The 57671-nt window shown below is 74.7% G+C and carries 47 protein-coding genes, 1 tRNA gene and 1 pseudogene (2 of these 49 running past the window's edge); 29 read left to right on the forward strand and 20 right to left on the reverse strand.

What is annotated here, in order from left to right; translation table 11 throughout:
* Nucleotides 1-242: the start of a 5-formyltetrahydrofolate cyclo-ligase gene (locus tag LQ327_RS28815; RefSeq protein ID WP_230739402.1), read on the reverse strand. 367 nt of this gene lie to the left of the window's left edge; 242 of the gene's 609 nt are visible here — the first part of the coding sequence; its start codon is at nt 240-242; its stop codon lies off the left edge, out of view.
* Between the two features lie 82 nt (nt 243-324).
* Complete coding sequence (locus tag LQ327_RS28820; protein ID WP_230739404.1) at nt 325-1704, reverse strand: UTP--glucose-1-phosphate uridylyltransferase; 1380 nt, start codon at nt 1702-1704, stop codon at nt 325-327.
* A gap of 186 nt (nt 1705-1890) precedes the next feature.
* Between LQ327_RS28820 and glp the strand changes: the two genes are divergently transcribed.
* From glp to LQ327_RS28880, 12 genes are all read left to right on the forward strand, one after another.
* Nucleotides 1891-3132: a molybdotransferase-like divisome protein Glp gene (gene glp / locus LQ327_RS28825; RefSeq protein ID WP_230739407.1), complete on the forward strand. Its 1242-nt coding sequence runs from the start codon at nt 1891-1893 to the stop codon at nt 3130-3132.
* A gap of 30 nt (nt 3133-3162) precedes the next feature.
* Nucleotides 3163-3834: a GNAT family N-acetyltransferase gene (locus LQ327_RS28830; protein ID WP_230739409.1), complete on the forward strand. Its 672-nt coding sequence runs from the start codon at nt 3163-3165 to the stop codon at nt 3832-3834.
* Nucleotides 3835-4148: 314 nt separating this feature from the next.
* Nucleotides 4149-5198 (forward strand): divisome protein SepX/GlpR, encoded by a 1050-nt coding sequence (sepX, locus tag LQ327_RS28835; RefSeq protein ID WP_308286396.1) that lies wholly within the window; start codon nt 4149-4151, stop codon nt 5196-5198.
* 128 nt (nt 5199-5326) lie between these two features.
* Nucleotides 5327-5399 (forward strand) — tRNA-Ala (locus LQ327_RS28840).
* Between the two features lie 136 nt (nt 5400-5535).
* The gene (locus LQ327_RS28845) at nt 5536-9813 is read left to right on the forward strand and encodes an MFS transporter (protein WP_230739412.1); all 4278 of its coding nucleotides are present in this window, start codon (nt 5536-5538) and stop codon (nt 9811-9813) included.
* Entirely contained in the window at nt 9813-10217 is a 405-nt protein-coding gene (locus LQ327_RS28850) for a roadblock/LC7 domain-containing protein (protein WP_230739414.1), read from the forward strand. The genes LQ327_RS28845 and LQ327_RS28850 overlap by 1 nt, the downstream gene beginning before the upstream one ends.
* The gene (locus tag LQ327_RS28855) at nt 10214-11998 is read left to right on the forward strand and encodes an FAD-binding protein (protein WP_230739416.1); all 1785 of its coding nucleotides are present in this window, start codon (nt 10214-10216) and stop codon (nt 11996-11998) included. The genes LQ327_RS28850 and LQ327_RS28855 overlap by 4 nt, the downstream gene beginning before the upstream one ends.
* Nucleotides 11976-12656 carry a GTP-binding protein gene (locus LQ327_RS28860; protein WP_230739418.1) on the forward strand — a complete coding sequence of 227 codons (681 nt, stop codon included), beginning with the start codon at nt 11976-11978 and terminating at the stop codon, nt 12654-12656. Before LQ327_RS28855 ends, LQ327_RS28860 begins: the two co-directional genes overlap by 23 nt.
* Nucleotides 12653-14284, forward strand: a complete 1632-nt coding sequence (locus LQ327_RS28865) for a thiamine pyrophosphate-binding protein (protein ID WP_230739420.1) — start codon at nt 12653-12655, stop codon at nt 14282-14284. The genes LQ327_RS28860 and LQ327_RS28865 overlap by 4 nt, the downstream gene beginning before the upstream one ends.
* Nucleotides 14281-15237: an ABC transporter substrate-binding protein gene (locus tag LQ327_RS28870; RefSeq protein ID WP_230739422.1), complete on the forward strand. Its 957-nt coding sequence runs from the start codon at nt 14281-14283 to the stop codon at nt 15235-15237. Before LQ327_RS28865 ends, LQ327_RS28870 begins: the two co-directional genes overlap by 4 nt.
* Complete coding sequence (locus LQ327_RS28875; RefSeq protein WP_230739424.1) at nt 15234-15641, forward strand: hypothetical protein; 408 nt, start codon at nt 15234-15236, stop codon at nt 15639-15641. The genes LQ327_RS28870 and LQ327_RS28875 overlap by 4 nt, the downstream gene beginning before the upstream one ends.
* Before the next feature lie 52 nt (nt 15642-15693).
* The gene (locus LQ327_RS28880) at nt 15694-16380 is read left to right on the forward strand and encodes a VOC family protein (RefSeq protein ID WP_230739775.1); all 687 of its coding nucleotides are present in this window, start codon (nt 15694-15696) and stop codon (nt 16378-16380) included.
* A gap of 76 nt (nt 16381-16456) precedes the next feature.
* Here LQ327_RS28880 and LQ327_RS28885 read toward each other — a convergent pair whose 3' ends face one another.
* Both LQ327_RS28885 and LQ327_RS28890 read right to left on the reverse strand, forming a co-directional pair.
* Nucleotides 16457-17173, reverse strand: a complete 717-nt coding sequence (locus LQ327_RS28885) for a ZIP family metal transporter (RefSeq protein ID WP_230739426.1) — start codon at nt 17171-17173, stop codon at nt 16457-16459.
* A gap of 84 nt (nt 17174-17257) precedes the next feature.
* Nucleotides 17258-18739: a dolichyl-phosphate-mannose--protein mannosyltransferase gene (locus LQ327_RS28890; protein ID WP_230739777.1), complete on the reverse strand. Its 1482-nt coding sequence runs from the start codon at nt 18737-18739 to the stop codon at nt 17258-17260.
* Between the two features lie 351 nt (nt 18740-19090).
* Here LQ327_RS28890 and rsmI point away from each other — a divergent pair, with 351 nt between their 5' ends.
* Nucleotides 19091-19924 carry a 16S rRNA (cytidine(1402)-2'-O)-methyltransferase gene (gene rsmI, locus LQ327_RS28895; RefSeq protein WP_230739779.1) on the forward strand — a complete coding sequence of 278 codons (834 nt, stop codon included), beginning with the start codon at nt 19091-19093 and terminating at the stop codon, nt 19922-19924.
* Nucleotides 19925-19956: 32 nt separating this feature from the next.
* Here the strand turns inward: rsmI and LQ327_RS28900 are convergent, their stop codons facing one another.
* From LQ327_RS28900 to LQ327_RS28915, 4 genes are all read right to left on the reverse strand, one after another.
* Nucleotides 19957-20865, reverse strand: a complete 909-nt coding sequence (locus tag LQ327_RS28900; RefSeq protein ID WP_230739429.1) for an NADP-dependent oxidoreductase — start codon at nt 20863-20865, stop codon at nt 19957-19959.
* Nucleotides 20866-20938: 73 nt separating this feature from the next.
* The gene (locus LQ327_RS28905; RefSeq protein ID WP_230739431.1) at nt 20939-21391 is read right to left on the reverse strand and encodes an NAD(P)H-dependent oxidoreductase; all 453 of its coding nucleotides are present in this window, start codon (nt 21389-21391) and stop codon (nt 20939-20941) included.
* Nucleotides 21388-22218, reverse strand: a complete 831-nt coding sequence (locus LQ327_RS28910) for a purine-nucleoside phosphorylase (RefSeq protein ID WP_230739433.1) — start codon at nt 22216-22218, stop codon at nt 21388-21390. The genes LQ327_RS28905 and LQ327_RS28910 overlap by 4 nt, the downstream gene beginning before the upstream one ends.
* Before the next feature lie 23 nt (nt 22219-22241).
* Complete coding sequence (locus LQ327_RS28915; RefSeq protein ID WP_308286397.1) at nt 22242-25280, reverse strand: serine/threonine protein kinase; 3039 nt, start codon at nt 25278-25280, stop codon at nt 22242-22244.
* Between the two features lie 335 nt (nt 25281-25615).
* Here LQ327_RS28915 and LQ327_RS28920 point away from each other — a divergent pair, with 335 nt between their 5' ends.
* Both LQ327_RS28920 and LQ327_RS28925 read left to right on the forward strand, forming a co-directional pair.
* Entirely contained in the window at nt 25616-26851 is a 1236-nt protein-coding gene (locus LQ327_RS28920) for an amidohydrolase (protein WP_230739435.1), read from the forward strand.
* Between the two features lie 141 nt (nt 26852-26992).
* Complete coding sequence (locus tag LQ327_RS28925; protein WP_230739437.1) at nt 26993-29491, forward strand: Tex family protein; 2499 nt, start codon at nt 26993-26995, stop codon at nt 29489-29491.
* 189 nt (nt 29492-29680) lie between these two features.
* On the opposite strand, the gene LQ327_RS28930 is transcribed toward LQ327_RS28925, so the two are convergent.
* Nucleotides 29681-30145 carry a gamma-glutamylcyclotransferase family protein gene (locus LQ327_RS28930; protein WP_230739439.1) on the reverse strand — a complete coding sequence of 155 codons (465 nt, stop codon included), beginning with the start codon at nt 30143-30145 and terminating at the stop codon, nt 29681-29683.
* Nucleotides 30146-30322: 177 nt separating this feature from the next.
* Here LQ327_RS28930 and LQ327_RS28935 point away from each other — a divergent pair, with 177 nt between their 5' ends.
* A complete protein-coding gene (locus LQ327_RS28935; protein ID WP_230739441.1) occupies nt 30323-31726 on the forward strand; it encodes an NAD(P)H-quinone dehydrogenase in 1404 nt (467 codons plus the stop codon).
* 58 nt (nt 31727-31784) lie between these two features.
* Here the strand turns inward: LQ327_RS28935 and glpK are convergent, their stop codons facing one another.
* Nucleotides 31785-33287 (reverse strand): glycerol kinase GlpK, encoded by a 1503-nt coding sequence (gene glpK / locus LQ327_RS28940; RefSeq protein ID WP_230739443.1) that lies wholly within the window; start codon nt 33285-33287, stop codon nt 31785-31787.
* 214 nt (nt 33288-33501) lie between these two features.
* Here glpK and LQ327_RS28945 point away from each other — a divergent pair, with 214 nt between their 5' ends.
* Both LQ327_RS28945 and LQ327_RS28950 read left to right on the forward strand, forming a co-directional pair.
* On the forward strand, nt 33502-34431 hold the full coding sequence (locus LQ327_RS28945; RefSeq protein ID WP_230739446.1) for an MIP/aquaporin family protein: 930 nt from the start codon (nt 33502-33504) through the stop codon (nt 34429-34431).
* Nucleotides 34432-34581: 150 nt separating this feature from the next.
* Nucleotides 34582-36312 (forward strand): glycerol-3-phosphate dehydrogenase/oxidase, encoded by a 1731-nt coding sequence (locus LQ327_RS28950; RefSeq protein WP_372460784.1) that lies wholly within the window; start codon nt 34582-34584, stop codon nt 36310-36312.
* A gap of 550 nt (nt 36313-36862) precedes the next feature.
* On the opposite strand, the pseudogene LQ327_RS28955 reads toward LQ327_RS28950, so the two are convergent.
* The 3 genes and pseudogenes from LQ327_RS28955 to LQ327_RS28965 form a co-directional block, all read right to left on the reverse strand.
* Nucleotides 36863-38317, reverse strand: a pseudogene (locus LQ327_RS28955) (MDR family MFS transporter); the annotation flags it as partial.
* Between the two features lie 165 nt (nt 38318-38482).
* Entirely contained in the window at nt 38483-38959 is a 477-nt protein-coding gene (locus tag LQ327_RS28960; RefSeq protein ID WP_230739448.1) for a DUF1707 SHOCT-like domain-containing protein, read from the reverse strand.
* 80 nt (nt 38960-39039) lie between these two features.
* Complete coding sequence (locus LQ327_RS28965) at nt 39040-40842, reverse strand: acetyl/propionyl/methylcrotonyl-CoA carboxylase subunit alpha (RefSeq protein WP_230739449.1); 1803 nt, start codon at nt 40840-40842, stop codon at nt 39040-39042.
* 242 nt (nt 40843-41084) lie between these two features.
* On the opposite strand from LQ327_RS28965, the gene LQ327_RS28970 reads away from it, so the two are divergent.
* The gene (locus tag LQ327_RS28970; RefSeq protein ID WP_230739450.1) at nt 41085-42065 is read left to right on the forward strand and encodes a hypothetical protein; all 981 of its coding nucleotides are present in this window, start codon (nt 41085-41087) and stop codon (nt 42063-42065) included.
* Here LQ327_RS28970 and LQ327_RS28975 read toward each other — a convergent pair.
* The 3 genes from LQ327_RS28975 to LQ327_RS28985 are packed head-to-tail and all read right to left on the reverse strand — an operon-like array spanning nt 42016 to nt 44680.
* Nucleotides 42016-42672, reverse strand: coding sequence for a Maf family protein (locus LQ327_RS28975; protein ID WP_230739451.1), 657 nt, complete (start codon nt 42670-42672; stop codon nt 42016-42018). The genes LQ327_RS28970 and LQ327_RS28975 overlap by 50 nt on opposite strands.
* A 34-nt stretch (nt 42673-42706) precedes the next feature.
* Complete coding sequence (locus tag LQ327_RS28980) at nt 42707-42961, reverse strand: acyl-CoA carboxylase subunit epsilon (RefSeq protein ID WP_230739452.1); 255 nt, start codon at nt 42959-42961, stop codon at nt 42707-42709.
* A gap of 60 nt (nt 42962-43021) precedes the next feature.
* Nucleotides 43022-44680, reverse strand: a complete 1659-nt coding sequence (locus LQ327_RS28985; protein WP_230739453.1) for an acyl-CoA carboxylase subunit beta — start codon at nt 44678-44680, stop codon at nt 43022-43024.
* Between the two features lie 109 nt (nt 44681-44789).
* On the opposite strand from LQ327_RS28985, the gene LQ327_RS28990 reads away from it, so the two are divergent.
* From LQ327_RS28990 to LQ327_RS29000, 3 genes are all read left to right on the forward strand, one after another.
* Nucleotides 44790-45647 carry a biotin--[acetyl-CoA-carboxylase] ligase gene (locus LQ327_RS28990; protein ID WP_230739454.1) on the forward strand — a complete coding sequence of 286 codons (858 nt, stop codon included), beginning with the start codon at nt 44790-44792 and terminating at the stop codon, nt 45645-45647.
* A gap of 101 nt (nt 45648-45748) precedes the next feature.
* The gene (locus LQ327_RS28995; protein WP_230739456.1) at nt 45749-46453 is read left to right on the forward strand and encodes a PH domain-containing protein; all 705 of its coding nucleotides are present in this window, start codon (nt 45749-45751) and stop codon (nt 46451-46453) included.
* Between the two features lie 324 nt (nt 46454-46777).
* Entirely contained in the window at nt 46778-47056 is a 279-nt protein-coding gene (locus LQ327_RS29000) for a hypothetical protein (protein WP_230739458.1), read from the forward strand.
* Here the strand turns inward: LQ327_RS29000 and LQ327_RS29005 are convergent.
* Entirely contained in the window at nt 47033-47851 is an 819-nt protein-coding gene (locus tag LQ327_RS29005; RefSeq protein WP_230739460.1) for an inositol monophosphatase family protein, read from the reverse strand. The two genes, LQ327_RS29000 and LQ327_RS29005, sit on opposite strands and share 24 nt — an antisense overlap.
* Nucleotides 47852-47916: 65 nt before the next feature.
* Between LQ327_RS29005 and LQ327_RS29010 the strand changes: the two genes are divergently transcribed.
* Nucleotides 47917-48591, forward strand: coding sequence for a response regulator transcription factor (locus LQ327_RS29010; RefSeq protein WP_230739462.1), 675 nt, complete (start codon nt 47917-47919; stop codon nt 48589-48591).
* 9 nt (nt 48592-48600) lie between these two features.
* Nucleotides 48601-49881, forward strand: coding sequence for a sensor histidine kinase (locus LQ327_RS29015; RefSeq protein ID WP_230739463.1), 1281 nt, complete (start codon nt 48601-48603; stop codon nt 49879-49881).
* Between the two features lie 8 nt (nt 49882-49889).
* Here LQ327_RS29015 and LQ327_RS29020 read toward each other — a convergent pair whose 3' ends face one another.
* Complete coding sequence (locus tag LQ327_RS29020) at nt 49890-50372, reverse strand: GtrA family protein (protein WP_230739464.1); 483 nt, start codon at nt 50370-50372, stop codon at nt 49890-49892.
* A 172-nt stretch (nt 50373-50544) separates the two neighbouring features.
* Here LQ327_RS29020 and LQ327_RS29025 point away from each other — a divergent pair, with 172 nt between their 5' ends.
* Nucleotides 50545-51006 carry a hypothetical protein gene (locus LQ327_RS29025; protein ID WP_230739465.1) on the forward strand — a complete coding sequence of 154 codons (462 nt, stop codon included), beginning with the start codon at nt 50545-50547 and terminating at the stop codon, nt 51004-51006.
* On the forward strand, nt 51003-51293 hold the full coding sequence (locus tag LQ327_RS29030) for a winged helix-turn-helix domain-containing protein (RefSeq protein ID WP_230739466.1): 291 nt from the start codon (nt 51003-51005) through the stop codon (nt 51291-51293). The genes LQ327_RS29025 and LQ327_RS29030 overlap by 4 nt, the downstream gene beginning before the upstream one ends.
* A gap of 51 nt (nt 51294-51344) precedes the next feature.
* On the opposite strand, the gene LQ327_RS29035 is transcribed toward LQ327_RS29030, so the two are convergent.
* A complete protein-coding gene (locus tag LQ327_RS29035; protein ID WP_230739467.1) occupies nt 51345-53240 on the reverse strand; it encodes a S53 family peptidase in 1896 nt (631 codons plus the stop codon).
* Between the two features lie 195 nt (nt 53241-53435).
* Between LQ327_RS29035 and LQ327_RS29040 the strand changes: the two genes are divergently transcribed.
* Entirely contained in the window at nt 53436-54134 is a 699-nt protein-coding gene (locus LQ327_RS29040; RefSeq protein WP_230739468.1) for a VC0807 family protein, read from the forward strand.
* Between the two features lie 57 nt (nt 54135-54191).
* Here LQ327_RS29040 and LQ327_RS29045 read toward each other — a convergent pair whose 3' ends face one another.
* Nucleotides 54192-55091 (reverse strand): class I SAM-dependent methyltransferase, encoded by a 900-nt coding sequence (locus tag LQ327_RS29045; protein ID WP_230739469.1) that lies wholly within the window; start codon nt 55089-55091, stop codon nt 54192-54194.
* 144 nt (nt 55092-55235) lie between these two features.
* Here LQ327_RS29045 and LQ327_RS29050 point away from each other — a divergent pair, with 144 nt between their 5' ends.
* Both LQ327_RS29050 and LQ327_RS29055 read left to right on the forward strand, forming a co-directional pair.
* A complete protein-coding gene (locus LQ327_RS29050; protein ID WP_230739470.1) occupies nt 55236-56501 on the forward strand; it encodes an alpha-hydroxy-acid oxidizing protein in 1266 nt (421 codons plus the stop codon).
* Nucleotides 56502-56575: 74 nt separating this feature from the next.
* Nucleotides 56576-57671, forward strand: partial view of an FAD-binding oxidoreductase gene (locus tag LQ327_RS29055; protein WP_230739472.1) — the 5' portion only. Its footprint extends 230 nt past the window's final position; the window shows 1096 of its 1326 coding nt (coding positions 1-1096); its start codon is at nt 56576-56578; its stop codon lies beyond the right edge, outside the window.

The following is a 57671-nucleotide window of genomic DNA, read 5'->3' on the forward strand; positions in this document are numbered from 1 at the left end:
AGCAGCACGTGCCGGCCGAGCGCGACCGCCGCGTCGAGCACCGGCACCGCGCCGTCCGGGGCCGCGCCCGGCTCGCGGCGGACCGGGACGTGCAGGCACACCGGGCGCTGCGGATCGGCGCCGAGCTCGTCGAGCACGCCGGGGAGAGCCGCCGCCAGCGCGGCGGCGTCGCGCCACCGGTCGTCGTCGGGACGTTCCCGACGGCGGGCGAGCAGCTCCCGTCGCACCTCGTCCTTGGTCACGACGCCCCCGACCGGCCGACGAGGGGAGGATCCGGTCGCTCCAGGCGCACGAGGGCTCCCCTCGTGCGGCGGGGAAGGCGAGTCACCCCTCGAGCGTGCCGCCGTCGAGCGTGCGCGGCCCGTCGACGGTCACCGACCCGCGCACCGTCACCGGGCCGCCGAAGGTCACGTCGCCGCGCACCTCGAGGCGCTCGGCGTCGATCAACGACGGCGCGCCGGCCGGGAACCGCGCCTCGAAGTCGCGGAGCATCCCGAAGTGCGCCTTGTCCAGCGAGACCACCGGCGGGACGCCGTCGAAGTGCGGCACCATCGCGCCGTCGTCGCGCAGCTCCCAGAGATCCGAGCGCGCGACGAGGAGGTCGTCGGTCGTCTTGACCGGCGCGAACCGGGTCCGCGGCACCTCCAGCGCGCCCGCCCCGTCGATCGTCGACACCGCGGCGCCCATCGCGGTCTCCAGCTGGAGCACCTTCGTGGACGACTTGTCGGTCGGGTCGACGGTCTTGCGGTTGACGATCAGCGGCAGCTCCGGCGCCGCCGGGTCGGCCTCCTGCAGCGCGGTGATCGCCTGCAGGTCGAACCAGATGTTGTTGGTGTTGAAGTAGTGCCAGCGGGACAGGTCGCCGAAGGAGGGGTCGCCATCCGGGACCTGCGCGGACTCGCGGAGCACGAGCTTGCCGTCGCGCATCGCGAGGTGGCCGCCCTTGCGGTCGGACTCGGTCCCGCGCACCACCTCGAGCAGGAAGGGCACCTCGTGCTCGACGAGCCACGCGGCGATGCGGGGGTCGGGGCGGGCGCCGAGGTTGTCGGCGTTGGAGACGAAGCACCAGCGCACGCCGGCCTCGAGCAGCGTCGCCGCGATCCCGCTGGCCGCCAGCGCGGTGTAGATGTCGCCGTGGCCGGGCGGGCACCACTCGAGCTGTGGGTCGGCGGGCCACTCGACCGGCTCGAGGGTCGACGCGTCCAGCTTCGGCTCGATGCCCTGCAGGAAGTCGAGCGGCAGCGGCTGGTCGTCGAGGCCGGAGTGCCCGCGCAGCCGCTCCAGCGACGGCGGGCGGGTGGTCGGCGAGTCCATGAGCAGCAGCGGCAGGCGCGCCCCGGTGCTGCGGCGCAGGGCCAGCGTCTGGATCGCGATGACGTCGAGGAAGCTGCGGCCGGGCTTGATCTCGAGCGTCGACTTCGGCCCGTCGAGGCCCATGCTCGTCCCGAGCCCGCCGTTGAGCTTCACGACGGCGAGGCGGTCCAGGACCGCGCGCGTGGTCGCCTCGTCCGGCTCCGGAAGGTCGTCCAGGCGGGGGAGCGGGTCGACCGGCGAGAGCTCGTCGCCGGGCAGGGTGCCCGCCCCGGGGTCGGCGAGCTGCGCCAGCCGCCGCCGGAACGCGGCGAGCTCCATCGGGTGCGCGCCCGACTTCTCCAGCGCGACGAGGGCCGGGTGGTCGGCGCTCACGGTTGCCGGATCGACCATGCGGTGGCTGCCTTCGGTTCTCGGGAGGCCGGGTACGGATGTGATCTCCGCCCCGGACCGGACGCGGCCGAGACTAGCGAAAGCGGCCCGGAGTCCGGTGTGCACGGGCTGTGCACCATCGGGCCTGGTCGTGTGTCGGGAACCCGGGCGCGTCGCTGACCGGATGGCGCGGCGTGTCGTAGGACGATGGAGCCCGTGAGGACCGTGGATGCCCAGCTGCGCCGGGTGCTCGACGCCGCGGTGCGACCGGCCCCGATGCGCGTACCGATCTCCGAGGCGCAGGGACTGCTCTGTGCGGAGGAGGTCGTCGCCGACCGCGCGCTGCCGGGGTTCGACCAGGCCGCCGTCGACGGGTTCGCGGTGCGTGCCGTCGACGTGCGCGAGGCCGACTCGGAGCCGGTCGAGCTCCCGGTCGTGGGGGAGGTGGCCGCCGGATCGCGCCAGGCTCATCGATTGAGCCCGAAGCAGGCCGTCCGCGTCGCCACCGGGGCCCCGCTGCCGACGCTGGCCGACGCCGTCGCCCCGGACGACCACACCGACGACGCCGCCCCCTCGAGCCGGGCCCGGGTCACCGTCAAGACCCCCGTCCCGTCGGCCGCCTACGTGCGGCGCACCGGTGAGGACGTGGCGCCCGGGGACGTCGCGGTGCGCCGCGGCGTCGTCGTCGGGCCCGCCCAGGTGGGGTTGCTGGCCGCCGTGGGCCGCACGAAGGTGCTCGTCCACCCGAAGCCGCGGGTGTCGGTGATCGCGGTCGGGGACGAGCTCGTGGACGTCGACCGCACCCCCGGCGCGGGCCAGGTCGTCGACGTCAACTCCTACGCGCTGGCCGCCGCCGCCCGCGACGCCGGCGCCGAGGTGACGCGCATCGGCATCGTCGCCAGCGACCCGGCGGCGGTGCGCGAAGCGGTCGAGGCGCGGCTCGGGCTGGCCGAGGTGGTCCTCGTCGCGGGGGCCGTCGGCGGGGCGCAGGGCGAGTCGGTCGCGGCCGCGCTCGGGGAGCTCGGGCCGATGGACACCTCGCGGGTGGCGATGCACCCGGGCTCGGTGCAGGCGTTCGCGCGCCTGGGTGACGACGAGGTCCCGACGTTCCTGCTCCCGGCGAACCCGACCTCGGCGCTCATCGTGTTCGAGGTGCTCGTCCGCCCGCTGGTGCGCCTGGCCCTCGGTCGTCCGGAGCTGCACCGTCGGGAGGTGACCGCGCGGCTGCTCTCGCCGGTGTCCTCGCGGCCGGGTCGGCGCAGCTACGTCCGCGGGCAGTTGCTGCGGGACCGCTCGACGGGCGACTACCTGGCCCAGCCGCTCGGGACGGCCGGCTCGCACCTGCTGTCGTCGCTGGCCGAGGCGAACGCGCTGATCATCATCGACGAGGACACCGTCGAGGCCGGGCTGGACCAGCCGGTGCAGGTGGCGTTCCTGGCGCCGAGGTAGGCGCAGTGCACCTCTGCTAGAACGATCGACATGGGCGTGCCGATCTGGGGAGGGACGCGCCCGACCGGCCGTCACCCCGGCTGGCCGGACCGGCTGCGTGAGCTGCGCACCCCGGCGGGCGTGGTCTCGCTGCGCCCGGTCCGCTTCCGCGACGGCCGCGAGTGGTCCCGCCTGCGGTTGCGCGACGAGGCCTACCTGACGCCCTGGGAGCCGATGCCGCCCGGCCGCTGGGTCGACCACAACGCGCTCATCGAATGGCCGGGGCGCTGGGGGACGCTGCGCGCGATGGGGCGGGCCGGCACCGCGCTGCCGTACGCGCTGACCGTCGACGGGCGCTTCGCGGGCCAGGTCGTCGTCGGGAACATCGTCCGCGAACCGCTGCTCTCGGCCTACGTCGGCTACTGGGTGTCGGCCGAGCACGCCGGACAGGGGGTGACGACGGCGGCCGTGGCCCTCGCCGTCGACCACTGCTTCTCCCGGGTCGGGCTGCACCGCATCGAGGCCACCGTCCGCCCGGAGAACGGGGCGAGCCTGCGGGTGCTCGCGAAGCTCGGCTTCCGGGAGGAAGGGCTCCTCAAGCGCTACCTCGAGGTGGACGGGGACTGGCGCGACCACATCGTGCTCGCGGTCACCGCCGAGGACGTGCTCCCCGACGGTCTCGTTGCCCGTCTGCTGCGCGCCGGGCGCGCCTCCCGCGCCTGAGCGGGGTCGGTCGGGCACCCTCGACGCCTCACCCGGGACTCGACCGGCGCTGGAGCACCCACATGGCCCAGCAGCCTCGGTCGTCCTGCCAGCCCATCGAGTGGCCGTCATCGGCCCGCGCCGACGTGGGTTTCCCTCACTGGAGGGTGACGGTCACGGTTCGCACACGACACGCCGCGTCGGCTACGGGGCGCATGGGACTCGTGTGACTAGCGTGGCGAGCGTCGGTCACGTTCCACACCAGGGGCTGCGCCGACGGGCCGGCCTCGCGGGGTCGGTCCGGTCAGGTCGTGGCCGGGTCGGGGAGGTGGACGGTGCCGAGCTCGCTGGTGTTCGCCGCGCTGGTGGTGGCGTGGTTGGCCGTCCTCGTGCCGGTGGTGGCCCGGCGGCGCCAGACGGTGCCGCGCCCCGCCGAGTCGCACCTCAGTGCGCGGGTGCTCGCGCGGCCGGACCGCACCGCGACCGCCGCCGTGGGCACGACGGCCGCCGAGCCCGTTACGGACAGCGCCACGGACTCGGACGCGGACCCGGACTCGGATGTCGAGGACGCGGGGCCGGAGATGGACAGCGACGACACGCACCGGCCGGGCGCGGACGCGCCGCAGGGCCGCGTGCTCGACCGCGGCCGGGGCCGCAGGCCGTTCCGGGACGACGCCTGGGAGGACGAGGGCATGGACGACCGCGACGACGAGGGTCACCTCGCGACCGCCGACGACGGGTACGACGAGTACGACGACGGCGCGGGCCGGTACGGCGTGCCCGACCACCACCCGCGGACCTACCGCCCCGGGCGCGGCGGGTTCGACGCCGACGCCGCGGCCGCCGCGGCGCACGCCCGCTACTCGTTCCGGCAGCGGGTCGCCGTCGGGCTGATCGCGGTGGCGGTGATCTCGCTGCTGGCGGCGCTCGTCGTCACGCCCACGCTCTGGTGGCTGCACGGGGTCACCGACCTCGGGCTGATCGGCTACCTGGTCTTCCTGCGCCGGCAGACGCGCATCGAGGACGAGGTCCGCCGGCGTCGCCTCGCCCGGCTCACCGGGGAGCGCCGCGCGCTCGAGGCCCGTCAGGAGCGCCAGGCGGCGCACGAGGACTACCTCGCCGACGGCGAGCGGTGGGACGTCGAGGACGACGAGGACGAGTACGCCACCCACGACGAGGACCTCGACGAGTTCGAGGACGACGACGAGGACGAGGACGGCTCCGACGTCGACGTCCCCGCGCCGCGCTGGATCGCGCCACGTAGCCCGGCGCCCGCGGTGCCCGACGGCCTCGAGCTGGTCGCCGACACCGACGAGGACCCGGCCTTCCACGATCTCTCCGACTCGCGGGTTCCCGCGTACCGGCGCATGGCTGCCGGCGCCTGAGGTCCGTCCCCGGGTGATCGTTCGTGGATGCTGCTCTCCCCCGACGGCATCCACTCCATGATCACCCGGGGGCGGGCGGGGCCGCCTCACGACGGGCGTGGGGTCGGTTGCTAGAGTTCTCGCTCGTTGGGGCTGTGGCGCAGTTGGTAGCGCGACTCGTTCGCATCGAGTAGGTCAGGGGTTCGATTCCCCTCAGCTCCACTCCCACCTCACGACCCCCGCCGGGTGTTCCGGCGGGGGTCGTCGTGTGTCTGGCGCCGGGAGTCGACGTGATCCGCGCGCCGAACGGTCGACTCCGTGGTGCCCCGTCGCCCGGTACTCGTTAGCATCCGACACGATGTCCGAAACCGTGCCCGACCAGGCGAGACCGATGGGGCGACTCGCTGCGCTGTGCACGGCCGCGTCCTCGGTCGAGTGGTACGACTTCTTCCTCTACGCGACCGCCTCCGCGGTGGTCCTCGGCCCCGCGTTCTTCACCCCGCTCGGGTCCACCGGCCAGGTGCTGGCGAGCTTCGCGACGTTCGCGCTCGCCTTCGTCGCGCGCCCCCTCGGCGGCATCCTCTTCGGGCGCATCGGGGACCGGGCCGGGCGACGGGCCGCGCTGACCGGCTCGACGATCGCGATGGGCGTCGCGTCGGTGCTGCTCGGCCTGCTCCCGAGCTACGGGAGCTGGGGGATCGCCGCGCCGATCATCCTGGTCGTGCTGCGGCTGCTGCAGGGGCTGGCGCTGGGCGGGCAGTGGGCCGGCTCGGTCCTCATGCTCACCGAGGCCGCGCCCCCGGGCCGGCGCGGGCTGTGGGGGAGCATCGCGCAGCTCGGGTCGCCGATCGGCGGGATCGTCTCCAGCGGGCTGTTCTTCCTGGTCTCGGCGCTCATGCCCACCCAGCAGTTCGCGACCTGGGGCTGGCGGATCCCGTTCCTGGCCAGCGTGGTCGTCGTCGTGCTCGGCCTGGTGATGCAGCGGCGTCTGGAGGAGTCGCCGGCGTTCACGGCGCTGTCGAGCGACACCACGACGTGGTCGAAGGGCCCGGCCCGCGCCCCGGTGCTCGAGGTGCTGCGGCGCAACCCCGGCACGATCCTGCTCGCCGCGGCCCTCTTCGTCGCCGCCAGCGCGAGCCTCTGGGTCTACGTCACCTACCTGTTGAGCTACCTGCCCGCCCAGCTCGGTCTGACGAAGACCGGCGCGCTGCTCGTCCTCACCGTCACCCAGGTCTTCCAGGTCCCCGGGATCGTCGGCGGCTCCGTGCTCTCCGACCGGTTCGGACGACGGCCGGTGTACCTGGTCGCCGCGATCGTCTCGCTGGTCTGGGCGTTCCCGGCGTTCGCGCTCATCGACTCCGGCGCGACGTGGGGCCTGTGGCTGGCCCTCGCCGTCGCGCACCTCGCCCTCGGCGCCATGTACGGCCCGCTCGCCGCGCTCTACACCGAGCTGTTCGCCGCGCGGGTCCGCTACAGCGGGGCCTCGCTGGGTTACCAGCTCGGCACCGTCCTCGGCGGCGGCCTCGCGCCGATCATCGCGACGGCGCTGTTCGCCGCCACCGGCACCTCGGCGGCGGTCGCGGGCTACCTCGTCGTCGTCTCGGTGATCACGGTGGTCGCTGCGGCGCTGGTGCGCACCGACCGCTCGCGGCGCCCCCTCGACGAGGACCCGCCCACCGAGTCGTTCGCGATCCCGTCCACCGCCGTCGCCACCCCGCCGGGAGGCACCAGCCGGGTCGGTCCCGGCGCCGCCCGCGCCCCGGACCGGACCGCGGCCGACCGGCCCCGCCGCCGCAGCGTCCGCACCCGCCTCGTCGCGCTCATCGCCGTCCCGACGATCGTCGCCGTCGCGCTCGGCGTCGTCGGGGTGACCGGTGCCGTCCGCTCCGCCGCCGCGTACGGCCGCGTCGCCACGCTGGCCGACCTCGCGGGCGGGATCACCGCCACCGCGGTCGCTCTGGACGAGGAGCAGTCCACCTCGGCGGCCTACGTCGCCTCCGGCCGCTCCCCGGCGCTGCGCACCGCCGTGTCCGACGCCCAGCGCCGCGCGGACCTGGCCACCGCCGACCTGCGCCGCCGCGCCGACGCGGTCACCTCCGACTCGGCGACCGCGGCCTCGACGCGCGCCCGCCTCGACCAGGCCCTCTTCCGCGTCGACAGCCTCCCCGCAGTGCGCGCGGCGGTGCTGTCCAGCCAGGTGCCGGCCGGGGTGGTCGTCACCCGCTACACCGCCGTCGGTGACGACCTGCTCGCCGTCGACGACGAGGTCGCGCAGTCCGGGTCCGACCCGGAGCTCGCCGCGACCGTCCGTGCCCTCGGCGCGCTCTCCCGCGAGCGGGCCGAGCTCGCGACCGAGCGCGCCCAGCTCGGGGCCGCCTATCTCGCCGGCGGGTTCGAGCCCGGCGGCGCCCAGGACCTCGTCGAGGCCGACGCCGCGCGCAGCGGCTACGAGGCGCAGTTCCGGGCGGCGGCCACGGAGGCCCAGGCGCAGTCCTACGACGACGTCGTCGCCGGACCCGACGTCGACCAGACCGAGGGCATCCTCGACGGCGTCCTGCGGCCGGGGGCGACGTCCGCGTCGAGCCCCACGGTGTCGGGCACCGTGCCTGGCGGACCGCCCGCCGCCCAGGCCTGGGACACCGCGTCGTCCGGGGCGCTCGGCTCGCTGCACACCGTCGAGAGCTCGCTGGTGACCGCGGCCCACGACCGCGCGGCGGCGCTGCGCTCGAGTCAGATCACCACCGCCGTCGTCGCCGGCCTGGTCGCCCTGCTCGTCGTGCTGATCGTCCTGGTCGCGACGATCCTCGTGGTCCGGTCGCTCACCCGGCCGCTGCGGGCGCTGCGGCGCGGCGCGCTCGACGTCGCCGACGACCGGCTGCCCACCCTGGTCGGCCGGATGGGACGCGAGGACCCGTCGCGGGTGGGCACCGAGGTCGAGCCCATCGACGTCCGGTCCGACGACGAGATCGGCGAGGTCGCGCGGGCGTTCGACGAGGTCCACCGCGAGGCCGTGCGCCTGGCCGCCGCCGAGGCCCGTCGTCGTGCCGCGACCGGGGCCATCGTCGTGAACCTGTCGCGGCGCACGCAGTCGCTGGTGGAGCGCCAGATCGCGCTGATCGACGACCTCGAGGCCGGCGAGGACGACCCGGACCGCCTCGGTGACCTCTTCCGCCTCGACCACCTCGCGACCCGCATGCGGCGCAACGGCGAGAACCTGCTGGTGCTCGGCGGCGAGGAGCCGCTGCGGCGCTGGAACCGCGTGATGCCGCTGTTCGACGTGCTGCGGGCCGCCGCGTCGGAGGTCGAGCAGTACGAGCGGGTCGAGGTCCGCGCCATCCCCGAGGTGTTCGTCGCCGAGGACACCGTGAGCGACCTGGTGCACCTGCACGCCGAGCTGATCGAGAACGCCACCGCGTTCTCCGCGCGGACCGCGCCGGTGCGGGTCGGGGCCACCGTGCTGCGCGACGGGACGGCGCTCGTCGAGATCTCCGACCGCGGCATCGGGCTCGCCGCGGACGAGCGGGACGCGCTGAACGAGCGGCTCGCCGTCGCCGGGGAGCCCGCCGACCTCGGGGCGGACGCGTCGCGGCGGATGGGCATCGTCGTGGTCGCGCGGCTGGCCGCACGGCGCGGCGTGCGGGTGCGGCTGCGTCCCGGCGACGACGGCGGCACCACGGCGACCGTGTCGGTCCCGGCGCAGCTGTTCGCGGCCGAGGGGCCGCGCGAGGTCGCCTCCGACCGCGGCGCGGGAGGTCGCCCGGCCGCGCCCCCCGCCGCGGTGGCTCCCGACGACGACGGCGCCCCGGGCTGGTTCGGCGGCGCCCCGCTCGCCGCCGCGGGCTCGGCCGGGGCGGCGGCCGCGGGCGGGTCGGGCGCGTCGTCGACCCCGGCGCCGGAAGCTCCGCCGGCCGCTCCGGCCTTCGTCCCCACCGCGGCCGGCACCACCGCCACCGGGTTGCCGCAGCGGGCGCCCGGCGCGAACCAGGTCCCGGTCGGCCCGCCGCCGGACGACGCGCCCGCCCCGCCGCCGAGCCGCTCCGCCCGGCCGGCGCCGCGGCCCGCGCACGCCCGGGCGGACACCACCCGTGACGACGCCCCGGCCTGGGACCGCTCGCCCGCCGCCGTGCGCCACCGCTACGCCGGGGTCGCGCAGGGGCGGGCCCGTGCCCGGGTCGAGCAGACCGGCTCCACCCCGGCCGCCGGGACCCCCCGGGCCGACAACGGAGGCGCCCATCGGGCGGCCACCCGACCGGCACCCGAGCCCGGGCCGACGCCGGCACCCGAGCCGGCTCCGACGCCGCCACCCGAGCCGGCTCCGACGCCCGCACCCACTCTGCGCCCGATGACCGCCCACCCGGCGAGCGGGACCGCCGCCGACCCGGTCGCGAACCCCGTCGCCGACGGGACCACCGCCGACGGGCTGCCCCGCCGCGCGCCGGGCGCCAACTACGTCCCGGGCGCCGCCGACCCCGCGCCGGATCCGGTCACCACCCCGACGACCTCGGGCCCGGCGGGATCCGGCCCGGCCTGGGACCGTTCGGCGGAGGCCGTCCGTGCCCGGTTCGCCGGGTTCCAGGCCGGCCGCGACCGCGCCCGCACCACCAGCACCGTCCACTCCGAGGAGGCCCGACCGTGATGACGAGCGGGGACCAGCACACATCGGCGAGCGATCTCGACTGGCTCGTCACCGACTTCGTCGAGCGCGTCCCCGGCGTCGCGCACGCCGTCGTCGTCTCCTCCGACGGGCTGCCGATCGCGCGCAGCGCCGAGGTCCCCGCCGACCGCGCCGACCAACTCGCCGCCATCACCTCCGGCCTGGCCAGCCTGACCGGCGGGGCCGCCAAGGTGTTCCAGGGCGGGCCGGTCGACCAGACGATCATCGAGATGCGGCACGGCACGTTCCTCGTCACCGCGATCTCCGACGGGTCCTCGCTCGCCGTGCTCGCCGCCCCCGGCTGCGACATGGGGCTGGTCTCGTACGAGATGGCGTTGCTCGTGGATCGCGTCGGACACGGCCTGAGCCCCGCGGCCCGCCCGTGAGCACGCCCCCCGGACCGGAGTCGCGGGACGGCCCGCCGCGGGCGCTGGTCCGGCCCTACACGCTGACCGGCGGTCGCACCGCCGCCGCGGACTCCTGGCCGCCGGAGACGGTGGTGTCCGCGACCGCGCGGGTGCCCTCGCCGCGCACGCCCGCACCGTCCCGTCCCGCCGACGGCCGCGATCTTCCCGACGGCGACCTGCGCCGACTCGCCGACCACGTCCGCGGCCCGGTGTGGCTGCCCGGCGATCCCGGGTTCGCCGAGGAGATCGCGTCGTCGTACTCCAGCGTCGCGCACCGGCCGCGGGTGCTCGTCGGGGCGCGCGACCCGGGCGACGTCGCCGCGGCGGTGTCGTTCGCCGTCGAGCGGGGTCTGCCCGTCGCGGTGCAGGCGACCGGGCACGGCGCGGTCCGCCCCGTCGACGACGGCGTCATGCTCTCCACCCGCCGGATGCGCACGCTGCGCGTCGATCCCGACGCCCGCACGGCCACCGTCGGCGCCGGGGTGGTCTGGAGCGAGGTGATCGCCGCGGCGGCCCGCCACGGCCTCGCGCCGCTGTGCGGCAGCGCGCCCGCCGTCGGCGTCGTCGGGTACACCCTCGGCGGCGGGATCAGCCCGCTCGCGCGGACGTTCGGGTTCACCGCCGACCACGTCGTCGCGGCCGAGGTCGTCACCGCCGACGGTCACGTCCGGCCGGCCGACGAGGCCCACGAGCCCGAGCTCTTCTGGGGGCTGCGCGGCGGCAAGGGCAACCTCGGGGTGGTCACGGCCCTCGTCGTGCGGCTGTTCCCGATCACGAGCCTCGTCGGCGGCGGGCTGTTCTTCGACGGCGACGCCGCGGACGCCGTCCTGCGCGCCTACCCCGGCTGGACCGCCGGGCTCTCCGAGGCGACGACGACGTCGGTGTCGCTCTCGCACCTCGGGCGCCGCAACCGGGCCGGCGGCCGGTCGCCGACGGTGCACCTGCGGTTCGCGCACGTCGGCCCGCCGGAGGCCGCCGCGGAGATCCTCGCGCCGATGCGCGCGCTCGTCCCGGCACTGGACACCGTCGGCGAGCTGCCCTTCGAGGCGATCGGCACCATCCACGACGACCCCACCGAACCCGCCGACGTCTGGAAGCGGGGCCTGCTCCTCGGCGACCTCCCGCCCGGCGTCGTCGAGACCGTGCTGCGCACCGCCGGGCCGGACGCGACGGACCCGGTCGCCGGCATCGAGATCCGGCACCTCGGCGGGGCGATGGCCCGCCGGCCGCAGCCCGACAACGCCGTCGGGGGCCGCGACGCCCGGTACGGGGTGTTCATCGTCGACGCGCACGGCGCTGACGGCGGCGCGCCGGAGCGGGGCCGGCGGCTGGTCGAGGCGCTCGAGCCGCACTCCACCGGCGCCACCGTGAACTTCCTCGGCACCGTCACCGACTCCGACGTCGTCGCGACCGCCTGGACCCGCGAGGACTACCGCCGGCTGCGCGCGCTCAAGGCCCGCGTGGACCCCGACGAGGTGTTCCGGTTCGGCTACGCCGTCCCGGCGCTGGCCGACGACCGCCCCGACGACGACGCGGGCCTCGACACCGGACCGCCCGAGGCCCGGGCCATCCTCGAGGCCGCCCGGCCGTGGCGCTCGCTCGCCGAGATCGCGGCCGGGACGCGGCTGCCGCTCGGCGTCGTGCGCGTCCTCGTCACCGACCTCGCCGACGCGGGCCACGTCCGCGTCCACCGCCCCGGCGCCGGGGCGGACACCGACCAGCTGGAAAGGGCACTGCGTGGACTCCAGCGCCGGATCTGAGACGGCACCCGGCCCGACCGTCACCGCCCTCAAGGTGGTCGTCGCGGGCGCGTTCGGGGTGGGCAAGACGACCTTCGTGGGCTCCGCCTCCGACATCACCCCGCTGCGGACCGAGGAGGTCATGACGGCGGCGAGCGTCGGCGTCGACGACCTCTCCGCGACCCCGGACAAGCGCAGCACCACCGTCGCGATGGACTTCGGCCGCCTCGACCTGGACCCGGGCGACACCGACACCGCCGGGGCGCTGCCGCTCTACCTGTTCGGCACGCCCGGCCAGTACCGGTTCTGGTTCATGTGGGACGAGCTCGTGCGCGGAGCGGTCGGCGCGGTGGTCCTCGTCGACACCCGGCGGCTGCTCGACTCGTTCCCCGTCCTCGACTACCTCGACCGCACCGACCTGCCGATCGTCGTCGCGATCAACGGGTTCGACGGCGAGTTCCCCCACGGCGTCGACGCGGTGCGGGAGGCCCTGGCGCTCCCGACGACGACGCCGGTGGTCACCTGCGACGCCCGCGACCGGGCGTCCGCGACGGGCACGCTCGCGAGCCTCGTCGGGCACGCGCTGACGGTGCGCGGCGGGGCGACGGGGCGGGAGCCACAGCGGGTGGCGTCGTACCGGCGGGATCCCCAGACGACGACGGGAGGTGCGGCCCGATGAACCCCGCGGCGATCATGCTCGACCTGCTGCGCGACGAGGGCGTCGACCGCGTCTTCGGCAACCCCGGCACCACCGAGCTGCCACTGCTGCGGGAGCTCGCCGGGACGTCGGATCCGTCCTACGTGCTCGCGCTGCAGGAGTTCTCCGCGGTATCGGCCGCCGACGGGTACGCGCGCGGCACCGGGCGCCCGGCGTTCGTGTCGGTGCACGCGGTGCCCGGGGTCTCCAACGCGCTGATCGGGCTGAACAACGCGCGGCGGTCCCGGACGCCGCTGGTGGTCACCGCCGGGCAGCAGGACCAGCGCTTCCTGCGCGACGAGCCGATGCTCGGCGGCGACCTGGTGGGCCTGGCCAGCTCGGCGTGCCTGTCCGCCGAGGAGATCCACACCCCCGGCGATCTGCTGCCGCTGCTGCGCCGCGCGTTCGCGCGGGTGCGCCGCCAGCCGTCGGGGCCCGCGTTCCTGTCGATCCCGATGAACCTGCTGGGCGGCGACGGCTGGTCGGACGAGCTCGCGCTGCCGGCCCGGATCCCCGTGCCCGACGTCGGAGCCGCGACGACGATCGACGAGGCCGCGGCGGTGCTGGCTTCCGCCGAGCGGCCCGCGATCCTGGCCGGCGACCGCGTCGGGGCGACCGGGGCGATCGCGGAGCTGACCGCGGTGGCCGAGGCCCTGGGCGCGACCGTCTACCCGCAGCCGCAGTACGAGTACGTCGACGCCGACTCCGAGCACCCGCTGACCGCGCCGTCGCCGTTCTTCACCGGCACCGAGATCGCCAAGGCGCTGGCCGGCCATGACGTGCTGCTGGTCGCGGGCGCGGCGATCCGGCCGCAGACGTGGACCGCTGACCGCCCGATGCCCGACGGGATGCGGGTGGTCCAGCTCGACGACGACCCGGGCGAGCTCGGACGGTCGTACCCCGTCGAGGTCGCGATGGCCGGGGCGATCGGGCCGTCGTTGGCGGCGCTGGCGTCGGCGCTGACTCCCGGGTCGCAGTCTCGTCGGGAGACCGTCGAGCGCCGGGCCGGGCGGACCGCGGAGGCGCTGGTGGCGGAGCGGACGGCCTGGCGGGAGCGGGCGCGGGCCGGGCTGTCGGGGGCGGGGCCGATCGAGTCGGCGAGCGCCGCGCAGGCCGTGGCGGACGCGCTGGCGCCGGGGAGCGTCGTCGTCGAGGAGGCACCCACGAGCGGTCCCGACCTGCGGCGCGCGCTGGTCCAGCGCGCGGCCGGGGACTACCACAACTCGTCGGGCAACGGCGGGCTCGGCTGGGGCGCCGGGGCGGCGGTCGGGCTGGCGCTGGCGCATCCGTCGCGGCCGGTCGTCGGGTTCCTCGGCGACGGGTCGGCGATGTTCGGCGTGCAGGGGCTCTGGACCGCCGCGCGCGTCGGCGCGCCGGTGACCTACGTCGTCGTCGACAACGGCGGGTACCGGGCGGTCAGCGACGCGCTGCCGCCGGGCTTCGCCGGGACGAGGCTGGGCGGCGTGGACTGGGCCGGGCTGGCGGAGTCGATGGGGCTGCGCGGCACGCGGGTCGAGCGCGGCGAGGAGATCGGGCCCGCGGTGGCGGCCGCGCAGCGCAGTGGCGAGCCGTCGCTCGTCGTCGTACCCATTGCCGGGGGCCAGGCATGAGGCGCGCGCTGCTCGGTCTGGTGGCCGTCCTGGTGCTGGCGAGCGGATGTGCGTCGAGCGCGCCGTCCGCGGCACCGGAGCGCACGAAGATCACCGTGACGAGCCTGCCGATCGTCGACGTCGCGCCCCTCTACCTCGCCCAGCAGAACGGCTTCTTCCGCGACGCCGGGCTCGACGTGACGATCAAGCCGCTGAGCTCCTCGCCGCAGGGCCTCGCGGGGCTCGCCGACGGCAGCATCGACATCGTCGCGGGCGCCAACTACGTCAGCTACCTGGAGGAACAGGCGCGCGGGAACGCCGACCTGCGGGTGGTCGCCGAGGCGGCGCTAGCGTCGCCGGGGCTGGACCAGGTGGTCGCGTCGCCGCGGTCGGGGATCCGGGACGCCTCGCAGCTGGCCGGGCGCACGATCGCGGTCAACACCCCGCCGCCGAACATCCAGACCCTCGCGCTGGACCGGGTGCTCGCCGCGCGCGGCGTCGACCCCCGGACCGTGCGCTACGTGCCGATGCCGTTCGCGCAGGCCGTCACGGCGCTGGGCAACGGGTCGCTGGACGCGGCGTGGCTGGTGGAACCGTTCGTCACCCAGGCCGAGCAGGCGGTGGGCGCGCTGCCGGTGATCGACCCCGCGAGCGGACCGACCGCCGCGCTCCCGCTCGACGGCTACTTCACCACCTCACGGTTCGCCGAGCAGTTCCCGCACACGGTCGACGCGTTCCGGTCGGCGCTGGCGCGGGGTGCGGCGCTCGCGGCCAACTCCCGCGCGACGACGGCGGCGCTGCCCGGGTTCGCCCCGGTCGACGCGCCGACCGCCACGCTCATCACCCTGCCGAACTATCCGACGACGGTGGAGGCGGCGCGGATCCAGCGCGTCGCCGACCTCATGACCCAGGCCGGCATGATCGACCGTCGCCTCGACGTGGCGTCGCTGATCGCGGGGGGCTCCCCTTCATGACCGAACCCGAACCGCACCACCGGGAGCCTCTGCCCGGGGAGGTGCGCTCGTCGCGGGACCCGTGGGCGGACGGCCCGCTGCCCGGTCTGGTGTTCGACGACGTCACCGGGCGGGTGATCCGGGCCGACGCGGTCTCCGAGGAGACGGGGACGCCGGTGCCGGCGAGCGAGGCGCCGTCGTCGGAACCCGGGCCGTCGTCGGCGGACGCCGGTCCGTCGTCGTCGGGGGTGCCCGGACCGGCGCACGTCCCGGACCGGGGCCCGTCGCGGGACGACCGTCGTCGTGACGGGCGCGCGATGGTGCCGCTGCTGGCGCGGGCGCTCGCCTCGCAGCTCGAGCAGGTCGCGACCGACGACGAGACGACGCCCGACGGCTGGTGGTTCACGCCGGACACCGACCGCTGACGTCGGCGAGCGTGCGGCCATGGCTCCGGTCACACTCCGAGGGGTGGACGGGATGCCGTGCTGGGCCGACCTCGCGCTCGCCGGGGACACGGACGCGGTCACGGCGTTCTACGGCGCGGTGCTCGGCTGGACGTTCACCGACGACGGCGCGGCCGAGCACCACGAGGCGGTGGCGCTGGCCGGTGAGCGGCGCGTCGCGGGTCTCGGCGCGCCGGACGGCAGTCCGCCCGGCTGGACGCTCTACCTCGGCGTCGAGGACGCGGCGGACGTCGCGGAGCGCCTCGAGGAGGCCGGCGGCATGCTGCTCCACGGTCCCGACGACGACGGGTGCGGCGGCCTCGTCGTCGTCGCCCTCGATGCTGGCGGGGCGACGGTCGGGCTCTGGGAGTCCGACGCGCCCGGGGCGGCGCCCGCCTGGGTGGAGGCCGCGTCCGCGGATCCCGGGCTGACGAAGACGTTCTACGGCACCGTCCTCGGGCTCACCCACGAGCCGACCGACGAGCCCGGCACGACGACGCTGCACCGTGACGGCCCGGCGCTCGGTGCGGTCGTGTTCGCCGGGGACGCGCTGCCGCACTGGCTCGTGCACTTCGGGGTGTCGGACGTCGACGACGCCGTGGCTGCTGCCGGGTCGTCGGGCGGGCTGGTCCTCGAGGGCCCGGGGGAGGGGTTGGGCGGGCGGCGGACGGTGCTCGCGGACCCGTCGGGGGCGCGGTTCGCGGTGATCACGCGGACCTGAGCGCGTTCCGGCGGTGGGCGCCCTTGGCTCGTCTATTCGAGCGAAGGTGCCCTTCGGTCGGAAGGGGGCCGGGCCGTCAGCTGATCAGCTCGTCCAGCAGCAGGTAGATGAGGAACCCGACGAAGAAGCCGACCGACCCGAGCGCCGTCTCACCCTGCTCGTGCGCCTCGACCAGCAGTTCCTCGGTCGCGAGGTACATGAACGCGACCGCCCCGAACGCGAGCACCCCGGCCAGGAGCTGCGGCGACACTCCAGCCAGCAGCACCGCGCCCACCGCCGTCCCGGCCACGGTGAGCAGGGACAGCGCGGCCGGGGCGGTCGCGGTGAGCGTCCGGGAGGCGGCCCCGGACATCGTCCCCGAGAGCGAGAGCCCGACGAAGAGGTACTCGACGGCGAGGGCGATCGAGAGCAGCACACCCGTCGTCGAACCCGCGGCGAAGCCGGCGCCCAGGACGAGCCCGTCGACGGCGAAGTCGACGCCGGTCGCCACCGCGAGCCCGATCGGCAGCGCGGGCCCGTCGGGGTGACGGCGACGCTCCAGCGCCGTCGACAGCGCCCGGAACGCGAACATCACGACGATCCCGGCGGCGAACCCGGCGATCGCGACCCACGGCTGCTGGCGGAGCACGCCGGGCAGCAGCTCGATCGCCGCCGCCGCGAACACCACCCCGGCCGCGAAGTGCTGGATCCCGCTGGTCACGCGTCGGCCGGGCGGTCGGATCGCCGCGACGACGCCCGAGACGCCGGCCGCCGCGACCGGGATCAGCGAGAACAGGACCGCGCGCAGGAGCACCCGGGCACCCTAGGTGCGCTTCGCGCCCGTGAGCACTAATTGACGTCAGGGCATCAATTAGTGCTCACGAGCGCGTCAGCGCACCTATCGCCACGACGGCAGCCACAGCTCCGCGTTCCAGCGCGCGGCCGTGATCGAGGCGCCGACGAGGATCGGCCACAGCCACGCGAAGTTCGCCACGACGAGCCCCACGTACAGCGCGACCACCATGCGGCCGGTCGCGCGCCGCTCCGGCCCGGACGTGCGCCGCCCCAGGACCTCGCCCAGCACCAGGGTCACCGCCAGCACGAGGAACGGGATCACCGGCGTCATGTAGAAGAAGTACATCTGCCGGTCGATGTCGGTGAACCACGGCAGGATGCCCGCGCCGTAGCCGACCAGGACGGCCGCGTAGCGCCAGTCGCGCTTGGTGATCCAGCGCCACACGCCCCAGCCGAGCACCGGGAACGCGGTCCACCACAGCGCGGGCGTGCCGATGGCCATCACCGCGCCGACGCAGTCGTTCGTCCCGCAGCCGGGCGCCGACGCCCCGGACTCGTAGTAGTAGAGCATCGGGCGCAGCCCCATCGGCCACGTCCAGGGCTTCGACTCCCACGGGTGCGGGTTGCCGCGCGGCGTGAACAGCGTCGCGTGGAACTCCAGCACCTTCGACTGGAAGTACGCCATGCCGCGGATCCAGTCCGGGAGCCAGTCGGGCAGCAGCGCGACGAGGGCCACCGTGTCGCCCTTGGCGGCCGGGACGTGGCGGTCGGTGCCGGTCTCCGAGGCGATCCAGGGCAGCCAGCTCGCGACGTAGACGAGCAGCGGGATGACGAAGAACGCCCAGACCAGCGGCACGACGTCGCGCACCAGCGACCCGACCCACGGGCGCGCGACCCCCGCCGCTCGCCGGGCGGCGATGTCGAACCCGATCGTCAGCGCGCCGAAGAAGAGGACGTAGTAGAGCCCGGACCACTTGCTCGCCAGCGAGAGCCCGATGCACAGCCCGGCGGCGAACCGCCACCAGCGCACCCCGAGCCGCGGCCCGAACGGGGTGTCGAGGATCCGGCCCTCGGCGACGACGAGCGCCATCCGGCTCCGGACGTCGTCGCGGTCGACGAGGATCGCGGCGAAGGCCCCGAGCACGAACACCGTCGGGTAGATGTCGACCATCCCGACGCGGCTCGACACCTGCGAGAGCCCGTCGCAGATCAGGAGCACGCCCGCGACGCCGCCGAGCAGCGTCGAGCGGGTGAGCCGGCGCGCGATGCGGATGACCAGCAGCACGCACACCGTCCCGGCGAGCGCGGACATCACGCGCCAGCCGACCGGGTCGTAACCGAACACCCACTGCCCGACCGCCATCAGCTGCTTGGACAGCGGCGGGTGCACGACGAGCTCGTAGCCCGGGTTGTCCTCGTACCCGCCGTTGCGCAGCGCCTGCCACGTCTGCGGCACGTAGTGCTTCTCGTCGAAGACCGGGGTGCCGTTGTCGGAGGGCCAGCCGAGGTCCCAGAGCCGGACCACGCCGGCGATCAGGGTGAGGACGAGCGTGACGCTCCAGCCGCGCAGCCGGTCGGTGGGCATCGGGCGCCCGAGCAGGCTCTCGACGCCACGCGGTCCGGGGGCGAGGACGCCGCGCGGGTCCGCTGCCGAAGGCGTCGCGGGCCGTTCGAGGGTGCTGCCGGCCGTCACGGGGGCCGATCGTACGGGCCGCGCGTGCGCCGGCGGTGACGGCGCGAACCGGGACCGTGAGCGCTCAAGGTGAACGGGACGCCCAGGCCCAATCTTGTCGCGGGTCTACTGCGCCGATGGGTCCACCGTGTCGTTGTGATTCAGTGCGACAACCCGACGGTGATCCAAGGGAAGACCGCGACGAGCGCTCCGCGCCCGGCCGGACCGCGAGCGCGCACCCCTGATCTAGTGTCGGTCGCCGTGATGGGCGTCCTGCTGCTGGCCGCGACCCCCCTCGGCGACCCCGGTGACGCGTCCGCCCGGCTGCGGGACGCGCTGGCGACGGCGGACGTCGTCGCCGCCGAGGACACCCGCCGGCTGGCACGCCTCACGTCCGCCCTCGGGGTGACGGTGACGGGCACCGTCGTGAGCTTCTACGAGGACGTCGAGCGGGCGCGGATCCCGCGGCTGCTCGAGGAGCTGCGCGGTGGCGCGACGGTGCTCGTGGTCTCCGATGCCGGGATGCCCGCGGTGTCCGACCCCGGCTACCGGCTGGTGGCCGCGTGCGTCGAGGACGGTCTCACCGTGCGCTGCCTGCCCGGTCCCTCGGCGGTGCTCGCCGCGCTGGCCGTCTCCGGGCTGCCCACCGACCGGTTCTGCTTCGAGGGGTTCGCCCCGCGCGCGGACGGCAAGCGCCGCTCGTGGTTCGCCGAGCTCGCGACGGAGCAGCGCACGACGGTGTTCTTCGAGTCGCCCCGCCGGCTCGCGTCGCTGCTGGCGGTGGCCGTCGACGTGCTCGGGGCCGACCGGCCCGCCGTCGTGTGCCGCGAGCTCACCAAGACCCACGAGGAGGTCGTCCGTGGCGGGCTCGGCGAGCTGGCGGCGTGGGCGCGGGAGCGCGACGTGCTCGGGGAGGTGACCGTCGTGCTCGGCGGCGCGGTCCTCGTCGCGCCGGAGCCGGAGGAGCTCGCCGACGAGGTGCTCGCGCTCGTCGCCGGCGGGCAGCGCCTCAAGGACGCCGCCCGCGCGGTGGCGAGCGAGCGCGGGGTGTCGACCAACGCGCTCTACGACGCGGCGGTGCGGCTCCGCCGCATGTGAACAGATGTGGTCGTCCAGGCGACCACATCTGTTCACATGCGCAGCACGAGCTTCCCGCTCACGGCGCCGGTGCGGTTGTCCTCCTGCGCCTTGCCCGCCTCGTCGAGGGAGTACACGACGGTCTCCGGCGCGCTGTAGCGCCCGGCCGCGACCTGCCCGACGAACTCCGCGAGCGCACCGTCGATCCCGCCGCCCGAGGAGAACTGCACGCCGTACTCCTCGGCCTGCGGGTCGGCGATCGTGATCACGCGGTCGGCGGACCCGGTGAGCGCGACGAGGTCGCCCAGCGATCCCTTGCCCGCGGTGTCGAACGCGGCGTCGACGTGGTCGGTGATCGCCCGGATCCGGTCGGCCAGCCCGTCGCCGTACACCACCGGGGTGGCGCCGAGGGCCTTGACGTCGCCCTGGTGGCGCTCGCTCGCGGTGCCGATCACGGTGATGCCGCGGTCCACCGCGACCTGCGTCGCCACGACCCCGACACCCCCGGACGCCCCGTTGATCACCAGGACCTTGCCGGCGGTGTCGTCGTCCGCGCCGAGCCCGAGCTGGGCCAGCACGCGGTAGGCGGTGTTCACGACGACGGCGACCGACCCCGCGATCTCCCAGCTCACCCCGGCGGGCTTGGCCACCAGCCCCTTCGCGTCCGCGAGGGCCTTCTCGGCGTAGGCGCCGCCGCTGGCGTTGCCGAGCACCTCGTCGCCGACGCCGAGCCCGGTCACCCCCTCACCGACGGCCTCGACGGTGCCCGCCAGGTCGACCCCGGGGACCACCGGCTTCTCCGGCGCGTCCGACGGCGCCATGCCGCCGCCCCGGAGCTTCCAGTCGATCGGGTTGATCGAGGCGACGCGGACGGCCAGGCGGACCTGACCGGGGCCCGGCTGCGGGTCCTCGCGCTCCACGATCTCCAGCACTTCCGGCCCGCCGTAGCGGGCGTACTGCACGGCTCGCGATGTCATGGCTGGGGCAACGCGTTGCCATGTGCACGAATTTCGTCGCCAGGACGACGAAATCCACTCACATGGCTCGGAGAGCCACCGTCGCCCCGAGCTCCCAGGCCGCCTCACGCTCCGCGGTCCCGACGGAGCCGGTGGTCTCGACGACGGCCGCGGCCTGTTCCCAGCCGAGCGCCCCGGTGATGCGCAGGACGTCGCGGACGGCCCCCGCGACGTCGTCGCCGCCGTGCACGTACAGCCCGAACGGCAGCCCGCCGGTGTCCTGCAGGCTCGGGTAGTAGATCTGGTCGAAGAAGTGCTTGAGCGCCCCGGACATCGTCCCGATGTTCGCCGGGGTGCCGAGCACGACGGCGTCGGCGGCCAGGACGTCCGCCGCCCCGGCGCTCAGCGCGGGCCGCGTCGTCACCTCGACCGGCTCGGGCAGCTCGTCGGTCCCCGCGCCCTCCAGGACCGCCTCGAGCAGTTCCTGGCACGACGGCGAGGGGGTGTGGTGGACCACCAGCAGGCCGGTCACGTCGTCACCGCCGCCGTCACGAGCTCCCGCAGCAGCTCACCGGTGCGCTCGGCCGCGGCGTGCACGGCATCGAGGACCGCGAGGTGGTCGATGCCCTCCTCGGTGGTCCCGGCCGCGGGGTTGCTGACCAGCGCGATCCCGGCCACCCGGGCCCCGGCCGCCCGCGCCGCGATCGTCTCCAGCACCGTCGACATCCCGACGAGGTCCGCGCCCAGCGTGCGCAGCATCCGGATCTCTGCGGGCGTCTCGAAGTGGGGGCCGGGCAGGCCCGCGTAGACGCCCTCGACGAGGCTCGGGTCGAGCCGGCGGGCGGCGGCGCGCAGGGCCGGGTCGTAGGCGTCGGTGAGGTCGACGAACGCCGGCCCGACCAGGGGGGAGCGGCCGGTGAGGTTGAGGTGGTCGCTGATGAGCACCGGCTGCCCGACGGCGTAGGACGGGTCGATCCCGCCGGCGGCGTTGGTGAGCACGACGGTGCCGGCGCCCGCCGCGCAGGCCGTCCGGACCGCGTGCACCGCCTGCGCCTCGCCGTGCCCCTCGTAGACGTGGGTGCGCCCGAGCAGGACCAGCACGCGGTGGCCGGCCACGGTCACCGAGCGGGCGGTGCCACGGTGGTCCGGGGCGCCGAGCGGGGTGAAGCCCGGCAGCTCCGCGACCGGGACCTCCGCGTCCGCGGGCCCGATCCCGTCGGCCGCCGGTCCCCAGCCGGAGCCCAGGACGACGGCGACGTCGTGCCCCTCGACCCCGGTGCGCCGGGCCAGCTCGGCCGCGGCGGCGCGGGCGGCCCCGTCGGGGTCGGTGCGGGGACTCGTGACGGGTTCGGCGCTCATCGGTCGATCACCCTAGGAGGTCGCTACACCGGGGGCGTGAAGCTGTCCGCGACCGTCGCGAACTGCTCCGGCGTGCCGCCCGGCGCGGTGCTGGGAGCGGTCATGCGCACCACCCACAGGTCGGTGCCCGACGGGATGAGCCGGGTCCAGGTCGTGCGGTCGTCGGTGGCGCCGGAGCGCGCGCGGTAGACCGTCTGCTGGACGGGTTCCTGGGCGCCCGCCCGCGGCGGCGCGACCACGGTGACCGGCTCGACCCGCACCGCGTCAGCCCCGAGCCGGGACGGGTCGGCGAGCAGCGCCACGTACGCGGCGGCGCGCTGGGCGGGGTAGAAGTGCACGAGCCGGTCGATCCGCAGCTCGCGGGTGGCGTCGTCGGAGACGTAGCGCACGACGATGTCCCCGGTCGGCTCCTGCAGCCGGAACTGCTGCCAGGTGCTCGGCACGAGCGCGGTGAATCCCATCCCGGTGCCGCTGTAGCGGGCGTTGTCGTCGGTGTGGGACACCAGCCGCACGCCGTCGACGACCGGTCCCGCGGGCGCGAGTGACACCGAGAACGGCGGCTGCCCGCCGATCATCCGCACCGCCGCGTAGCCGCCGAGCAGCCCCGCGAGGGCCAGGACGACGACGAGCACCACCACCCCGACCCGCCGCATGCGGCTCGGGCCCGCCGGCGCCGAGCGGGACGGGGCGAACGGGAGCGGGCCGGGATCGGACGCCAGCGCCTGGGGGCTCCCCGGACGGCGCTGCGGGGTCATCGGCGCGCGGGGCCGCTGGTAGGGCTGCGACCACGGTCCCGGTGCCGACGGTCCGGGGCGCGGGACCGGGCGCGGCGGGTCGGTCAGCCGCGGTGTGACCATCGTCGTCTCGGCGGCGCTCGGTTCGGGGACCGCGGGACTGCCCGACGACGGCGTCGGCGTGCGCGGGCTGCCCGACGGCGGGGTGCCGGTCCGCGGCGTGCCGCCGGACGGGGTGCTCGGCCGGGTGGTGCCCGACGGCGGGGTGCCGGGCCGGGTGGTGCCCGACGGCGGCGTGCCCGGCCGGGAGGTGCCCGACGGCGGGGTGCCCGGCTTGGTGGGGCCCGTACGTGGCGTGCCCGAGGACGGCGTCGTGGACGCGGCCGGGGCGTCGTCGCCGGTGGCGGCCTCGTCGTCGGTTTGGTCGTCCTCGGTGGTCGTCTTCCCGGTGTCCGTGCTCGACGAGGGGGCCGATGTCTCCTTCGCCGTGACACCGGCACTCGCGGCGGCGGCGCTCGTGCCCGAGGCCGCGTCCTTCGTCGAGCCGGCGTCCTTCGCCGCTGCGTTCTCGTCGGACCCGCTGTCGTCGGCCGTCGACCCGCCCTCGGCCGGCTCCGACTCCTCGGACCCGATGCTGGGGGCCTTCGCCCGGCCCGCCGCCACGGCGGCCGCACCACCCGCGGCGAGAGCCGCGGCGCCGCCGGCCACCGCGGCGGCCGCGCCCGACCCGCCGTCGTCGGCGTCATCGCCCGCGGCGTCGTCGGACCCGTCGCCCTCCGATGCCGCCGCGTCGGCCGTGCCGGTGCCCTCGGCGTCGTCCGCGCCCTGGTCGGCGGTGTCGCCGTCCTCGGCGCTCTTCCCGTCGGCGTCCGGCGCGGAGGCCTCGGCGCCGGTGTCGTGCTCGTCGTCGGACGCGGCGTCCGCGGCCCCTCCGGTCGACGCCTCGTCCGGCTCCTGGTCGGCGGCGGGCGCCTCGGCGCCCTCCCGTGCCTCGTCGGACCCGGCGTCGTCGGGCGTCCCGGTCGGTCGGTCGCCGTCCGTGCCCGGGCCGTCCGCGGTCCTCGTGGCGGTGGAGGACGCGGCGTCGGCGGTGCCCGAGGCCGCCGCGGCCGCGACCGCGCCCGCCGCCCCACCCTCGTCGTCGCTCCCGGAGGGTGCGGTGCTCCCGCCGGCGGGCGCCTCAGCCGGCGCGGCGAGGGCCTCCGCCGCCTCCGAGGAGGAGTCGTCGCCGGGCGGGGTGTCGCGACCCGGGTCGGCGATCGGCGCGGTCCGGGGCGCGGGCGGCGTCGGGGACGGTCGCCGTGGTGCCGGGCTGGGCGGCGGGGGTCGCTCACCCGCCGGATCGGCGCCCTCGACCAGGGTCCCGCTGCGCCCGCGGACCGGGATGAGCCCGGAGCGGGGGTCGTCGGTGGACGGGGGCGGCGGCTGCGGGCCGGGCTGGCCCTCCGGGATGCGGAACTCCGTCGTCGCCGGCGAGGACGGCGCGGACAGCATCGGGCCCTCGGGGTCGGCCATCAGCGGCCGCAGGCGCCGCCGCACGGCGGGCAGCGGCATCCGCAGGCCGGGGTCCTTGACCATGAGGCCGCGGACGACGTCGACGACCGGTCCCTGCCCCGACGGCCGCGGGATCTCGCCGTGCACGACGGCGGAGACGGTCGAGACCGGGTCCCCGGCGTCGTAGGGCGGGCGGCCCTCGAGGCAGGCGAACAGCGTCGCGCCGAGCCCCCACAGGTCCGCGGGCGGCCCGACCGCCCGTCCCATCGCCACCTCGGGCGCGATGTAGGGCGGCGAGCCGAGCACCGTGCCGGTCTGGGTCATCGACGACTCGGCGGCGTTGCGCGCGATCCCGAAGTCGGTGAGCTTGATCTGACCGTCGGTCCCGATGAGCACGTTGCCGGGCTTGACGTCGCGGTGGGTGATCCCCGCGCGGTGAGCGGTCATCAGCGCCGAGGCGACCGCCGACCCGATCTCCGCGGTCTCGGCGTGCGACAGCGTTCCGCGCTCGCCGATGTAGGACGCGAGGCTGCGCGAGGGGAGCAGCTCCATGACGACGTACGGCTCGGAGTCGACCTCCACGACGTCGTAGAGCGTCACGACGTTCGGGTGGCTGAGCATCGCCGTCGCGCGCGCCTCGCGGAGGGTGCGCTCGCGGACGATCGCCCGTTCGGAGACGGGCACCAGCGACAGCCGCACCTCCTTGACCGCGACCGGACGGTGCAGCACCTCGTCGTAGGCCGACCACACGGTGCCCATCGCGCCCCGCCCGAGCTCGGAGTCCAGGCGGTAGCGCCCGACCAGGCGTCGCGTCTCGGCGGGGCGGGGACTCACACCCCCATGATGGCGCCCCGGCCTGCGGTGACCGTCGCCCCACCCGTCCGGCCGCGTCCGTCGGCGACCGGTCGTGTGCAACCTGAACGGGGCCGCTCGTCACCGCGCGTGTGACCGCTCGTCGGACGACGACCGGGGCTCGGCACCGCTGACCCGGTGACCTGCACCGTTCCTCCGCTCGTCTCGTCGGGACCGGGTGTGTCACGCCACTGACAGCAGCGTCCGGACCCCTCACCGCCATCGGCGTTCGCGGACCCCGGGAGGCCGTCCGGGGGATGCATGCTGGGCCTACCAGTCGCGCGACGGTCCCGTCCGCGGCTCGAGGAGGTGGAACAGTGACGCTGCTGCAGACCCGTCCGGACGGTCCGTCGTCCCGCGGGAGCGTGGCGGACCTCGGGTTCGGTACCGGGCCGCAGTGGCTCGACGCGTGGCTCGCGGAGCACACCGAGGACGTCCTCAGCTGGCGCCGCACCATCCACGCGCACCCGGAGCTGGCGCGCTCCGAGCACGCGACCACCGCCCTCTGCGCCCGCGTGCTGGAGTCGGCGGGCCTCGAGCCGCGGCTGCTGCCCGGCACCGGCCTGATCTGCGACATCGGCACCGGACCGCGCACCGTCGCGCTGCGCGCCGACATGGACGCGCTGCCGCTGCACGAGCACGCCGACGTGCCGTGGGCGTCGCAGACGCCCGGCGTGGCGCACATGTGCGGGCACGACGCGCACACCTCGGTGCTCCTGGGTGCCGGCCTCGCGCTGGCGTCGGTGGCCGACCGGCTGCCCGGCCGCGTCCGGCTGGTGTTCCAGCCCGCCGAGGAGGTCCAGCCCGGCGGGGCGCTCGACGTCATCGCCGCGAACGGGCTCGACTCGGTCGACCGCATCTTCGCGCTGCACTGCGACCCGCGCCTCGAGGTCGGGCACGTCGGCACGCGGGTCGGCCCGATCACGTCGGCCTGCGACATGCTCGAGCTGCGCCTGACCTCGCCGGGCGGGCACACCTCGCGCCCGCACCTGACCGCCGACCTCGTCCACGCGCTCGGCACCGTCATCACCGGCCTGCCCGACCTGCTCTCCCGCCGCGTCGACCCGCGCTCGGGCACGGTCATGGTCTGGGGCCAGGTCGACGCCGGGCACGCCGCGAACGCCGTGCCCGAGCTCGGGACGCTGTCCGGGACGCTGCGCACCGCCCAGCACGCCACGTGGAACGAGCTCGAGCCGCTGGTGCGCCAGCTCGTCACGGCGCTGCTCGCACCCACCGGCGTGGGGTACGTGCTCGAGCACCGTCGCGGGGTCCCGCCGGTGGTCAACGACCCGGTGTCGGCCGACCTGCTGTCCCGGGCCGCCGAGCGGGCCGCGGGCCCGGGCGCGGCGACCGACACCGAGCAGTCCTCCGGCGGTGAGGACTTCGGCTGGTACCTCGAGCACGTGCCCGGCGCGATGGGCCGGCTCGGCGTGTGGTCCGGCGAGGGCCCGCAGTCCGACATCCACCAGCCGACGTTCGCGCTCGACGAGCGGGCGCTCCCGGTGGGCGTGCGGACGATGGTCCAGGCGGCGCTGCTCTCGCTGGAGGGCTAGGTCGGGTTCGTCAGCGATGGTCCGTCGCTGACATCTCGCGTCAGGATGAACCCTTCCTGACATGGGGCTGGCACATGCCGTCCCGACGACGGGTCCCGGGTCCGGACGAGGCTGTCGGTGGGGTGTTGCACGATGGATCCCGTGACCGCTCCGAGCACGCCCGCACCCGCCGCGCTGCCGCCCGTCCCGAGCCGGATCGCCACCGAGCTGGAGGTCGGCGAGGGCCAGGTCCGGGCCGCGATCGAGCTGCTCGACGGCGGCGCGACGGTGCCGTTCGTCGCGCGGTACCGCAAGGAGGTCACCGGCGGGCTGGACGACGCGCAGCTGCGCACCCTGGACGAGCGCCTCGGGTACCTGCGGGAGCTCGAGGAGCGCCGGACGTCGGTGGTGGAGTCGGTCCGTGAGCAGGGCAAGCTCACCGACGAGCTGCACGCGCAAATCCTCGCCGCGGAGACCAAGAGCCGCCTCGAGGACGTCTACCTGCCGTACAAGCCGAAGCGCCGCACCAAGGCGATGATCGCCCGTGAGGCCGGCCTCGAGCCGCTCGCCGACGGTCTGCTGGGCGACCCGACGGTCGAGCCCCGGGCCGCCGCGGCGGCGTTCGTCGACGCCGAGAAGGGCGTGGCCGACGCCGACGCCGCCCTCGAGGGCGCCCGGGCCATCCTCGTCGAGCGCCTCGCGGAGGACGCCGACCTGGTCGGGGAGCTCCGCGAGCGGATGTGGACCCGCGGCCGCGTCGTCGCGGCGGCGCGCGAGGGCAAGGCCGAGGACCCGACGGCGGCCAAGTTCTCCGACTACTTCGAGTTCGACGAGCCGTTCACCAAGCTCCCCTCGCACCGCATCCTCGCGCTGCTGCGCGGCGAGTCGGAAGAGGTCCTGGCGCTGACGTTCGACCCGTGCTCCGCCGACGACGACGGCGACACCTCGGCCTACGAGGGCCGGGTCGCGACGGCGGCCGGGATCGCCGACCGGGGACGGCCGGCCGACTCCTGGCTGCTCGGCGTCGCCCGCTGGGCCTGGCGGACGCGGATCTCGTCACGGCTCGTCGTCGACCTGCGGGTACGGCTGCGCGAGGTGGCCGAGGAGGGCGCCGTCGGGGTGTTCGCGGGCAACCTGCGCGATCTCCTGCTCGCCGCCCCCGCCGGCGCCCGCCCGACCATGGGCCTCGACCCGGGCCTGCGCACCGGCGTGAAGGTCGCCGTCGTCGACGGCACCGGCAAGGTCCTCGCGCACGAGACCATCTACCCGCACGTCCCGCGCAACCAGTGGGACAAGTCCCTGGCGACGCTGGCGGGCCTCGTGGCCGAGCACGGCGTCCAGCTCGTCGCGATCGGCAACGGCACCGCCTCGCGCGAGACCCACAAGCTCGCCCAGGAGCTCGCGAAGGCCACCCCCGGGCTGATCCCGGCGATGGTCTCGGAGGCCGGGGCGTCGGTGTACTCGGCGTCGGAGGAGGCCTCGAAGGAGCTGCCGGATCTCGACGTCTCGATCCGTGGCGCGGTCTCGATCGCCCGCCGGCTCCAGGACCCGCTCGCCGAGCTCGTGAAGATCGACCCGAAGTCGATCGGCGTCGGGCAGTACCAGCACGACGTGTCCGCGACGATGCTCTCGCGCTCGCTCGACGGCGTCGTGGAGGACTGCGTCAACGCCGTCGGCGTCGACGTCAACACCGCCTCGGCCCCGCTGCTGCGCCGGGTCTCCGGCATCTCGACCGGGCTCGCGACGACGATCGTCGGGTTCCGCGACGAGAACGGGCCGTTCCGGTCGCGCACCGCGCTGACCAAGGTCCCGCGTCTCGGGGCGAAGGCGTTCGAGCAGTGTGCGGGCTTCCTGCGCATCCCCGACGCCGACGACCCGCTCGACCGCTCCGGCGTGCACCCGGAGGCCTACCCCGTCGTGCGGCGCATCGTCGAGGAGACGGGCACCGACGTCGCGTCGCTGGTCGGGAACTCCTCGCTGCTCGGGCGGCTCGACCCGACGACGTTCACCGACGAGACCTTCGGCGTCCCGACGGTCACCGACATCATCGCCGAGCTCGACAAGCCCGGCCGCGACCCGCGCCCGGCCTTCGAGACCGCGAGCTTCGCCGAGGGCGTCGAGCAGATCACCGACCTCGCGGCGGGGATGGTGCTCGAGGGCGTGGTCACCAACGTGGCGGCGTTCGGCGCGTTCGTCGACGTGGGCGTGCACCAGGACGGTCTCGTGCACATCTCGGCGATGTCGAAGGAGTTCGTGTCGGACCCGCGGGCCGTCGTGGGGCCCGGTGACGTGGTGCGGGTGAAGGTGCTCGACGTCGACGTGCCCCGCAAGCGCATCTCGCTGACGCTCCGGCTCGAGGACGAGCCCGGTTCCGGCTCCGGTGAGGACGGCGGCCGTGGTGGTGGTCGCTCCCGAGGTGGTCGCGACGGCGGTGGCCAGGGTCGGGACGGCGGCCAGGGTGGCGGCGGCAAGCGGTCGCCGGGTGGCGACGGCGGGCAGCGCGGCAACGGGGGCCAGCGCGGCAACGGGGGTCAGCGCGGCAACGGCGGCAAGCAGCCCCGAGGTGGTCAGGGCGGGGACCGGCGCGGCAAGCGCGACGATCGACCCGCACCCGGCGGGGCCATGGCCGACGCGCTCCGGCGGGCGGGCCTCGACAAGTAGCCGCTGACGAGGGGCACCTCACGCAGGTTTTGAGGACGCCTGCGCTGCGTGGTGTGCCCTTCGCGCGGGGTCGGGCGGGGGGCTCGGCGGGCAGTCAGCCCGCGAGGGGCACCTCAGGCAGGTTCGATCGTCGCCCGTGCTGCGTGGTGTGCCCCTCGTCGAGGCCGCCGCTCGCCGTCGGAGCCCGACCTACAGCGACGTCCCCGGCCCGATCGAGCGGCAGGGGCGCTCGCGCAGGGCCTGCACGTAGTCGTCGGGCGCACCCGCGGCCTCGGCCGCGTCGGAGAGCACCCCGATGTAGCGGGCCGACGGCAGGCCGCCCTCGTACGCGTCCAGCACGTAGACCCACGCGAGCTGCGGGCCGTCCATCGTCTGGATCCGCAGCCGGAGCTTCTTGTGCATGCCGAGCTCGCCGCCCTCCCAGCGGTCGAGCTGGTCGACGTCGAGCTCGCTGACGTCGTAGAGCACGACGAAGACCCGCGACCCGGGGTCCTCGACGACGGTGGACAGCGCGCCCTCCCAGCCGAGATCCTCGCCCCCGAAGGTCAGGCGCCAGCCCTCGAGCCAGCCGGTCCCCGACACGGGAGAATGCGGCGCGCGTTGCATCATCTGCCCCGGGTCCATGTTCGACCCGTAGGCGGCGTAGAGCGGCACGGCGGACAGGGTATCCACGACGGAGGCACTCGACCGACGCCGGAATCCCGCCCGTTACGCCGAACGGGCAGGATGTTCCGTGACCGGCAGGCCGGGCGCCCACCACCACCGCCCGGCGCCACCACCCGGGGCCCGCACCCGTCCCGGCGCCGTCACCGAAACGGAGGACCCCCTTCCATGACCCGCATCGTGATCCTCGGCGGCGGACCGGCCGGGTACGAGGCTGCGCTGGTCGCCGCCCAGCACGAGGCCGACGTCGTCCTGGTCGAGGAGGACAGCCTCGGCGGGAACTGCGTGGCGTACGACTGCGTGCCGTCGAAGACGTTCATCGCCTCGGCCGGGGTGCGCGCCGGGTTCCGCCGCAACATCGACATGGGCATCGACGTCGACTCGGACGAGGCGACCGTCGACCTCCCGCGCGTCAACGGCCGCGTCCGGGGGCTCGCCCTCGCCCAGTCGGCGGATATCAAGGCGACCGTGCAGCGCGCCGGGGTGCGGGTCTGCGACGGCCGGGGACGCTTCCGGGCGAGCGACATCCACAGCGCCACCCACGACATCGAGGTCTCGCACTCCGACGGGCGCACCGAGGTCGTGACCGCGGACGTCGCCCTCATCGCCACCGGCGCCTCGCCGCGCGTGCTCCCCGACGCCGTGCCCGACGGCCGGCGCATCCTCACCTGGCGCCAGATCTACGACCTCGAGGACCTGCCGGAGCACCTCGTCGTCGTCGGTTCCGGCGTCACCGGCGCCGAGTTCGTGTCCGCCTACGCCGAGCTCGGCGTGCCCGTGACCCTCATCTCCAGCCGCGACCGGGTGCTCCCGCACGAGGATCCGGACGCGGCGGCGACGCTGGAGGAGGTCTTCACCGAGCGCGGGGTGACGATCGAGCCGCGGTCGCGGGCCGACAAGGTCGTCGCGACGGCCGACGGGGTGCGGGTGACGCTCTCCGACGGCCGCGAGGTCACCGGCTCGCACGCCCTGATGACGGTCGGATCGGTGCCGAACACCGAGGGACTCGGGTGCGAGGAGATCGGGCTCGACCTGCGGGACTCCGGCCACATCACCGTCGACCGCGTCTCCCGCACCTCGGTGCCCGGCGTCTACGCGGCCGGGGACTGTACGGGGCTCCTGCCGCTCGCGTCCGTCGCCGCCATGCAGGGCCGGATCGCGATGTGGCACGCGCTCGGCGAGGGGGTCGGACCGCTGCGGCTCAAGACGGTCGCGTCGGCGGTCTTCACCCGCCCCGAGGTCGCGACGGTCGGCATCGGGCACAAGCAGGTGGAGTCCGGGGAGTTCGCCGCTCGGGAGGTGCTCCTGCCGCTGGGGACGAACCCGCGCGCCAAGATGCAGGCCCTCTCGCGGGGCTTCGTGAAGGTGTTCTGCCGACCGGCGACGGGGGTGGTCATCGGCGGCGTGATCGTCGCGCCGGTCGCGAGCGAGCTGATCCTCCCGCTCGCGATGGCGGTGCAGAACAACCTCACCGTGGACGACCTCGCCCACACGTTCTCGATCTACCCGTCGCTGTCCGGGTCGGTCACCGAGGCCGGTCGCCGCCTCATGCAGCACGACGACCTGGATTAGGCCTTCGGCCATGTGAGCGGATTCGGTCGCTCTGACGACCAAATCCACTCACATGCCGCTAGGCCCAGTCGAAGGTCCGCGTGACCGCCTTCTTCCACTGGCTCATCAGCGTGTCGCGGGAGTTCGCGTCCATCGCCGGGGTCCAGGTCTTGTCCTTGGCCCAGTTGTCGCGGATGTCCTGCTCGGAGGACCAGAACCCGACGGCGAGCCCCGCGGCGTAGGCCGCGCCCAGCGCCGTCGTCTCCGCGACGACGGGCCGGGTGACCGGGACGTCGAGGATGTCGGCCTGGAACTGCATGAGGATCTCGTTGCCGACCATGCCGCCGTCGACCTTGAGCTCGGTCAGCGGCACCCCGGAGTCGGCGTTCATGGCGTCGATGACCTCGCGGGTCTGGAACGCCGTCGCCTCGAGCACCGCCCGCGCGATGTGGTTCTTGTTGACGTAGCGGGTGAGCCCGACGATCGCCCCGCGGGCGTCGGCGCGCCAGTACGGCGCGAACAGCCCGGAGAAGGCCGGCACGACGTACGCGCCGCCGTTGTCGTCGACCTGCGCGGCCAGCGTCTCGATCTCGGGCGCCGACGAGATCATCCCGAGGTTGTCGCGCAGCCACTGCACCAACGAGCCCGTGACCGCGATCGAGCCCTCGAGCGCGTAGACCTGGGGCTGGTCGCCGATCTTGTAGCAGACCGTCGTGAGCAGGCCGTTCTTCGACTCGACCTTCTCGGTGCCGGTGTTGAGCAGCACGAAGTTGCCGGTGCCGTAGGTGTTCTTGGCCTCGCCGACCTCGAGGCACGCCTGCCCGAACGTCGCCGCCTGCTGGTCGCCGAGGATGCCGGAGACCGGGACGTCGCGGAACGTGCCACGGGCGCGGATGGGGCCGTAGTTCTCCGACGACGAGCGGATCTCGGGGAGCATCGACATCGGTACGCCGATCTCGGCGCACAGCTCCGGGTCCCACTGCAGGGTGTCGATGTTCATCAGCAGGGTGCGCGACGCGTTCGTCGGGTCGGTGATGTGGAGCCCGCCCTCGTTCCCGCCGGTGGCGTTCCAGAGGACCCAGGTGTCCATCGTCCCGAACGCCAGCTCGCCGCGCTCCGCCCGCTCCCGGGCGCCCTCGACGTTGTCGAGGATCCAGCGCGCTTTCGGGCCGGCGAAGTAGGTGGCCAGCGGGAGGCCGGTCTTCGCGCGGTAGCGCTCGGCGCCACCGCCGAGCGCGCCGAGCTCGTCGCAGATCGCCTGGGTCCGGGTGTCCTGCCAGACGATCGCGTTGTAGACCGGCTCGCCGGTCGCGCGGTCCCAGACGACGGTGGTCTCGCGCTGGTTGGTGATCCCGACCGCGGCGATGCTCGTCGAGTCCAGGTCGGCGCGCGCGAGGGCGCCGCCGCACACCTGTCGGGTGTTGCCCCAGATCTCCGCGGCGTCGTGCTCCACCCACCCGGCCTGCGGGAAGATCTGCTGGTGCTCGAGCTGGTCGACGGCGACGACCCGCCCGGAGTGGTCGAAGATCATGCAGCGGGTCGAGGTAGTGCCTTGATCGATCGCCGCGACGTACTGGGGCATTCCGTGTCTCCTCTACTCGCCCGGGCGTCGCACGCCCTCCCGGCCACAGACGGTTGCCCACCGAGCCCGCTGTGACAAGGGGTTGACGCAGGTCACAAGCGGGGGTTTGCCTTGACGCACGCTCATGCACTCCGGGCGTATACGGCTCACGAGGAGGTGGAAAGTGACCCGAGCGCAAAAGCCGGCCGGATGGCGAAGCGGGACCGGCGGGGAGATGTTGTCGGAATTCCTCGGGACGTTCGTCCTGATCATGTTCGGCCTCGGATGTGTGGCGGTCGCCGTGGTGGGTCTCCCGGGCTCGGGCCGCCAGACCGTCGACTTCGGCCCCGCCAACTGGCTCATCATCGGCTGGGGCTGGGGCCTCGCGGTGGTCTTCGGTGTCTACGTCGCGGGTGGCGTCAGTGGGGCCCACATCAACCCCGCGGTGACATTGGCGTTCGCCGTTCGGCGCGGGTTCCCGTGGCGCAAGGTGCCTGCCTACTGGCTCGCCCAGGTGGTTGGTGCGTTCGCCGCGGCGGCGCTCATCTACTCGGTGTACTACCCGGCCATCGACGCGTACAACGCGACCAAGGGCATCGCCTCGCGGGCTGCGTCACAGGACACCTTCTCGATCTTCGCGACGTTCCCGGCCAAGTACTTCGGCGGAGCGTTGTGGGGGCCGTTGTTCGACCAGATCGTGGGCACGGCACTCCTGGTCGCCCTGATCGCGGCGATCGTCGACAACCGCAACCAGGCGCCGACGGGCAACATGGGCGGGTTCATCATCGGCCTGGTCGTCGTCGGGATCGGATTCAGCTTCGGCACCGACGCGGGCTACGCCATCAACCCCGCCCGCGACCTCGGTCCGCGGCTCTGGACCTACATCGAGGGCTGGGGTGCACTCGCCTTCCCGGGGGCGGGCACGTACTTCGACAACTACTGGTGGGTCCCGATAGTCGGTCCACTGGTGGGCGCCGTCATCGGGATCGTCGTGTACGACCTGATCATCGGCCAGGTGCTCGAGGCCCGGGCGGAGGCCGCCGGCGGTGAGGAGCCCCCGCCGCCTCCCGGACGCACCGGGGACGGCGTCGACTCGGCCGACGTCCCCGCGCAGAGCCGGGCGGAGGCGACTGTCCAGGAACGGCTCGGCCCCGAACAGGTGTGACCCCACCTGCCCCACGCGTGCGGCAGGGTGGTGGGGGGCATTCCCCGCCGTCAGGTCGATGCGATACGAGGAGGATCTTGCGTGGCTGCTCAGTCCGCAGAGCATGAACCGGGGCGGCAGTCCACGTCGCCCTCCACGGACGCCGACGAGATCGACGCCGCCGTGGAGCCCTCCCGGCTCGGCCCGGCCGAGCGCGAGGCCGCCTGGGAGCGGCTCTCCACGGAGCGGTTCGACGTCGTGGTCGTCGGCGGCGGTGTGGTCGGCGTCGGGGCGGCGCTCGACGCCGCGACCCGCGGCCTGACCGTGGCCCTCGTCGAGGCCCGCGATCTGGCCGCGGGCACGTCGAGCCGCTCGTCGAAGCTCTTCCACGGCGGGCTGCGCTATCTGGAGCAGCTCGACTTCGGGCTGGTGCGCGAGGCGCTCCACGAGCGCGAGCTGAACATGACGCGCCTCGCCCCGCACCTGATCAAGCCGGTGCCGTTCCTGTACCCGCTGACCCACAACGTGTGGGAACGGCCGTACGTGACGGCCGGCATCACCCTCTACGACACGATGGGCGGCAAGAGCTCGCTGCCCAAGCAGAAGCAGCTCACCCGCTCGGGTGCGCTGCGCATGGCGCCCGCGCTCAAGCGCGACGCGCTCGTCGGGGCGGTGCGCTACTACGACGCGCAGGCCGACGACGCCCGCCACACGATGATGGTGGGGCGCACCGCCGCCCAGTACGGCGCGGTGGTGCGCACGTCGACCCAGGTCGTCGACTTCCTCCACGAGGTGGATCGCGTCGCGGGGGTCCGGGTGCGCGACGTCGAGAGTGGCCGCGAGACCGATGTCCGTGCCCACGTCGTCGTCAACTGCACCGGGGTCTGGACCGACCAGATGCAGCACACGGCCGGGACCCGCGGCCGGTTCCACGTGAAGGCGTCGAAGGGCGTGCACTTCCTGGTCGCCCGGGACAAGATCCCCTCGGACGTGGGGATGATCCTGCGGACCGAGAAGTCGGTCCTGTTCGTCATCCCGTGGCGCAACCACTGGATCGTCGGGACCACCGACACCGACTGGCACCTGGATCTCGCGCACCCGGCGGCCACCCGGCACGACATCGACTACCTGCTCGAGCACATCAACTCTGTGCTCGTCACCCCGCTGAGCCACGACGACATCGAAGGCGTGTACGCGGGGCTGCGCCCGCTGCTGGCCGGGGAGAGCGAGGAGACCTCCAAGCTCTCGCGCGAGCACGCGGTCTCGCGGGTGATGCCGGGCATGGTGTCGATCGCCGGCGGCAAGTACACCACCTACCGGGTGATGGCCAAGGACGCGCTCGACGCGGCCGTGGACGACATCCCGGCCCGTGTCGCCCCGTCGATCACCGACCGCGTCCCGCTCATCGGGGCCGACGGGTACTTCGCGCTGATCAACCAGGCCGAGCACCTCGGGCGCCGGTACGGGCTGCACCCGCACCGCATCCGGCACCTGCTCGACCGGTACGGCTCGCTGCTGCACGGCCTGCTCGCGATGAGCGAGGAGGACCGGTCGCTGCTCGAGCCGGTGCCCGGGTCGCCGGACTACCTCAAGGTGGAGATCGCCTACGCGGTGGCCTACGAGGGCGCGCTGCACGTCGACGACGTCCTCACCCGCCGCACCCGCATCTCCATCGAGTACGCACACCGCGGGGCCGAGTCGGCCGCCTCGGTGGGTGAGCAGATGGCGGCGCTGCTCGGCTGGGACGACGCGACGCGCGAGCGCGAGGTCCGCTCGTACGTCGAGCGGGTCGAGGCCGAGCGTCGCTCGCAGACGGTCGACACCGACGAGGAGGCCGACAAGCTCCGGATCGCGGCGCCCGACCCCCGCGCCGAGCGTCTCGCCGGCCTCGCGACCTCCTGACGGTTCTCGAGGACGCCGACCCCGCCTCCCGGCCCGCCCTGCGTGGGCGGCCGGGAGCGGGTCAGGCGCGTCCGGAACCGGCCGAACGTCAGGAGCCGGCGGCGGGCTCCGGCTCGCGGCGTGAGGTGACCGGGCCCGACGACGACGGACCCGGCGCGACCGGCAGCGTCACGTCGTGGGTCAGGACCGGACGGTCGCCGTCGGCCACCAGCCGGGCCGCGTGCGGCGCGTGCCCGGGCGCGCTGACGACGAGCAGCCAGGCCCCGGACGAGGGCAGCGCCAGCTCGTAGACCCCGCCCCGCGTTCCCGCGCGGCCGTACTGGACCCCGTGCTCGTCGACCAGCGTGACCACGGCCTCGCCGGGCCCGGCGAGCCCGACGCGCCCGCGCACGACGGTGCCCGCGGATGTGGTCGCCGGCCGGCCGGTCGGTGCATCGGTCGGTGCGGTGACCGGCGGGTCCGTCGGGGAGGTCCCGCCGCTCACCGGCCCGTCGTCGAGGGGGCCCGCGTCGGCGGACTCCGTGTGGATCGACTCGGCGGACGGCGCGCCCACCTCCTCGGTCTCGGCCACGGGGGCGGGCCTGCCGCCCATGAACAGCGACACCACGAACGCGACCACCCCGACGATGCCCGCGGCCATGAACCCGACCCGCAGGCCCTGCGCGTCCGGGATGCCGCTGAGTGAGGCGGAAGCGATCGCCGAGATCGTCACGAAGGCCGCGGTGCCGAACGCGCCCGCCACCTGCTGCAGCGTCGCGAGGATCGCGCTGCCGTGGGAGTACAGCGGCCCCGGCAGCGACGAGAGGCCCTCGGTCATCAGCGGCGTCATCATCAGGCCGAGCCCGGCCATGAGCAGGACGTGGATCCCGACGACGGCCCACAGCGACGAACCCGCCCCGAGCAGCGTGAACAGCCACAGCGCGGCCGCCATCATGATCGAGCCGGGGATCACCAGCGGGCGGGCACCGACCTTGTCGTAGGCGGCCCCGACCGGACGGCCGAGCAGACCGAGCACCAGCCCGCCGGGCAGCACCGCGAGGCCTGTCCAGAAGGTGTCCAGGCCGAGCACGGTCTGCAGGAACAGCGGCAGCAGGATCGCCGCGGCGCCGAGCAGCGACATGAACAGCAGCGCCGCGAGGATGATCGAGACCACGAACGAGCGGTGGGTGAACGGCCGCAGGTCCAGCAGCGCGGCGTCGCGCTTCTGCAGGGCCAGCTGCCGGGCGATGAACAGCACGAGGGCCACGGCGCCCACGACGATCGGCACCCAGGGCGGCAGATGACCGCTCCCGCCGGACTCCCCGATGGTCGAGAAGCCGTAGAGGATGCCGCCGAACCCGATGGCCGAGAGCAGGACCGAGAGCAGGTCGAGCGGGACCGAGCGGGTCTCGCTCGGCAGCCGCAGCAGGATCGCGCCCAGGATCAGGGCCGCCACGGCCAGCGGCAGCACGATGAAGAACATCCAGCGCCAGCCGAGCGAGGCCAGCACCGCGCCGCCGATGGTCGGGCCGATCGCCGGGGCGACCGCGATGACGATCGTGATCGTGCCCATCGTCGAGCCACGGCGCTCCGGGGGGACCAGCCGCATGATCGACGTCATCAGCAGCGGGATCATCACCGCGGTGCCGCAGGCCTGCACCACCCGACCGACGAGCAGCACCGCGAAGCCCGGCGCGACCCCGCTGATCAGCGTGCCGAGGCTGAAGAGCGTCAGCGACGCGAGGAAGACCTGGCGGGGGGTGAAGCGCTCGAGCAGGAACCCGGTGGTCGGGATGACCACGGCCATGGTGAGCAGGAAGCCGCTGGTCAGCCACTGCACCGTCGTCGTCGAGACCCCGAGGTCGACGGTGAGGTCCTTGAGCGCGACCGACAGGATCGTCTCGTTGAGGATCATGACGAACGCGGACACGACGAGGACCGCGATGACCACGCCGGCCCGCGTGGTGCCCGGCGCGTCCGGCTGCGGGCCGGCAGCGGCCTCCGGCGTGGTCGGAGCCGAACTCATGGGAGGGCACCTCTCGGGTCACGGGGAGCGGCATGCGGGGGTCGGCCTCGCCGCCGACGGTGTCCAGACAACCACGACCCCCTGACAACGACGACCGGATTCCCCGTCGACGTGCCACGGGCGCGCACCGGGGCGAACATCTCCGGGCCGCGGTTCGTTCCCGGGTCAGCCGCCGTGGCGGTGCCCCAGATAGCCCAGGATCGCGATCGCCGCGGGAACCAGCAGGAACACCTGCGGGAACCGGAAGCCCGTCAGCACGAACAGCGCGATCGCGATCAGGGGCGCGAGCGCGGAGAGCTTGCCCGCGTGCCGACCCAGCCGGGCGCCGAGCGGGGCCACCAGCTCCGGGAGGTCCTCGCCGGACCGCACCTCCGTCGTCGGGGACGCGGGCGAGGGGGACGACGGCGCGACGGCCTCGCCGTCGGCGGCCGGCGGGGTCGTCACCGGGGCCGACGGGAAGGCCGGGTGCGGGTCGGGCAGGTCGGTGAACAGCGCGTCGAGCTCGGACCGGAACCGGGCGTTGGACGCGACGGCCGACCGCTCGGCGTACTCCGTCGGGTCGAGCCTGCCGTCGCGCAGGTGCTCGTCGAGGGCGGCCATGGCGAGCTCACGCTCCCGGGTCCCGATCCGCAGCTCGCCCACGCGGCCAGCGTAGGCGCCGATGTGAGGATGAACCCGTCCTGACGTCAGATGTCAGCGGTGGTCCATCGCTGACAACGGGGTCAGTCGGCGATCTCGCAGATCACGGCGCCCTGGTTGACCGACGCGCCCTGCTCGATCGACAGCCCGGTCACCGTGCCGTCCTTGTGCGCGGTCACCGGGTTCTCCATCTTCATGGCCTCGACGACGACGATCTGGTCGCCCGTCGACACCGTGTCGCCCTCGGAGACCGCGACCTTGACGACGGTGCCCTGCATGGGCGAGGTCACCGCGTCCCCGGAGACCTTCGCACCGCCGCCGGAACGCTTGCGCGCCTTCTTCTTGGCCGCGGGCGCCGCCGCGCCGCCGCCACCCCCCAGGGACAGCCCGGCGGGCAGCGACACCTCGAGGCGCTTGCCGCCGACCTCGACGACCACGGTCTGGCGCGCGCCGGACTCGTCGTCCTCGTCGTCGCCCTCGCCCTCGGCCACGAACGGCGGGATCTGGTTGTCGAACTCGGTCTCGATCCAGCGGGTGTGCACCAGGAACGAGGAGGCGCCCTCGGGAGCGGCGAAGGCCGGGTCGTCGACGACCACGCGGTGGAACGGGATCACGGTCGGCATCCCGTCGACCACGATCTCGTCCAGCGCGCGACGCGAGCGCTGCAGCGCCTGCTCGCGGTCCTCGCCGGTGACGATGAGCTTGCCGACCATGGAGTCGAACTGGCCGCCGATCACGGTGCCGGACTCGACGCCCGCGTCGACGCGCACGCCCGGCCCGGCCGGCGCGACGAACCGCGTGACGGTGCCCGGGGCGGGCAGGAAGCCGCGCCCGGCGTCCTCGCCGTTGAGCCGGAACTCGATCGAGTGCCCGCGCGGCTCCGGGTCGGAGTGGAACCGCAGCTCCTCGCCGTTCGCGATCCGGAACTGCTCGCGCACCAGGTCGAGCCCGCTGGTCTCCTCCGAGACCGGGTGCTCGACCTGCAGGCGGGTGTTCACCTCGAGGAACGAGATCGTGCCGTCCTCGCCGACGAGGAACTCGACGGTGCCCGCGCCGGAGTAGCCGGCCTCGACGCAGATGTCGCGGGCGGAGGTGTGGATGCGCTTGCGCTGCTCGTCGGTCAGGAACGGCGCGGGCGCCTCCTCGACGAGCTTCTGGTGGCGACGCTGCAGCGAGCAGTCGCGGGTGCCGACGACGATGCAGTTGCCGTGCTGGTCGGCGAGGACCTGCGCCTCGACGTGGCGCGGGCGGTCGAGGTAGCGCTCGACGAACGACTCGCCGCGCCCGAACGCCGAGACCGCCTCGCGGACCGCGGCGTCGAACATGTCGGCGATCTCGTCGCGCTCCCGGGCGACGCGCATGCCGCGTCCGCCGCCGCCGAACGCCGCCTTGATGGCGACCGGCAGGCCGTGCTCGTCCGCGAAGGCGATGACCTCGTCGGCGTCGGCGACCGGGTCCTTCGTGCCCGGCACCAGCGGCGCTCCCGAGCGCTCGGCGATCTTGCGGGCGGTGACCTTGTCGCCGAGGTCCCGGATGGCCTGCGGCGAGGGCCCGATCCAGATGAGCCCGGCGTCGAGCACGGCCTGCGCGAAGTCGGCGTTCTCGGAGAGGAACCCGTACCCGGGGTGGATGCCGTTGGCGCCGGACTCCTTCGCCGCGGCGATGATCTTCTCGATGTTCAGGTAGGTGTCGGCCGCGTTGTCACCGCCGAGCGCGAACGCCTGGTCGGCCAGGCGCACGTGCGGCAGGTCGCGGTCGGGGTCGGCGTAGACGGCGACGCTGGTGAGGCCGGCGTCCTTGCACGCGCGTGCCACGCGGACGGCGATCTCCCCGCGGTTGGCGATCAGCACGGTGTGCAGCGGAGCCTGCTGGGCCGGCGTTGCCATCGGACTGCCTCCTGGGGCGAGCGCATCGTTGCGTGGACACAAGGTGGTGAATCCGCGCGCAGTGTAGGGGCGCGGCCGCCGTTCGACCGGTCGGGTCTGCCCCGAACGGTCGGCCGTGACCGTTCCGGCGACTCTCCCGCACCTCGCCACCGCGAACCACCGGTGTGCGCGTGGTCATGGCCACAGCTGGAGGGGGCGTCGGTGACGGGGCTGTCGGGGTCGATCGCTACCGTCGGTACCCGATGAGCCGACGCGAGACCGAGCGCAGCGGGGCAGGACTCCCGGGCGAGGGCGCCACGCCCCCGGCCGGGTCCGGCGGGGGTCGCTGGTGGGGGCGGGCGGTCGTGGCGTGCGCGTCACTGGCGGCGCTGGCGGGCACCGTGGCCGCGGTGGCGACGGCCGCCGGGGCTGACGGCGACCAGGCCGAGCGCAGCGAGGCGGCCGCCCGGGACGCCGCGGACGCGTCCCGCCCGCCCACACCTCACCCCGCCGCCGACACGGCGACGGCCGCCGTCACCACCCGGCCCGCGGCGGGCCCCGAACGGGTGGGTGCCCCGACGCTGGGCGCCACCGTCGAGATCCCCGCCGGGTGGGAGGCGACGCCCGACCAGGACCTCGTGCCGGTCCCGCCGGACCGCTTCCCGACGATCGTGGCCCTCCCGAACCGCGCGGCCGTGCTGGTCGGCCGGATGGACGCGGCACGAGGCTTCGGGCCGGACGCGCTCGCCGACGAGGCACGCCGTCTCGTCGGGGCGTTCGCCGACGGGACGACGCGTCAGGCCCCCGGCGGCAACGGGCGGATCGCGGACGTCTCCGACGACGCCGGCCGTCTCGACGGCCGTGACTCCCACACCGTGGTCCGCCGGGTGACCGGCGCGAAGGGGCCCGGCGCGCTCGTCCGGGTCACCACGGTCGCCGGGCAGGGCGGCGAGCCCGGCCTCGTCCTGCTCGCGGTGGCCGGCCCCGGGCCGCGTCAGGCCGCGGACGCGGCCGCGGCGGACCGGATCGTCCGCTCGCTGTCCTCGGCCCCGCCCGACGCGCCGCCGCGCAACGGCCGGGCCCAGGCCCCGCCGGCGTCGGCCGCGCCGGGGCTCCCGCCCCGCGGTGCGCCGACGTCCGCCCCGCCGCGCGCGCCGGCCTCGAGCCCGCCGCGCCCGTCGTCGCGGGCTCCGGTCAGCCCGCCGCCGGGCCGCCCCGCGCCGCCGTCGCCCACAGATCGCTGATCGCCACTCCCAGCTCGGCGAGCAGGTGGCGGGTCAGCGGCAGGCTGATCCCGACGACGTTGGCCGGGTCGCCCTGGATGCCCTCCACGAACCAGCCGCCGAGGCCGTCGAGGGTGAACGCGCCGGCGACCGCCAGCGGCTCGCCCGAGGCCAGGTAGGCCTCCAGCTCCAGCTCGGTCGGTGACCCGAACGTCACCATCGTCGCGGCGTGCCCCGAGATCTCGGACTCCGGCAGACCGCCGCGCAGGCGGATGACGGCGTGCCCGGTGACGAGCTCGCCGTGCCCGCCCGCGATCTGCTGCCAGCGGGCGCGCGCGGCTTCCGTCGTGCCGGGCTTGCCGACCAGCTCGCCGTCGAGGTCGAGCATCGAGTCGCACCCGATCACGACGCCGTCGAACCCGCCGTCGACCTCGGCGGCCACCCGCCCGGCCACCGACCGAGCCTTGGCCATCGCGAGCCCGGTGACCTTCTCGGCCGGGCTCGCGTCCCCGAGCGCGGCGAGCAGTGACTCCTCGTCGACGTCGGAGACCAGCACCGTGGGCTCGACGCCCGCGGAGCGCAGCACACCGAGGCGGGCGGGGGACGCGGACGCGAGGACCAGGTGCACGGCGCGGGACCCTACGGGTGATCGGGCGTTGGCCTCAGCGGGGGAGCGCCGACGCCCGCCATGCCCCGGGACCGGGGGTGAGCGGACGGCGGACCAGCGACTCCCGCTCGTTCCACACCGAGGTGGGCCCGGTCTCCTCGGGCTCCCCGCCGCCGCCCGAGGCGGCCGCGAGCACGGCGGTCAGCGCGGCCACCTCCTCGGGCGTGGGGTCGCCGCGCACGATCCGCAGCACCGGCCGGGCCGGCGCGGTCTCGTCGGTCTCGCCGTCGCCGCTCACCGCATCGTCCATTCGAGCTCCGCTTCGCTGCGTCTCACAGCATCGTCCATTCGAGCTCCGCTTCGCTGCGTCTCACAGCGGGATGTTCCCGTGCTTCTTCGGGGGCAGCGTCTCGCGCTTGGTGCCGAACGAGCGCAGCGCCCGCGCGACGTACCCGCGGGTGTACGACGGCGGCACGACCGCGTCCACGTAGCCGCGCTCGGCCGCGATGTAGGGGTTGGCGAGGGTGTCCTCGTACTCCTGCTGCAGCTCGACGCGCCGGGCCTCGACGTCGCCGCCCTCGTCCTCGGTCTTCTTGAGCTCCTTGCGGTACAGGATGCTCACCGCGCCGGACGCGCCGGTGACCGCGATCTGCGCGGTCGGCCAGGCGATGTTCAGGTCGGCGCCGAGGTGCTTGGAGCCCATGACGTCGTACGCGCCGCCGTAGGCCTTGCGGCAGATGACCGTGATCAGCGGGACCGTCGCCTCGGCGTACGCGTAGATCAGCTTCGCGCCGCGCCGGATGATCCCGTTGTACTCCTGGTCGACGCCGGGCAGGAATCCCGGCACGTCGACGAAGGTCAGCACCGGGATGTTGAACGCGTCGCAGGTGCGCACGAACCGCGCCGCCTTCTCGCTGGCCCCGATGTCGAGGCAGCCGGCGAGCTGGGTCGGGTTGTTCGCGACGACGCCGACCGCGCGGCCGTCGACGCGGCCGTACCCGACGACGATGTTCGCCGCGTAGAGCTCCTGGACCTCGAGGAACTCCTCGTCGTCGACCACGCCGCGGATGACCTGGCGGATGTCGTAGGGCTGGTTCGGCGAGTCCGGCACCAGCGAGTCGAGCTCGCGGTCGGTCTCGGTGATCCCGTCCTCGACCGAGCCGGTCTCCTCGGCCGTGTCGCCCCCACCCGCCCCGAGCCGCGGCGGCTCGGAGAGGTTGTTCGACGGCAGGTAGCCCAGCAGCTCCTGCACGTAGGCGATCGCGTCGTCCTCGTCCGAGGCGAGGTAGTGCGCGTTGCCCGAGGTGGTGTTGTGGGTGCGGGCGCCGCCGAGCTCCTCGAACTCGACGTCCTCACCGGTGACCGTCTTGATGACGTCCGGTCCGGTGATGAACATGAACGAGGTCTCGTCGACCATGATCGTGAAGTCGGTCAGCGCGGGGGAGTACACGGCGCCGCCGGCCGCCGGTCCCATGACCAGCGAGATCTGCGGGACGACGCCGGAGGCGTGCGAGTTCCGCCGGAAGATCTCGCCGTAGAGGCCGAGCGCGACGACACCCTCCTGGATGCGCGCGCCGCCGCCGTCGTTGATGCCGATGACGGGGCAGCCGATCTTCATGGCCACGTCCATGACCTTGACGATCTTCTCGCCGTAGACCTCGCCGAGCGCGCCGCCGAACACCGTCGCGTCCTGCGAGAAGACACAGACCGGGCGGCCGTCGACGGTGCCCTGGCCGGTGACGACGCCGTCGCCGTACGGACGGTTCGCCTCGAGGCCGAAGTTCGTGGAGCGGTGGCGGGCCATGGCGTCGAACTCGAGGAAGCTGCCCTCGTCGAGCAGCAGGTCGATGCGCTCGCGGGCGGTCTTGCGCCCGCGGGAGTGCTGACGCTCGACGGCGCGCTCCGAGCCCGCGTGGACGACGTCCTCCTGCCGGCGGTGCCAGTCGGCCAGCTTCCCGGCGGAGGTGTGGACGTCGGGTTCGTCCCCGGCCCCGTCGGGCTCGGGCGGCGGCTTCGTCGCGGCGGTCATGAGCGCGGACCCTAGCGACACCTCGGTGGGGACACCCAGATGAACCGGGGAGTGAGACCAGCCACGTCCGGCGGCGGCGGCTGTCGGTGGGGCCCGCTACCGTGCGCGCATGCTCCCCGGGATTCAGGAGGCCGCGGCGTGGGCGGCGCTGCGGGAGACGGCCGTCGCGCCGCGCGGCGCGTGGGCCCGCGTCGACGTCGTCGACCGGACGGGTTCGACGAACGCCGACCTCGTCGTGGCGGCGGCCGACGGGGCGCCGGACCGCACGGTGCTCGTGGCGCACCGCCAGGACGCGGGGCGTGGGCGTCGCGAGCGGGTGTGGGAGTCGGCGCCGTCGGAGGGCCTGACGTTCTCCGTACTGCTGCGCCCGTCGGAGGTGCCGGTCGCGCAGTGGGGGTGGGCGCCGCTGATCGCCGGCCTGGCCCTCGTCGTCGCGATGGAGGACTACCGGCCCGCCGCGGGCGACGCGCCGGTCACGGCCGCGCTGAAGTGGCCGAACGACCTGCTGCTGGGGCCCGACCTGCGCAAGGGCGCGGGCATCCTCTCGGAGGTCGTGGACGGCGGTGCTTCCTCCCAACCGCCCCAGGCGCTCGTCGTCGGGATCGGGATCAACGTGTCGACGCCGCAGGCCGAGCTCCCGGAGGGAGGCACCTCGCTGCTCGCGCAGAGCGTGACGCGGTCGCGGCCCGACGTGCTGGGTGACGTGCTCGCCACCTACGCCTCGCTCGACGCCGACTGGCGCGCCGCCCGGGGCGACGCGGCCCGGGCCGGGCTGCTCGCCGGGTACCGCCGCCGCTGCGCCACGCTCGGGGCCACCGTGCGCGTCTCCCTGCCCGGGGACCGGGTGCTCGAGGGCGTGGCGGAGGACGTCGACGACGACGGGCGCCTCGTCGTCCGCGGTCACGACGGGTCACTGACGACGGTGTCGGCGGGCGACGTCGTGCACGTGCGCACGGTCGGGTCGTAGCCGGAAGCACCCGGTGGGGTGGGCTCGCCGGGCGATGCGCTCGGATCCGGGCCCTGGCGCGGATACGCTCGGACGGACCACACCGAGCGTGAGGGGGATCCGTGCCGTACCCGGAGCGCCTCCTCGTCGCGGGTGAGCGGGTCGCGCGGCACGTGCGGCCGCACTGGCGGATGCTCGTGCTCCCGGCGGTCCTGCCGATCGTGGTCGCGTTCCTCGGCGCGTGGCTGGTCGCCCTCACCCGCTCGACGCCGTGGTCGATCACGGTGCTCGTCGCGGTCCTCGTGGTGGGGATCGGGCTGGTCGGGTGGTTCTCGGTGGCGCCGGTGATGCGCTGGCGCTCCACCCACTTCGTCGTCACCGACCGGCGGATCCTGGTGCGCGAGGGCGTGTTCTCGCGCAGTGGCGTGGCGGTGGTCGGGGCGTCGATCACGTCGGTACGCACCACGCGGACGTTCTCCGACCGGATGCTCGGCTGCGGGACGCTCGTGGTGGCGGTCGACGACACCCGTGAGCCGTGGCAGTTCGACGGCATCGGGCGCGTCGACCGGGTCGCCTCCGAGGTCGAGCGGATGGCCCAGCGGCGCGGCGGGCTGCGCCCCGACCGGTGGGGCGCGTGGCGGGACGGCGACGTCGAGGACGCCGAGGACGCCGACTGGAGCGAGGACGACGAGGACGAGGACTGGGACGACGCCGACTGGGACTCCGAGGACGACGACGAGCGCGACTCCCTCGCCGACGTCCCCGCGCCGCGCCCCCGTCGCCGGCTGCCGTTCACCCGTCGTCGGGCGTTGACGGCGGGGCGGTAGGGGCGCTGGCGTCGGCGACGGGCGCTCTCGGCTTGATCAAGAGCACGTGGCGCACGCCGTATCGCCCCGGAGCTGCGCATTGTGCCCCTCGTCGCGCGAGCCGCACTGCCCTCGCTGATCAAGAGCACCTGACGCATGATCCGAACGATCCGAAGCTGCGCGATGTGCCCCTCGCGGGATCGGGTGGCGGTGGCGCGGCGCACAGCCCCACCCACTCGTTGATCAACAGCACCTCACGCAGGAATCGAGCGCTCCGTAGATGCGCGGTGTGCCCCTCGCCGAACCGAGCGGAACCGGCGCACACCCGCCGTCGTCGGAACCCGTGTGGGGATCGACGTGCTGCCGGGCTGGCTCGAGGCGCTGGGCCTGTCACCGCCGACGGTGCTCGTGGCGCACGACCCCGACGAGGTCGGAGACGACGCCGAGAAGCTCTGGTGCGTCGTCGCCGGCCCCGAAGGCTGGGACGTCTACTGGGTCGAGGACGGGCAGCGGTGGTCGTGGACCCGGTTCGACGAGGAGTCGACCGCGTGCTTCCACCTGTTCGGGCGCCTCGCGTGGGCCCAGATGATGCGGGGCGCGCTACGGGCCGGCGGGCCCCGGTGACCCGACGATCCGGAGCACCGCGTCGTGCAGCAGCCCGTTGGTCGACACCGCGTCCCCGCCGTCGATCCGCTCGGCGCCGGCGAAGTCGGTGAGCCGCCCCCCGGCCTCGCGCACGACGACGGCGGGTGCGGCCAGGTCCCACGCGCTCGCCCCGGGCTCGGCCACGACGTCGAACAGCCCTTCCGCGACGAGCATGTGGTGGAGGAAGTCGCCGAACGCCCGGCTCTCCCAGGTCTCGCGGGTCAGCGCCAGCCAGCGGTCCTGGGCGCCGATCTCGCGCCAGTACTCGAGGTCGGTGGTCGACACGTACGCGTCGCCCAGCGCCGACACCGCGGACACCCCGATCGGGGCCGCCTCGATCCCGCGCGCGACGTCGGTGGTGAACGCCCCGAGCCCGCGCGCCGCCCACCACCGCCGGCCCAGCGCCGGGGCGCTGACGACCCCGACCACCGGGTCACCGTCGACGACCAGCCCCAGCAGCGTCGCGAACACCGGGACACCGCGCGAGTAGTTCTTGGTGCCGTCGATCGGGTCGACGATCCAGTGCCGGGTCGCCGTGGTGTCGCCGCCGCGTTCCTCGCCGAGCACCGCGTCGTCCGGCCGCTCGGCGGCGAGCAGCCGGCGGACCTCGTCCTCGCAGGCGACGTCGGCGTCGGTCACCGGGGTGCGGTCGGGCTTGCGGTCGACCTTCAGGTCGCTCGCCCGGAAGCGGCCGTGGGTCACCGCGTCGGCCGCGTCGGCGATCCGGAGGGCGAGGTCCAGGTCGGCGGCGAGGGAATCCGTCACGGCGGGCATCTTCCCAGGAAGGACGGGCACAGCCGCACGGAGATCATGCATCCGGCGGACTAGGCTGCTGGTCCATGACCACCGTGCTGCTCGTCGAGGACGATGCGGCGATCGCCGGACCCCTCTCCCGCGCGCTGACCCGCGAGGGCTACGAGGTGGACGTCATCGACGACGGCCCCTCGGCCGTGACGCGCGCCGGTGAGGGCGAGGTCGACCTCATGGTGCTCGACCTCGGCCTCCCGGGGATGGACGGCCTCGAGGTGTGCCGCCGCGTCCGCGCCGGCAAGCCGGACCTGCCCGTGCTCATGCTGACCGCGCGCACCGACGAGGTCGACTTCGTCGTGGGTCTGGACGCCGGCGCCGACGACTACGTGGGCAAGCCGTTCCGCCTGGCCGAGCTGCTCGCCCGCGTCCGGGCCCTGCTGCGGCGCCGCGCCCCCGAGATCCTCGACGCCGGCGGGGTGCGGATGGAGCCGTCCGCGCGCCGGGTGCTGGTGGACGGGGTCGAGGTCGGGCTCGCGAACAAGGAGTTCGAGCTGCTGCGGGTGCTGCTCGCGCACGCCGGGCAGGTCGTGTCCCGCGAGGAGATCCTCCGCGAGGTCTGGAACGACCCGGAGATGAAGACCTCGAAGACCCTGGACATGCACATGTCGTGGCTGCGCCGCAAGCTCGGCGACACCGACGCCGGCCCGACGTCGGGCAAGCGGATCTCGACGGTGCGCGGGGTCGGGTTCCGCTTCAACACGTAGGGGCGAGGGGTGCGCCGCCGGATCCTGATCTCGACGCTGCTCGTCGTCGCGATCACCGTGACCGTGCTCGGTGGCCCGCTGGCGTTCACCACGTGGCGCCTGGTGGAGGACTTCACGCACGCCGAGCTGGCGGGGCGGCTGAGTCAGGTGGTCAACACCCTCGACGCGCAGGTGCAGTCGGACCGGCCGGTGAACCTGGAGGCGGTGGCGATCGCCGTCCCGCCGGGCGGCTCCCTCGTCGTGCGCACCCCGCGCGGGACCAGCGCCATCGGTGACACGACGGACCCGACCCAGGTCGCCGAGACCCTGCCGTTCGGACTGAACGGCTCGGCCGTGCTCTCCGAGCCGGCCGCGGAGATGCGCGCGCGCCAGCTGCAGGCCACGGCGCTGGTGCTCTCCGCCGTCCTGCTCTCGGTGGCGGTCGGCGCGGTCGTCGCGACCCTCACCGCGCGGCGCCTCGCCGACCCCCTGCAACAGGTCGCGGGCCGGGCGGCCCGGCTGGGCGCGGGCGACTTCCGGCCGACCCCGCACCGTCACGGCATCCCCGAGCTCGACCGGGTGGCCGACGTCCTCGACTCGTCGGCGGTCGCGCTGGCCGAGCTCCTGCAGCGCGAGCGCGACCTCGTCGGCGACGTCTCGCACCAGCTGCGCAGCCGGCTGACCGCGTTGCAGCTGCGCCTCGACGAGCTCTCGATGCACCCGGACCCGGACGTCTCCGCCGAGGGCGGCGCGGCGCTGGAGCAGGCCGAGCGGCTCTCCGAGGTCCTCGACGAGCTGCTCAGCTCGGCCCGGGAGGCGCGGGCGGCCAGCGCCTCGCCGCTGGAGCTCGACGGCGAGCTGGCGGCGGTCCGGGACGAGTGGCAGGGGCCGGTGGGCGCCGAGGGCCGCACGCTGCGGGTCCGGGTCGGCGAGGGGCTGGTGGCCCGCGCGACGTCGGCCCGGCTGCGCGAGGCGCTCGGCGTGCTCGTCGACAACGCCCTGCGTCACGGTGCGGGCACCATCACGATCTCCGGGCGGCACTCCGACACGGACACGATCGTCGTCGAGGTGTCCGACAACGGCGACGGGGTGCCCTCCGAGCTCGCGCCGCACGTGTTCGACCGCGGGGTCTCCGGCGCGGCGTCCACCGGGGTGGGTCTGGCGCTGGCCCGGGCGCTGGTGGAGGCCGACGGCGGGCGCCTGGAGCTGGCGCGCACCCGGCCCGCGGTGTTCGCGGTGTTCCTGCCGGTGCCGCGGACCGACCAGGTGGTGGCCACCCCGCGTCCGCTGCCGGCGACGGGGCCGCGGTAGCCGGGTCGTCAGTCGGCCAGCGCCGCCGGGAACACCCACCGCCGGAACGCCCACCAGCGGAACGCCATCGCGAGCAGGGTGCCCACCACCTGCGCGCTGACGAGGTCGGCCGCCTGCTCGGTGAACGCCGAGACGTACGGCGTCGCGAGGTGCAGGACGTAGCGCGAGACGCCCAGCGGCGCCGCGTTGACCAGCAGGGCGATGCCGGACACGACGAAGTAGAGCGTCGCCTCCCGGGGCCGGGCGAGCCCGCCGCGGGCACGGAAGGACCACTCGCGGTTGGCGAGGTATCCGACGATCGTCGCGACCAGCACCGCGACGATCTTCGCGGTGACCGGCTTCGGCTCGAGGATCGTGTTCTCGAGCAGGAGGAACACGGCGGTGTCGACGACGAACGTGCTGGCCCCGACGATGGCGAACCGCACCAGCTCGCCGTGGCGGCGCAGCAACGCCTGGAGGCGGGGGCGCGCCAGCGAGCCGTCGATCCGCATCGCGCCCGAGTCTAGGGCCGGGACCGCCCGTGGTGATGTCGGACGAGCGCATTGGTCCGAGCGGGTCGACACCGCCCGGCGGGAAACCTCCGCCGTCGACTGGGGCGGTTGGCAAGTACTCGCCGGATCGCATATGCTTTCCATACGGAAAGTGCTTGCCGGGGAGGGCGACATGACGCACGAGGCGATGGCCCAGGTGGCCGCACAGCGGGAACAGTTGGCGGAGAAGGCGCGCCTGCCCTGGTGGTTCTGGGTGCTGTTCACCGTCGCGACCGTCGGGCTGGTCGGTGGCCCACTCTTCGCGCGGGCGCTCCCGGGCGACGTCTCGACCTACGTGATCACGTGGCCGTCGATCCTGGTCTACGCGGTCGCCGACCGACTGGTGCGGTGGACCCGGGGGATCAGCCTCTCGACCCGGATGACCGCCTACCCGTCCGCGCGGCGGCCCGGGATCGCGTTCCTGCTGATCGGGATCGTGGGCATCATCGGGGTCTCCACGCTGCACCGCGTCGAGCAGCTCCCCTGGGCCGTGGCGGTGCTGGTCCTGGCGACGGTCCTCATGGTCGGCGCCATGGTGGCCATGCAGCGGGCGATGCGGCGGGACATCCGCGAGGGCCGGGTGCGCTCCGCGTGACACCCGCCCGGGATCCGCTGCTCGAGGTCGGTCCGCGTCTCGCGATCTGCGCGCTGCTGCAGGGCGCGAAGTGGGCCGACTTCGCGACGGTGCGCGACACCGTCGGCGCGGGCGACTCGGTGATCTCGAAGCACACCCGCACGCTCGAGGACGCGGGCTACCTCGAGGTGCGCAAGGGCGCCGTCGGACGCCGCGCCCGCACCTGGTTCCGGCTGACCGACGCCGGCCGCGAGGCGCTCACCGCCCACCTGGCCTGGTTGACCGAGCTGGGTGCCTTCGGCCTGTGAGCAGTAATTGACGCTCCAGCGTCAATTACTGCTCACGAGCGCGGAGCGCACCTAGCAGGCCTTCGCCACGTCGCACATCAGCCCGGCGACCCGCGGGACGCCCCAGCCGGTCTGGTAGTCCCAGCCCGGCAGCGACGGGTACGCGCCATTGGTGCTCGGCAGCCCGCTCCGGACGTCGGTGGAGCTGATGTCGTGGAAGTCGCGGGCGTAGGTCGCGGGGTCCTTGCCGACGCGGTAGAGGTCGAAGTTCGCGAAGCCGAGCCCGCCGCCGGCTGACGACGCCGACTGGATCCGCGCCCACATCCCCGCCCAGAGCGGCGACGACAACGACGTCCCGCCGCCTCCGCCGTCGCTGAACTTGCCGTCCGAGACGATGTCGTAGCCGTTGCCGAGGACGTCGCCGGACTGCGCCGCGACGTCGGGGATCCCGCGGCAGACGCTGGTCGGCGCCGTGACGCACGGCAGGTTCAGTCCCGGGGTGCCCTGCTGGTAGGCGGGCGCCGGGGTGAACAGCGCGGTGCCGCCGCCGCCGTGGGTCCAGCCGTACTCGCGGGCGCGCCCGCCGCGGCCGTCGGTGTAGAGCACCGTGCCGCCGACGCCGACGACGTAGGGCAGCGACGCCGGCGAGTTGGTGATCGGCACGCCCTGGTTGAGGACGCCGTTCCCCGCGCCGACCACCGGCAGCGACGCCACCGGGCACGACGACCCGGTGTCGCCGGTCGAGGAGAAGATCGTCTTGCCCTCGAGCGCCGCCTGCCGGGTGATCGCGGTGAGCGTGGTGTCGAGGTTGTTGCCCAGGCCCTGCGCGACCGGCGGCGCCGGCTGCGGGTTCGTGATCGGGTTGTTCAGCACGCCGGAGACCACCGGCACCTGCTCGCACTCGCCGAAGCTCGCGGACGCCTGGCGCGGCGAGTCCTGGTCGTCGGTGAACTGGCTGAAGGTCCTGGCGACGTCGGCGTCGGACAGGTCGGTCCCGAAGTAGAGGTCCATCCCGCCGATGCCCGGGGCCATCCCGTGGGACGCCTGGGTGTCGATGTTCCACTCGGTGTGGCCGGAGTCGTCGGAGAAGTCGGTGTCACCGGCCGGGTGCTTCACCGTCACCGGCGGGTGGCCGAGCCGGAACCGGTCCTCGAAGGCCCGCAGGTCGGAGATCACCCCGTCGGTGCGGCCGTTGCCGAAGATCGCGACTCGCTGCCCCGACCCGGTGTGCGTGGGCGGCTGCTCGTAGACCGACCAGAGATCGGCCGGGGTGGTGCCGCCGGTGCAGGCCCCGGGCAGACAGGTCGACTGCAGCGGGCCCTGGGGCAGCGGATGCGGGGTGTGCATCTGCTGCAGCGTGTTGAGGCCGACCACGTTGGTGATGCCGAGGTTCCCCGGCAGCTGCGGATCCGCGGTGTTGGCGAGGAACTTCCCGTCGGGGGAGTCGAACCCGTGCAACGGGGTGGCGAACAGCTGCGACACCGCGTCGGCCGGCCCGTCGGCGGCGATCTGGTCGCGCGCCGCGGACACCGAGACCACATGCATGCCGGTGGAGGACAGCCAGGCCTTCGCGGCGTCGGCGGTCCTGGCGGGCACCCCGAAGCGGTCGACGAACGCGCCCACCGACAACGGCGCGGCCTTCCCGTTCTGTTGGGCGGCCAGCGCGGCCTCCTCGCCGGCCACGTCCGGGCGCTGCAGGGTCACCATGACGTGCATCGGTGCGTTGCCCGGCGCGGGCCCCTGGTCGGTGGCCTTCGCCAGACCGGGCAGCACGTTGCGGGTGGAGACGAGGCCGGGGGCCGGTATCGGGCCGTCGACGACCGAGCGCGGTGCGGTCGAGCCCGATGCCGCCGCTCCGGCGGGTGGCGCGGCCGGGCCCGGCGCAGCGGCCGCGGCGCCCGGGACGAGCACGGCGACGGCGAGCGCGGCGGCTGCGGCTACGGGCAGCAGTCGAGTGGTGACCGACACGAATGGTCGAACGAGTCGGCGCCGTTCACGGTGCGATCACCGCCGTGACGATCTCGTTGCCTCGCGGCCCACTCGCGTCTCCACCCGCGTCTCCACCCCGCCTCCACCCGCAGGACGACGTCCGCGGTCCGGGGCCTCCCTAACGTCGTTCTCGCCCCCGGAACACCGGGGTCACGGACCATCGGGGAGGACGACATGACCGCCATGGAGACCGCACCGCAGCACTCCGCAGGCGCCCACCGCGTCGCCCCGGCGGAGGCCACCGATCGCCGCCGGCAGTTCCTCCGGGCGGCCATGAACCCGACGCTGCTCTTCGGCATCGTCGCGCCGTTCGTGGTCTACGAGCTGCTGAGCGGGCGGACCTCCGTCGTGACGGCCCTCGCCGTCGGTGCCGTGTTCCCCGCCGCGGCGACGCTGTGGACGCTGATCCGCACCCGGCGTCCCGATCCCATCGCGCTCATGACGCTCGGCGGGATCATCCTGGGCCTGATCGGGGCGCTGATCTTCGACAGCCCGCTGTTCCTGCTGCTCAAGGAGTCGGTCGTCACCGGGACGATCGGGCTGGTGTTCCTGGGGTCGCTCCTCGCGGCGCGCCCGCTCACCTTCGTGCTGGCGCGCTCGATGATGGCCTCGACGCCCGCGCAGTCGGCCGCGCTCGAGGCCAGCTGGGACCGCGCGACGGTGCGCGCCGGGCACCGGCGCACGACGATCGAGTGGGGCACCGCCCTCGTCGTCGAGGCCGGTCTGCGCGCCGCGCTCGCGTTCGTCCTGACGCCCGGGACGCTCCTGTTCGTCTCGCCGTTCCTGACGGCGGCCGTCATCGGCCCGGTCGCGATCGTGACGTTCCGCCGGCGTCGCCGGGCGGCGGCCCGCCTCGCGGAGGACCAGGCCTGAGCGGACACGACGGAGCCCGACCCACGACTCGATGGGTCGGGCTCCGTCGTCGCGTCGTCAGCCCTTCTGCGCGACGACGAGGTAGCTCTGCCCGTTCAGCCGCTGGGTGAGGGCGTCGAGCTCCCGCCCGTAGCCCTTGGCGACCTCGATGGCCACCGAGACCTCGGTGCTCCAGCCGCGCTCGCGCAGCCAGGCGGCGGGGTCGGGGCGCTCGTCGGTGTAGAGCAGCTGCGTCATGTCGACGCCCATGGTCGCGGCGATGCGCCGGAACGCGGGGTCGGAGATCTGCTGGGCGACGTTGGTGAAGTCCTCGATGGCCCACTCCGAGCCCGGGGCGGAGCGCTCGTCGATGGCCGTGCACAGGGCGTCCTGGGCCTCCGGGGGCAGGTAGGGCAGGAGTCCCTCGGTGAGCCACGCGGTGGGCCTCGTCGCGTCGAACCCGGCGGCCTCGAGCGCCGCGGGCCAGTCGTCGCGCAGGTCGGCGCGAACGGCGCGGCGGTCGCAGCGCGGGGCCACCCCCTGGGCCTCCAGCACCTCGTCCTTGAACTGGATCATGAGCTTCTGGTCGACCTCGTAGACGACGGTCCCGTCCGGCCAGTCGAGGCGCTGGGCCCGGGTGTCGAGGCCGGCCGCGAGGATGACGACCTGGCGCACGCCCCGGTCGGCCGCGGCGGCGAAGTACTCGTCGAAGAACTTCGTGCGCGTGCCCATGTAGCCCGACATCATCTGCCAGGTCTCGTCCTCGGAGTCGTCCTTCGGCTCGGTCGGACGGACCGGCAGCGGGTGGGCCGGGTTCGCGGCGGCGACGAACGACTCGGCGTACGGGTCGGAGATCAGGCCGTCGGGGCGGTGCGTGTCGACGGCCCGCCCGGCGGCGACGACGAGCGCCGTGAGTCCCACGCTCGACACCACGTCCCACTGCTCGAACCGGCTCGCCAGGGCCTGGTCGTCCACCATCGAAAATGCCTCCCCGTAGAGGTTGTTAGCGTTCACAACGAGCGTCCGGGATAGATCCGACATGGGCAAGCGGAGGGTGACGATATTGACACGCGCGGTATCCGATTGCCCGCGACCGATGGATCCGTGCTAGACGACCGGCCCGTGACGGTCGGTCCGGGTCGTGCCCGCCAGGAAGAGATCTACCGCGACGGCGTCTCGGGGCGGCGCCCCCGGGTGCCCACCGCGCCCGCCGAGCGCGAGCGCCGGGGTCGGCGGGCGATGAGCCGGGCGGCGGACGCGTACGTCAGCGGTGGCGCCGGGGCCGAGGCGACGATGCGCGCCGACCGGGCCGCGTTCGGCCGGTACGAGATCGTCCCGCGCGTGCTCCGGGGTTCGGTGGAGCGCGACCTCTCCGTCGACCTGTTCGGCCGGCGCCTCCCCTCACCGCTGCTGCTCGCCCCGATCGGCGCGCTCGACCTCGTCCGCCGCGACGCCGACCTCGCCGTCGCGCGCGGGGCGGCCGCCGCGGGCGTCCCGATGATCGTCAGCAACCAGGCCGGCTCCCCGCTCGAGGCGATCGCGGCCGCCGGGGGTGCCGCGCCGCGCTGGTTCCAGCTCTACTGGTCGACCTCCGACGACCTCGTCGACAGTTTCCTGCGCCGCGCCGAGGGCAGCGGGTGCGACGCCGTCGTCGTCACCCTGGACACGACGATGCTCGGCTGGCGCCCGCGCGACCTCGACCGCGGGCACCTGCCGTTCAGCCGCGGCCTCGGGATCGCGCAGTACACGTCGGATCCGGTGTTCCTGCGGCTGGCCGCGGACCGGGCATCCGCGCCGCGTTCCGGACCCGCGCCGCGCATCACTCCGCGGGCCGTACGGACGCTGCTGGAGATCTCCCGCCACCACCCCGGGGGCCTCCTGGACAACCTCACCTCGCCGCTGCCCCGGGCCGCCGTCGAGACCTTCCTCGACGTGTACTCGCGCCCGCACCTGTCGTGGTCCGACCTCGCGAGCCTGCGCGGGCGCACCCGCCTCCCGATCGTGCTCAAGGGCGTCCTGCACCCCGACGACGCGCGCCGTGCCCTCGACGCGGGCGTCGACGGGCCGCTGGTCTCGACCCACGGCGGACGGCAGGTCGACGGCGCGGTCGGCTCGCTGGACGCGCTGCCCGGCGTCGTGGACGCCGTCGCGGGCCGGGTGCCGGTGCTGCTGGACTCGGGGGTGCGCACCGGGGCCGACGCCGCGCTCGCCCTCGCGCTGGGGGCGACCGCGGTGTGCCTGGGCCGGCCGTGGGTGTGGGGGCTCGCGCTCGCCGGGGCGGGCGGGGTCGAGCAGGTCGTGCGGGACGTGCTCGCCGAGCTCGACCTGACCGTCGGGCTGGCCGGGGCGCGGACGCCGGCCGAGGTCGAGGTCCGGGCGCGTCGGTGACCAGAACCGTTGCTTCTGGCGGCGGTCATGACTGTGTCTTGGACTTCTGAGGTCGGCGTTCCGAGGATGAGGTCATGACGAGCACCGAGACCGACTTCCCGGCCGACGTCCGCGGCTCCGTCCTGCGCCGCGGCGACGACGGCCTGCCCGACGGGGTCGTCGGGTTCCAGACCGCGGACCCGCACCGACCCGACGTCGTCGTGAGCGCCCTCGACGCCGACGATGTCGTGGCCGCCGTGCGCCACGCCGCCGCGCACCACCTCCCGGTCGCCGTCACGGCGACCGGCCACGGCCACATGACCGGACTCGCGGGCGGGGTCCTCGTGGCCACGGGGCGGATGCGCGGGGTGAGCGTCGACCCGGCGTCGCGGGTGGCGCGGGTCGAGGCCGGCGCGCGCTCGGCGGACCTCGTCGCGGCGGCGGCCGGGCACGGGCTGGCGCCGGTGTCGGGGTCGTTCCCGGGGGTCGGCGTCGTCGGCTACACGCTCGGCGGCGGGCTGGGCCTGCTCGGGCGTGAGTCCGGGTGGGCGTCCGACCGGCTGCGGGAGGTCGAGATCGTCACCGCGGACGGGGTGCTGCGGCGGGTCGGGCCGGGCGACGAGCTGTTCGCGGCGCTGCGTGGCGGGCGGCCGGCGGTGGGCGTGGTGACGGCGGTGTCGGTCGGGCTGGTGCCGCTCGGGCCCGTCGTCGGGGGTGGGCTCTTCCTCGACGCCGCGGACGCGGACCGGGTCCTGCCGGTGGTGCGGCGCGTCGGCGAGGCGGCGCCCGAGTCGCTGGGCGTGTCGGTCGGGGTGATCCCGATCCCGGACCTGGAGGGCGTGCCGGCGCCGATCCGCGGCCGGACGGTGCTGCACGTGCGGCTGGTGGACACCGACGGGGCGGCCGCGCGAGAGGCGGAGGCCGCGCTGCGGGCGGTGTCCCCGGTGCTGCTCGGTGGGCTGCGGGAGTTGCCGTGGACCGAGAGCGGTTCGATCTTCGCCGAGCCCGAGGTCCCGCACGCCTACGAGGGCATGAACGTGCTGGTGTCGTCGCTGTCCGACGCGGCGCTCGATGCCGTGGTGGCCGCCGCGCGCTCGGCGTCGGTGGGGTGCGTGGTCGACGTCCGGCGGCTCGGCGGCGCGCTGTCCCGCCCGGCCGACGGGCCCGACGCGGTCTCGTTCCGGGAGGCGG

This window comes from Actinomycetospora endophytica, from assembly GCF_021026375.1.
GTDB classification, from domain to species: Bacteria; Actinomycetota; Actinomycetes; order Mycobacteriales; family Pseudonocardiaceae; genus Actinomycetospora; species Actinomycetospora endophytica.

What these genes read in the sequence shown, in the direction of transcription:
- LQ327_RS28820 (WP_230739404.1), bottom strand. Translation starts at nt 1,704, where the DNA reads ATGGTCGATCCGGCAACCGTGAGCGCCGACCACCCGGCCCTCGTCGCG.
- glp (WP_230739407.1), top strand. Translation starts at nt 1,891, where the DNA reads ATGGAGCCCGTGAGGACCGTGGATGCCCAGCTGCGCCGGGTGCTCGAC.
- LQ327_RS28830 (WP_230739409.1), top strand. Translation starts at nt 3,163, where the DNA reads ATGGGCGTGCCGATCTGGGGAGGGACGCGCCCGACCGGCCGTCACCCC.
- LQ327_RS28845 (WP_230739412.1), top strand. Translation starts at nt 5,536, where the DNA reads ATGTCCGAAACCGTGCCCGACCAGGCGAGACCGATGGGGCGACTCGCT.
- LQ327_RS28850 (WP_230739414.1), top strand. Translation starts at nt 9,813, where the DNA reads ATGACGAGCGGGGACCAGCACACATCGGCGAGCGATCTCGACTGGCTC.
- LQ327_RS28865 (WP_230739420.1), top strand. Translation starts at nt 12,653, where the DNA reads ATGAACCCCGCGGCGATCATGCTCGACCTGCTGCGCGACGAGGGCGTC.
- LQ327_RS28870 (WP_230739422.1), top strand. Translation starts at nt 14,281, where the DNA reads ATGAGGCGCGCGCTGCTCGGTCTGGTGGCCGTCCTGGTGCTGGCGAGC.
- LQ327_RS28875 (WP_230739424.1), top strand. Translation starts at nt 15,234, where the DNA reads ATGACCGAACCCGAACCGCACCACCGGGAGCCTCTGCCCGGGGAGGTG.
- LQ327_RS28880 (WP_230739775.1), top strand. Translation starts at nt 15,694, where the DNA reads ATGCCGTGCTGGGCCGACCTCGCGCTCGCCGGGGACACGGACGCGGTC.
- LQ327_RS28890 (WP_230739777.1), bottom strand. Translation starts at nt 18,739, where the DNA reads ATGCCCACCGACCGGCTGCGCGGCTGGAGCGTCACGCTCGTCCTCACC.
- rsmI (WP_230739779.1), top strand. Translation starts at nt 19,091, where the DNA reads ATGGGCGTCCTGCTGCTGGCCGCGACCCCCCTCGGCGACCCCGGTGAC.
- LQ327_RS28910 (WP_230739433.1), bottom strand. Translation starts at nt 22,218, where the DNA reads ATGAGCGCCGAACCCGTCACGAGTCCCCGCACCGACCCCGACGGGGCC.
- LQ327_RS28935 (WP_230739441.1), top strand. Translation starts at nt 30,323, where the DNA reads ATGACCCGCATCGTGATCCTCGGCGGCGGACCGGCCGGGTACGAGGCT.
- glpK (WP_230739443.1), bottom strand. Translation starts at nt 33,287, where the DNA reads ATGCCCCAGTACGTCGCGGCGATCGATCAAGGCACTACCTCGACCCGC.
- LQ327_RS28945 (WP_230739446.1), top strand. Translation starts at nt 33,502, where the DNA reads ATGTTGTCGGAATTCCTCGGGACGTTCGTCCTGATCATGTTCGGCCTC.
- LQ327_RS28965 (WP_230739449.1), bottom strand. Translation starts at nt 40,842, where the DNA reads ATGGCAACGCCGGCCCAGCAGGCTCCGCTGCACACCGTGCTGATCGCC.
- LQ327_RS28970 (WP_230739450.1), top strand. Translation starts at nt 41,085, where the DNA reads ATGAGCCGACGCGAGACCGAGCGCAGCGGGGCAGGACTCCCGGGCGAG.
- LQ327_RS28980 (WP_230739452.1), bottom strand. Translation starts at nt 42,961, where the DNA reads ATGGACGATGCGGTGAGCGGCGACGGCGAGACCGACGAGACCGCGCCG.
- LQ327_RS28985 (WP_230739453.1), bottom strand. Translation starts at nt 44,680, where the DNA reads ATGACCGCCGCGACGAAGCCGCCGCCCGAGCCCGACGGGGCCGGGGAC.
- LQ327_RS28990 (WP_230739454.1), top strand. Translation starts at nt 44,790, where the DNA reads ATGCTCCCCGGGATTCAGGAGGCCGCGGCGTGGGCGGCGCTGCGGGAG.
- LQ327_RS29005 (WP_230739460.1), bottom strand. Translation starts at nt 47,851, where the DNA reads ATGCCCGCCGTGACGGATTCCCTCGCCGCCGACCTGGACCTCGCCCTC.
- LQ327_RS29010 (WP_230739462.1), top strand. Translation starts at nt 47,917, where the DNA reads ATGACCACCGTGCTGCTCGTCGAGGACGATGCGGCGATCGCCGGACCC.
- LQ327_RS29020 (WP_230739464.1), bottom strand. Translation starts at nt 50,372, where the DNA reads ATGCGGATCGACGGCTCGCTGGCGCGCCCCCGCCTCCAGGCGTTGCTG.
- LQ327_RS29025 (WP_230739465.1), top strand. Translation starts at nt 50,545, where the DNA reads ATGACGCACGAGGCGATGGCCCAGGTGGCCGCACAGCGGGAACAGTTG.
- LQ327_RS29040 (WP_230739468.1), top strand. Translation starts at nt 53,436, where the DNA reads ATGACCGCCATGGAGACCGCACCGCAGCACTCCGCAGGCGCCCACCGC.
- LQ327_RS29045 (WP_230739469.1), bottom strand. Translation starts at nt 55,091, where the DNA reads ATGGTGGACGACCAGGCCCTGGCGAGCCGGTTCGAGCAGTGGGACGTG.